Source organism: Paractinoplanes tereljensis (assembly GCF_016862435.1).
GTDB lineage: Bacteria > Actinomycetota > Actinomycetes > Mycobacteriales > Micromonosporaceae > Actinoplanes > Actinoplanes tereljensis.
On record NZ_BOMY01000047.1, the window covers coordinates 1 to 57,671 of the forward strand.

Below are 57,671 nucleotides of genomic sequence, written 5' to 3' on the forward strand. Positions count from 1 at the left end.
GGCGCGAATGCGCCGGCTCGGCCGCCATCACCAGGGCGGTGATGCCGGCCAACAGCATGGTGAGCAGGAAGATCTCGGCGGTGGGCAGGCTCCATTTCAGGACGAGTACGCCGAGCAGAGCCGTTACCCCGAGCCCGGCGGCGACACTCGCCTGCACCAGGAACAGCGGAAGGTCCCGTCGCGCGAGGAAGGCCAGGATGAACCCGAGCACCTGACACCCGATGCCGAGCAGGTACGTGCGCTGCCCGGCCAGCCGCACGAGCAGCGCCGGGTCGAAGGTGTGATGCACGGTGGTGCGCGCCGCCGCGGCGGATTGCAGCAGGTTAGCCACGCCATAGGCCAAGATCATGGCGGCGAGGAAGAACCAGCCGGAGGACACCACCTGACGCACGATAGACGAGTTCCCCACACCTCCGAGCGGCTAACCCCCAACCTGGCAAACCCTTTTGTCGGTATTTGCCCCCACCCCATGCGTCCTGCGTGATCTTCGGGGGTCAGCGTCGGGGCGAGACAAGCGCCGTAAGGATGGTTTCGTGGAGGAGACCGTTGGTGGCGATCGCCGCGGTCTTGTCACCGGGCGGCCGCCCGGTCAGCTCGGTGATGGTGCCGCCCGCCTCGGTGACGATCGGGATCAGCGCGGCCACGTCCCAGAGTGACAGCTCCGGCTCGATCATGATGTCCAGGGCGCCCTCGGCCAGCAGCATGTACCCGTAGAAGTCGCCGTAGGCCCGGCTCCGCCAGGCGTTGAGCGCGAGATCGACGACCGGCTCGAGGCGACCGGTGTCGGCCCAGCCGGTCAGGCTGGCGTAACAGAAGCTGGCGTCGGCGAGCCGGCCGACCCGGGAGACGTTGATCCGGGTGGCCGCGTGCTGGTGCTTCCCGGCGAACGCCCCGTGCCCGCGCGCCGCCCACCAGCGTCGTCCCAGCGCCGGCGCCGAGACCAGCCCGGCCACCGGGGTGTCCCCCTCGAGCAGCGCGATGAGCGTGCCCCAGATCGGCACCCCGCGCACGTAGTTCTTGGTGCCGTCGATCGGGTCGATCACCCACCGCCGGGTGCCCGGGCCGGCCGCCGCCTCGGTGCGCCCGAACTCCTCCCCGACCACGCCGTCGCGCGGCCGGGCCCGGGCGAGCGTGGCCCGGATGGCCTGCTCGACGGCCGTGTCGGCGTCGGAGACCGGGGTGAGGTCGGGCTTCGACTCCACCCGCAGGTCGAGTGCCCGGAACCGGCTCATCGAGATCGAGTCGGCGGTGTCCGCGAGCAGGTGAGCGAGCGAGAGGTCGTCGGCATATCCGGCCATGGCTGGCACGGTAGCCGGTCAGGCCGGGAGTTCCGTGTCGGGGTGGTCGCGGTGGTCCAGGTCGCCGGCTCGGGAGGCGAGCAGGCGGCGGTAGGAGGCCAGCCGCCGCGGGTCGGCCTTGCCGCCGGCCACCCAGGCGTCCAGCCGGCACTCGAGGTCGTTGCCGGTGTGACCGCAGTTGGGCTGGTCTTCCAGGGTGCCCTCGACCAGGTCGGGGAAGCCGTGCAGCAGGCTCTCGGCGCTCACGTGGGCCAGGCCGAAGCTGCGGATGCCGGGGGTGTCGATGATCCAGCCCGGATCTTTGCGGGACCGGCCCACCGGTGGCAGCCGCAGGGCCACCGCGCTGGTCGAGGTGTGCCGCCCCTTGCCGATCGCGGAGACCACGCCGACCGCGCGCAAAGCGTCCGGGACCAGGCGGTTGACCAGCGTGGACTTGCCGACCCCGGAGTGGCCGACCATCACCGAGATCTGCCCGGCCAGGCGCTGGCGCAGCTCGGCCAGGTCGCTGTCGGGCTGGATCAGCACGTGCGGCAGGTCGAGCTCGGCGTAGTAGTCGAGAACCTCGGCCGGCCCGGCCAGGTCGGCCTTGGTCAGGCACAGCAGCGGCTCGATGCCGGCGTCGTAGGCCGCCACCAGGCAGCGGTCGATGAAGCCGGTGCGCGGCGTCGGGTCGGCCAGCGCGCTGACGATCACCAGCTGGTCGGCGTTGGCCACCACCACCCGTTCCAGCCGGCCCTCGGGGGTGGTGTCGTCGTCGTCCGCGGTGCGGCGCAGCACCGACGTGCGCTCGCTGATCCGGACGATGCGGGCCAGCGCGCCGGGCGCCCCCGTCACGTCACCGACCAGCGCCACCCGGTCGCCGACCACCACCGACTTGCGGCCCAGCTCGCGGGCCCGCATCGCGGTGATGATCGGGTCGTCGAGCGAGCCGTCCTCCCGGAAGCAGCCGTATCGGCCGCGGTCGACGGTGATGACCAGCGCGTCGACCGCGTCGTCGTGCTTCGGCCGGGTGCGGGTGCGCGGGCGCGACGATCGGCCCGGCCGGATCCGGACGTCGTCCTCGTCGTACTCCCGCTTGCGTCCTGGCAGGTCTAGCTCCTCGCCACGAGTCCCGCCCAGAGTTCGGGGAACTCGGGCAACGTCTTCGACGTACACGCTACGTCGGTCAGGTTTACCCCTGGCACGGCGAGTCCGATAACCGCCGCGGCGTGCGCCATCCGGTGGTCGGCGTAGGTCTCGAAAGAGGTCGCCCGCAGCGGCTGCGGCTCGATGCGCAGGCCGTCGGGGAACTCGGTGATCCCGGCGCCGGCCTTGCTCAGTTCGGCGGCGAGCGCGGCGATGCGGTCGGTCTCGTGGCCGCGGATGTGCGCCACCCCGCGCAGCTCGCTCGGGCCCTCGGCGAGCGCGGCCAGCGCCGAGATCACCGGGGTCAGCTCGCTCACCTCGGACAGGTCGGCGGTGATGCCGCGCAGCGTGCCGGTGCCGCGCACGGTCAGGCCCTCGGGGCCCTGGGACACCTCGGCCCCCAGCGAGGTGAGCAGCTCGGCCAGCCGGCCGACCGGTTGCCAGCTCTCGGCCGGCCAGCCGGCCAGCGTCACGGCTCCGCCGGTGACCATGGCGGCCGCGAAGAAGGGCGCGGCACCGGAGAGGTCGGGCTCGATCACCCAGGTGCGCCCGGTCAGCGGACCCGGCTCGACGGTCCACACGTCGGGCACCGACTCGTCGACCGCGGCCCCGGCGGCGCGCAGCATGTGCGTGGTCATCCGCAGGTGTGGCGCGGACGGCACCGGTGGACCCTCGTGCCGCAGCACCAGGCCCTTGGTGAAGCGCGGCGCGGACAGCAGCAGCCCGGAGACGAACTGGCTGGACGCCGAGGCGTCGATCACCGCCTCGCCGCCCTCGACCAGGCCGGCGCCGTGCACGGTGAGCGGCAGGCCGCCGGTCGCGGACGCGTCGATCGACACGCCGAGCGAGCGCAGGGCCTCGATGATCGGGCGCAGCGGCCGGTTGCGGGCGTGCGGGTCGCCGTCGAACTCGACCACGCCCTCGGCCAGCGCGGCGGCCGGCGGCAGGAACCGCATGATCGTGCCGGCCAGGCCGACGTCGACCCGGGCGGGACCACGCAGCGGGCCGGGCTCGACCGGCCACCGCTCGGCGTCGGTGGTGTCGATCGCGACGCCGAGCGCGCGCAGCCCGGCCGCCATCAGCTCGGTGTCACGCGCGCGCAGCGGCCGCTCGATCACCGACGGGCCGTCGGACAGGGCGGACAGGATCAGCGCACGAGCGGTCATCGACTTGGAGCCGGGGAGCCGCACAACCGTGCTGACCGGGGCCGACGCGGTCGGGGCGAGCCAGGGGCGAGGTTCAGCAGTCACGGTGGCCATTGTGCCGTCGCGGTACGACACTTTCGCGGCGTATTCCCGCCCCCCGGGATCGTGTCGGAAGGCGTACCGTACCGACTCATGTGCGGGCGGTACGCGACGACGCGGAGCGAGGCCGACCTCAGCGACCTCTTCGACGCCGCCGACGTCACCGAGGGACTGGGGCCGAGCTGGAACGTCGCGCCCACCGATCCGGTCCCGCTGGTGCGCATCTCGGCGAGCCACGACGGCAAGCGAGTGCTCGACACCGCGCGCTGGGGTCTGCTGCCGCCGTGGGCCGCCGACCAGCGCGGTGGCGCGAAAATGATCAATGCCCGCTCCGAGACGGTGGCCACCTCCCCGGCCTTCGCACCGTCGTTCGCCCGCCGCCGGTGCCTGGTCCCGGCCGACGGGTGGTTCGAGTGGGTTCGCACCGGCAAGGAGCGCCAGGCGTTCTACATGACCCCGGCCGACGGCTCGGCGCTCGCGCTGGCCGGCATCTGGTCGCCGTGGGGCCCGGAGAAAATGCTCACCTGCAGCGTGCTGACCACCGCCGCGCGTGGCGGCCTGGCCCGGGTGCACGACCGGATGCCGCTGATCCTGCCGCCCGAGCGCTGGTCCGACTGGCTGGCCGGCGGCGGCGAGGCCGACGCGCTGCTACAGCCGATGACCGAGCGTGAACTCGCTGCGATCACGGTCCGTCCGGTGGGCCCCGCGGTCGGCAATGTGCGCAACAACGGACCCGAACTGGTGCAGCCCGTCGCGGAGGCAACGCTCTTCTGAATTCTTCATGATCAACAACGGGCTTTGTCGAGATATGTGCGCATTTTCAAAGGCGAACTTTGTTTCGAGATAGATAAGCCCCTTGTTCTGATCTTCTACCGTGCGATAGAAACCAGCGCCGGAGTGGTGCCGGTTCGCACGGTGCGGACAGGCCACCACATGCTGTACCGGTCCCACGGGGGAGGTGGGCTGATGACACGGGCTCGTATGCCGCGTCCGCACGAAGTGGCTATCGCTCGACGCGATCCACGACTGCTCGAGGCGATCGAGGAACGCCGCACCGATGAGGCTTGGCGCACTAGAGGTGCCTGCCGGAGCGTCGATCCAGAAACCTTTTTTCCGGCTCCGAACGAGCCGTCCGAGAGTGCCATATCGCTCTGCGGGACGTGCACGGTGCAGGGGCCCTGTCTGGCCTGGGCTCTACAGGTCGGCGACTGTCACGGGGTCTGGGGCGGCACCACGCCGCGCGAGCGCCGCGCGATGCTCGTCGCCTGGCGAGAACGCGTTCGTCCGGACGGCACCGCCGTCGAGGACGACGCCGATGAAGAGGATCGCCGGCTGCTCACGTTAATCCCGTTGAGTCGCTGATCCGTTGGTCGGCACTGCTGCTTTCATAGGGCGGTGACCAGCACCGAAATCGACACGCCGCGCGGGCCGGCCGGGATTCGCATCATCGAACCGGCCGGCTCGCCCGTCAGTCTGCTCTTTCTCGGCCACGGGGCCGGCGGTGGCGTCGACGCGCCCGACCTGATCGCGGTGCGCGACGTGGCCTCGGCGGCGGGCGTCCGGGTGGTGCTCGTCACCCAGCCCTATCGTGTCGCCGGTCGCCGGGCGCCCGCGCCGGCCGGGCAACTGGACGAGGCATGGACGGCGGTGATCGAGCACTACCGCGTACCCACCCTGCCGTTGATCTTTGGCGGGCGGTCCAGCGGAGCGCGAGTCGCCTGCCGCACCGCTTCCACGCTCGGCGCCGCGGGGGTTCTCGCCCTGGCGTTTCCGCTGCATCCGCCGGGTAAGCCGGACAAGAGCCGGGCCGGCGAGCTGCCCGTCGACGTGCCCACCCTGGTCCTGAACGGTGACCGCGACCCGTTCGGCGTGCCCACCCCGACCGCCTCCGTCGAGGTAGCCGTGCGCCCCGGCGCAACCCACGACCTCCGCAAGGACGTGACCGGCACCGCCACCCTCGCCCTCACTTGGCTCCGCCAACACGGCTGGGCTTCTTGAGGAATGCCGGGCCGGGACAAACGGTTGTAAGACCCGCGAGCTTGTCCGGCGAGAGGGGTTTGAGCAGGTGCGAGCCGAAGTCAGGTACAAGGACCGCGAGGTCGACCGGGTGCAGAAGCTGTTGTCCGCCCCGGAATGGCCCGCGACGGAAACCACGCCATTGGTGAGTGTCAGCACACCGGCGGTTTTCTCAGCGTCTACTGGGGCACTACCCGTATCCTCGGCACGGCAGTCGAGGGGAGAGCTGAGGGTGGCCCAGACAGAGCGTACGGAGGAGCGCCGCGCGCGCTTCGAGCGGGACGCGTTGCCTTTCGTGGACCAGCTATACGCAGCCGGCCTGCGGATGACGCGCAATCCGGCCGACGCGGAAGACCTGGTGCAGGAGACGTTCTTGAAGGCGTTCTCTGCGTTTCACCAGTTCGAGGAGGGCACCAACCTCAAGGCGTGGCTGTACCGCATCCTGACGAACACCTACATCAACTCCTACCGGCGCAAGCAGCGTCAGCCCGTCCAGGCTCCGACCGAGGAGATCACGGACTGGCAGCTGGCGTCATCGGAGTCGCACACGTCGGTGGGTCTGCGGTCGGCCGAGACCGAGGCGCTGGACCGCCTGCCGGACAGCGACATCAAGGACGCGCTCCAGCAGTTGCCGGAGGATTTCCGGCTTGCCGTCTATCTTGCCGACGTCGAGGGTTTCTCCTACAAGGAGATCGCCGACATCATGGGTACCCCGATCGGCACGGTCATGTCCCGGCTGCACCGCGGCCGTCGCAATTTGCGTAAGCTCCTCGAGCAATACGCCGCCGACCGGGGCATCACCCGGACAGCATCGGAACCGCAGGAGGCGTGAGGCGAGATGAGCGGCGTGAACGGCGAGGAACTCGAGCCTGATTGCGGCTTCGTCCTCAACGAGGTTTATCTCTACCTCGACCTGGAGTGCAGCGAGGACCGGCGAACGCTGATCCAGAAGCACCTGGACGACTGCACGCGATGCCTGCGCGAGTACGGCATCGAGCACGAGGTGAAGGCCCTGGTGGCCCGTTGCTGCGGCGACGAGACGGCTCCGCGAGAGTTGCGCGAGCGGTTGCGAATCAAGCTGGACCAGCTGGAAGTGCAGGTAGAGACCAGGGAGTACCTTCCCTGACAGACGACGAAGGCCCGGCGTGATCGCCGGGCCTTTCGTATTTGCTCAGCTGTTTGGGCGCTTGCCGTGGTTGGCGGCGCTCTTCTTGCGGGCCTTCTTCTTGCGCGACTTCTTAGCCATGGTGAACTCCTGTTCGTTGCATGTTTCCCGGCCCGATCGTAGTCGGCGTGCCGAGCCGGGCCGGACTCGGCCGGACTGAGATCCGTGATTTGATGGCCTGAACGAACGTTCGACGAGGAGGGTTCCGATGGCGGACGAGATCCGGGCCGAGATGGTGGCCAACGTGTGGAAAGTCGTGGCGTCCGCCGGGGACACCGTCGCCGAGGGCGACACCCTCGTGATTCTCGAGTCGATGAAGATGGAGATCCCGGTGCTCGCCGAGTCCGAGGGCACGGTCAACGAGCTGGCCGTGCACGAGGGCGACGTGGTGCAGGAGGGTGACCTGATCGCGGTCATCGGCTAGCGGTTTACTGCCGCCGCCAGCGCAGCAGCAGACGGTTGCGGCCGCGGCCGCGCTGCCGGGGCACCGACGCGCTCCGGATCATGCTCGCGGCCGTCGCCCGCATGGCCGGGTCGAGATCGGGTGTGGCCAGGGCCAGTTCGGCCACCGAGCGCGCCCCGGGACGGCCGGCCACCTCGGTGAGCCGGCCGGCGACGATCGCGGCCACGTCGGCGCGGGCCTCGGGGTCGATCCAGGCCGAGACGATCAGCGCGAACAGCGCGGCCTCGGTGACCCGGTCGAGCCCGCCGTCGATCAGGTCGAGCAGGATCTTGCGGCGTGCCGAGTCGAGCCAGGGATCCTCGGCGCCGTGGTGCAGCAGACCCAGGCAGGCCCAGATCTCGGCGGCGGCCACGTCGGCCGGCGGGTGCGCGAGCACGGCCAGCAGGTCGAACGGCTGGACCAGGATCAGCGGGATCGCCGCGTCGTACGCCGCCGGGGGATGGGCCCAGGACAGCGACGCGACCTGCCGCAGCCGGTGCACGGCGTCGGCGGACGGCTCCTCGGCGGCCCGGGCCAGGCCGCGGGGCAGCGGGGCGGCGGCCGGCGTGCCACTGAGCCAGGACACCTCGCGGCAGCAGTCGGCCAGATCGGTGTGCTCGTGCGACTCGTCGGGGTGGTCGCGGATGAAGTCGGCGAGCCGCACCAGGTGGGCGAGGTCGCCGTCGGCCCGGTGCCGAAGCCGGTGCGCGGTGTGCACGGCGCAGTCGTAGTCGGGATCGCGCTCGAGGGCGCGGTCGACCCAGTTGAGAGCGTCCTCGAGGCGGCCGTTGTCGGCGAGGGTGCCGGCGATGTCCGCGTACACCGAGAGGTCGTCGGGGTCGTGCGTGACGGCCCGGCGCAGCGCGGCCAGGGCCTCGGGCACCTTGCCGGCGCTGCGGTAGGCGTAACCGAGCCAGATCTCGGCGAGCTTGGAGGGCCGGGCCCGGGCGCCGCGGGCCGCCCACTCGACGGCCAGCGCGGTCTCCCCGATCCGGCGGGCCAGGGCCGACCCGGCGCCGAGCAGCATGGCGTGCTCGGGGTTGGCCCGCACGGCGTGCTTGGCGACGTCCAGGTAGGGCCGCAGCGTGGTGCGGGTGCGGGTCGGGGCGGGATCGCCCACGGCGGTGCACAGCCGCATGAGAAGTTGGACGAGCAGGCCCGGATCGATGCGCACGCCGAGCGCCGGGTCGCCGACCCAGGGCACGCCGGCCCAGTCGGAGCCGGGCGCGCGCCCGCTGGCCGCGGCGAGCAGGGGCAGGGCCTCGTCCGGGTGGCCGGCCGCGGCGAGCAGGTGCGCGCGGGCGGCGAGCCCGCCGGCCGAGACGTGCGGGGCGAGCGGAAACAGCGTGAGACCGCCGCCGGGCAGCGCGGCGAGGCGGCCGAGCAGCTCATGCGCCTCGGGGAGGGTGGGCGCGTGATTGAGCGCACCGGCCAGGTGGTCAGCGGCCTGCTGTGGCTCGTCCCGTGCCAAAGCGGATCTTGCCTGCTCAAGAGCGCGGTGTGCATCCACGAACGAGAACAGTAGGGGAAGAGGGGCCTGAATGTCAGTCCCAGTTCTTGCGCATTAGTGCTCGAAACGTTGACGATGTAAGCGACTTCTTGCAAGACTGCGCAGCAACTGCGCGGAGAAGCGCTCACCATGGGAGGAAAACGTGACGCAGCGGGGCCAGGGCATGGCAGCGGACATCGCGGAACAACCGGGCGGATTCGCGCGCCTGCTCGATGGCGAGCACGCGGCCGCGATCGCCGAAGTGGCCGCCGAGGTGGCCCGCCGAAAGCCACGGAACGTGATGTTCGTGGCCCGCGGTACCTCCGACCACGCCGCGCTCTACGGGGCGTACCTCACCGAGATCCGGCTCGGCCTGCCGGTCGCCAGCGCCTCACCGAGCGCGATCACCCTCTACGGCGCGCGGCCCGACTTCCGCGGCACCCTGGTCGTCGGGGTCAGCCAGAGCGGCGGCTCGCCCGACCTCACCGGCGTGCTGAGCGCGGCCCGGGAGAACGGCGGGCTCACCCTCGCCGTCACCAACAACCCCGAGTCGCCGCTCGCCCAGGCCGCCGAGCTCTCCATCGACGTGGCCGCCGGGCACGAACGGGCGGTCGCCGCCACCAAGACCTACACCGCCGAGCTGCTGGCGCTGCTGCTGCTCATCGAGGGCGTGCGGGCCGGCGACGGGCGACTGCCGGACGACGAGCGGGCGGCCCTGGACAAGCTGCCCCAGCTGGCCGAGGACGCGCTGGCCGACCCGGCCGCCGACGACCTGGCCCAGCGCTACCGGTTCGCCTCCCGGATGGTCACCACCGCGCGGGGTTACGCCTACCCCACCGCCCGGGAGGCCGCCCTGAAGCTGATGGAGACGTCCTACCTGCCGGCCCTCGCGTTCTCCGGGGCCGACCTGCTGCACGGCCCGCTCGCGATGACCGACCCGGACGTGCCGGTGCTGGCCGTGGTCGGCGACGGACCGGGCGGCCGGTCGATGCGGGACGTGGTCAACCGGCTCGCCGAGCGCCGCGCCGACGTGGTCACCATCGGGGCCAGCGACGTCGAGGGCGCGTCCGGCCGACTGGCCGTGCCTCCGGTCGCCGACGAGCGGTACAGCACGCTGCTCGACATCCTGCCGCTGCAGAAGCTGGCGCTGGCGCTGGCGCTGGCCCGGGGCGAGGATCCCGACGCGCCACGCGGGCTCAAGAAGGTCACCACAACCCTCTAGAAACATGACCGTGGCAGTCTTGGGGTTGTGTCCACGCTCCGTGATCTGGCCGAGGAGCACACCCGCCTCGGCCCCGCCGACATCGACCACCTGCACCGGCTCGCCGGGGACTGGCAGCTGCTGAGCGACCTGTCGTTCGCTGACCTGCTGTTGTGGGTGCCGGTCCGGAGTGATCCGGGCCGGCCGCGCGAGTTTCTCTGCGTGGCCCAGGTGCGGCCGACCACAGCCCCCACGGCATATCAGGACGACCAGGTCGGCAAGATCGTCGGCGGTCCGGAGGTGGCACACCTCGACATCGCCTTCACCCAGGAGCGCATCTGGCGGGAGGGCGACCCGGTCTGGTACGGCGATACCCCCGCCCGGCACGAGGCCATCCCGGTGCGCCTGCGGGACGAGACCGACCGCGAGGAAGGCTGGAGCGAGGTCATCGCGGTGATCGGCCGGGACACCAACCTGTCCACCGCCCGCACCCCCAGCCAGCTCGAGCTCAACTACCTGACCACCGCCGACGACCTGGCCCAGATGGTGGCCGACGGGACGTTCCCGCCGCCTCGGCACCCGGGCGAGACCACCTCGGCGCCGCGGGTCGGCGACGGGCTGATCCGGCTCGACGCGAGTGGCAAGGTCACCTACGCGAGCCCGAACGCCCAGTCCGCCTTCCGCCGCCTCGGGTTCAACGCGCACCTGGTCGGCGAGGAGCTCTCCGGCCTGACCAGCCGGCTCGCCGCCGACCCGCTGGAGGGCAACGACGCCGCCGAGCGCATCCTGGCCTCGCTGCGCGGCGAGTTCCCGCCCCGGCAGGAGGTGGAGGCGCGCGGTGCCACCGTGCTCACCCGGGCGCTGCCGCTGCTGCCGGCCGGGGTGCCGATCGGCGCGCTGGTGCTGGTCCGCGACGTCACCGAGGTGCGCCGCCGGGACCGCGCCCTGATGACCAAGGACGCCACCATCCGGGAGATCCACCACCGGGTGAAGAACAACCTGCAGACGGTGGCCGCGCTGCTGCGCCTGCAGGCCCGCCGGGTCGATTCGCCGGAGGGCAAGGTCGCGCTCCAGGAATCGGTGCGCCGGGTCGCCTCGATCGCGCTGGTCCACGAGACGCTCTCGATGTCCAGCGACGAGGCGGTCGAGTTCGACGGCATCGTCGACCGGGTGGCCACCGCCGCGACCGAGGTCGCGGCCACCGACTTCACCGTCAAGATGCGCCGCGAGGGCACCTTCGGGGTGTTGCCGGCCGAGATCGCGACCTCGCTGGTCATCGTGGTCAACGAGCTGCTGATCAACGCGGTCGAGCACGGTTTCCCGGCGTCGGAGCACGATGTGCCGCTGGACGCCGAGCGGGTCGAGGTCGGCGAGGTGGTCGTCTCGGCGCACCGGTTCCGTAAGCAGCTGCACGTGACGGTGGCCGACAATGGTCAGGGCCTGCCGGAGGGCTTCCGGGCCGAGTCGAGCGGCAACCTGGGCCTGCAGATCGTCCGCGCCCTGGCCACCGGTGAGCTGCGCGGCAGCATCGAGTTGCGCAACCGGGCCGGCGGTGGCACCGAGGCCGTTCTGGTGGTCCCGCTCGGAAAGAGATGAAAGTCTAAGTAGATGTTCTTAACTATTGACTAAGGTCTACTTAAAGCTCTAACTTCGTGGCTCACGCTTGCCGATACGGGGCCGGTTGGGCGTCGATGCCTTGCGCTCGAAATCCCTAGCTGGACCCTGTCGCGGTCATGGTCCACGGGGGAGCAGTAAGTGTCGATGACGCATGTCCGGATTGCGATGGGATCCGCGTTAGCGGTCCTCGCAACATCTATAACGGCGGTAGGATTTAGCACCGCCGCCCAGGCCGCTTGTACGGCCGAGGCCGAGCCCGCACGCGAGACCGAGGCCCTGGCGCAGCGGCTCGCGGAGCTCTGCGGCAAGCCGGTCGAGGTGCTCTCCGAGGCCGACGAGACCACCAAGGTGCTCGCGCTGCCGAACGGCAACTTCTCGCTCGAGTCCTATGTCGAGCCGCAGCGGGTCGAGCGCGACTCGCGCTGGGTCCCGCTCGATCTCAACCTGCAGGCCGGCTCCGACGGGCGGCTGCGGCCCCGGGTCGCGGCCGACGTCTCGTTCTCGGCCGGCGGTTCCGGCCCCCTCGCCGTCTATCGCGAGGGCGGCGCCGACTTCTCGCTGACCTGGCCCGACGCTCTGCCGGCCGGGGTGGTCGACGGCGACGCGGTCACCTACCCCGAGGTCTACCCGGGCGCCGACCTGGTGGTGCGCGCGGTCGCCGGTGGCTTCTCGCACGTACTTGTGGTGAAGACCCCGGAAGCGGCCGAGAACCCGAAGGTGCGCGCCACGGCGTACGGCATCGGTGGTTCCGCCACGGTGACCGAGACCAACGGTGAGGTTGTCCTCAAGGGCCCGCGCGGCGTTATCGCCGGCGCGCCCCGCGCCGCGGCCTGGGACTCCACCCGCACCAAGCCCGACCCGGCCGGCACGCTGCGCAAGCTTGCCTCCGAGACGGCGGTGGCCGACCCCTCCACCGTCGAGGCCCCGGGCGGGCTCGCCCGGCAGGCCGAGGTCGACGTCGAGGTGACCGGCAAGCGGCTGACCGTGCGACCGGACGCCGCCCTGCTGGACGGCGCGGCGCGGTTCCCGGTCTACATCGACCCGACGTACTCGAAGTACTACCAGAAGTGGATCCCGGTCAACGACTCCCGCCCGGACACCAGGTGGACCTCCGGGAACGCCTGGCCGCGCGAGGTCATCCGGATCGGGTCGAACTTCGACAACTACGGCGACATCTGGCGCGCGCACACGCAGTTCGACGTCACCTCGCTCCGCGGCAAGCGGATCATCAAGACGCCGAGCGTCGAGGTCTACCTGACCCACACCGCATGGTGCGCGGGTGAGTCGCTGCAGCTGTGGCAGACCAACGCGATCGACGGCAACACGCCCACCTGGACCGGGATGAAGGGCAAGTGGCTGCACGGCGCCGCGCTGCAGACCAAGACGGTCAAGGCGAACAGCGGGTGCAGCGGGCAGAAGCCGTCCTGGGCCAAGTTCAACGCGGCCGCGGTGAAGACCCGGGTGCAGGTGGCCGCGGACGGGAACGCCAGCACGATCACCTTCGGCCTGAAGATGAAGACCGAGAGCGGTGGCCACTGGGCCAAGGCCGAGCGCGGCAAGGTCAAGCTGGCCGTGGAGTACCAGTCGAAGCCGACCTCACCGGTGGCGGTCCGTTCGTCGCCCGGCGGCAACTGCAACAAGACGTCGCCCGGCCCGTGGATCAACGACAGCACCCCGGCGCTGTACGGCAAGGCCGCCGACGCCGACAACTCCGTGAAGATCGTCTTCGACGTGAACGGCCCGACCACCCCGGCCGACCACACCTCGGGCGCGGTCGGCTCCAACGCCGAGGCCGGCTGGACTACCGGTGCGCTGGCCGACGGCGCCTACAACTGGAAGGTCTACGGCACCGACGGGACCGACAAGACCGGGTGGAGTGCCACCTGCTACTTCCGGCAGGACCACACCCCGCCTTCCGCACCGGTGATCACCCGGACCTCGGGCACTCCGGTGCTCGGGCAGCCGGTGACGCTGAGCTTCGCCTCCACCGACGCCGGTTCGGGCGTGCTGCGCTTCGAGTACGGCATCGGCGTGGACGCGAAGCAGACGCTGCTCACCGCCGCGTCCGGGAAGGCGAGTCTGACCTTCACCCCGGACACCGGGCGCACCCAGGTCTACGTGTGGGCCCGGGACAACGCGGCCAACTACTCGGCCCGCGCGATCTACAACGTCTTCACCGGGCGGGTCACGCCGGTGGTGCCGATGGGCGTCTACCGGATGACGTACGACCTGCGGGACGACTCCGGCACGAGTGACTCCGACGGCAACGAGGACCCGTTCGCCAACGAGAAGGACCTCACGCTGGCCGGTTCCGGTACGACGTACGGCACCGACCGGCTCGGTAAGGGTGGCGCGGCGCTCTACCTCAACGGCAGCGGCTGCGCCGGGACCCCGTCGGTGCTGCGCAGCGATGCCCCGTACACCGTCTCGGCCTGGGTGAAGCTGACCGACAAGGCCGCCGACCGCGGGGTGGTGACCCTGACCGGCACCAACATGCAGGCGCTGGCCCTGTACTACGAGAAGGCCAAGGACCGCTGGAACCTCGGCATCTCCTCGGCCGACGTCGCCGCCCCGACCTGGAACTCGGTGCTCAGCCCGGCGGCCCCGGCGGTGAACACCTGGGAGCACCTGGCAGTCACCGTCGACCCGGTCGGCAAGCTGCTGCGGCTCTACGTCAACGGCAAGATGGTCGCCGAGACCGCGATCACCGTGACCACCTGGCACGCCGGCTACAAGACGCTGATCGGCTGCAGCGGAACGTCCACGGTGGCCAATGCCAAGCCGATGATCGGCGCGATCGACCAGGTCGGCCTCTGGAGCGGCCTGCTCAGCGAGGCGCAGATCCAGGCGGCCGCCAATGAGCTGCCGGCCGGCATCGCCGGTGCCTGGGCACTGCGCGGCACCGGCGCCGACCGGGCCGAGCACGGCTACGAACTGACCGTCCCGGAGCCGGTGGTCCCGACCACCCCGCCGACGCCCGAGCCCACCGAGGAGCCGGAGGAGCCGGAGCCGACGGACGAACCGACGGACGAGCCCACGCCGGACCCGACCGACACCGGTAACCCGGAGGAGCCGGAGCCGACCGGCACGCCCGAGGTGCCGGACGAGTCCGAGGAGCCGACCGAGGACCCCACCGAGGAGCCGACCCCGGAGCCCACCACCCCGCCGGCACCGCCGATGGAGTGGACCGCCGACCAGTACGCCCGGCCCGACTCGGCCTGGTACGTCAGCGGTGACCGCTGCGCGACCAGCCCGCGTTCGGTGGTCCGCAGCGACGAGTCGTTCTCGGTCTCGGCCTGGGCCCGGCTCGACGACGCCAGCGCGTTGAACCAGACCATCGTGGCCACCGACGCCACCCGGATCAGCGGCTTCTACCTGCAGGCCCGGGCCAACGGCCAGGGCGTGCCGTTCTGGTCGCTGACGATGAAGGCGTCCGACATCGAGACGTCGACGTCCGAGTGGGCGGGCGGCACGACCGACGCGTTCGCCGCCACCGTCGGCAAGTGGACCCACCTGGTCGGCGTCTACAACGCCACGGCCAAGTCGATGACCCTGTACGTGAACGGCGCGAAGATCACCACGGTGACCCGGGCCGCCGCTCCCTGGAACGCGTCCGGCCTGCTCACCATCGGCTGCGCCAAGTACGCCGGGGTCACCCAGGACTACTTCCGCGGCGCGATCTCCGACGTGAAGGTGTGGCGCGGCGCGCTCTCCGAGGCCGAGGCGACCGCCGTCAAGCAGGCCAACAACCCGGTCAAGCTGGAGGGCCAGTGGCCGCTGGAGGGTCCGCGCTCGGACTCGCCGACCAACCTGAACGACACCTCCGGTAACGCCCGGGACCTCACGGTGGCCGGCGCCTACACCTGGGAGCAGGACCGGGCCGCCAGCCGTAACGGCGCTCTGGGCCTGGCCCTGGCGGTGGGTTCGTGCGCCGAGACGAGCAGTGCGGCGGTTCGCACCGACGGCTCGTTCTCGGTGGCGGCCTGGGTCGCGGTCGACGAGCTGACCGGCACCCGGACCGTGGTGTCCCAGTCCGGCGGGGTCCGGCAGGGCTTCCGGATGGAGTACTTCGCCGACGCCGGCCGCTGGCGGGTCGTCATGCCGAGTGCGGACACCGCTGCGGCGTCGCTGGTCGAGGTGCGGTCGCAGGCCGCACCGGTGGCCGGCACCTGGACCCACCTGGCGGCCGTCTTCGATCTGCCGGCCAAGAAGCTGCGCTTCTACGTGGACGGCGATCTGCAGGGTGAGGTCTCGGTGAGCACCGCGCCGTGGCACGCCGCGGGTCCCCTCACGGTCGGCTGCACCGGCACGACCGCGGGCGCCCGATCCAACTACCTCGGCGGCGTCGTCGACGACGTCCGGGTGTGGACCTCCACGGTCGACGCCGACCTCTTCGGCACCTTCGCGCACGCCTGATCCGGGAGAACTCGATGAAACGCAAGGGCTTTGCCCTGGGTGCGGCGGCGCTGATGCTGACGTCGTTCCTGACCTATCACTGGGTGGCCGAGGAGTTGAACGGCGAACGGGACTCGCAGTCCGTCGCCGCCAAGGACTTCGGCACCGTCAAGATCGTTGATGCGCCGCTGCCTGCGGACGGCGGCGCCTGGAAAGGATCGGCCAAGGGCCGCTGGCCCTCGGCCGGCTCCGCCGAGATCACCCTGACCGGCGGGGCCGTCTCGGCCCGCGCCGGGTCGATCCCGGTCACGGTCCGACCGATCAAAAGCAAAAAGGCACCGTCCCGGGTACGGGTATCGACGCTGCCCGAGGAGCAGTCCACCAAGCTCGGCCTCAGCGGCCCGGTCCTCGCCGTCGAGGCGGACAGCGCCGGTGACGTCGAGGCCACCGTCGACTTCGACACCTTCACCGGCCTGTACGGCGGTAACTGGGCGAGCCGGCTGAACCTGGCCCAGCTGCCGGCCTGCGCGGCGACCACACCGGACAAGCCGGAGTGCCAGGACCTGACCCCGATCGAGACCGGGCGGAACGGCAACACCCTGTCCACCGCCCTGTCCCTGTCCGCCTCGGCGACGACGATGGTCGCGCTGGCCGCGGACACCGAGTCGGGCGAGGGCGACTACAAGGCCAGTGACCTGCAGGCGTCCGGTTCCTGGACGGTCGGCGACAGTTCCGGCGGCTTCACCTACACCAACGACATCGCGCTGCCGCCCGCACCGGGACCGACACCGCAGATCAGCCTGGGCTACTCGTCGCAGATGGTCGACGGCCGCACCGCCGGCCGCAACAACCAGGCGTCCTGGGCCGGCGACGGCTGGGACTACTCGCCGGGCCTGATCGAGCGTTCCTACGTCGCGTGTGTCGACGACCGGGACAAGGCCGACGACAAGGACCCGAACAACAAGGACAAGAAGACCGCTCCCGACCAGTGCTGGAAGGAGAAGTCGCCGAACATCACCGTCTCGCTCGGCGGCACCAGCACCACCCTGGTCAAGGACGACGACACCGGCGCCTGGCGGCCGGCTCAGGACGCCAACTGGAAGGTCGAGTACAAGGGCTCGGTCGCGACCAAGAGCGACGCCACCTCCGAGTACTGGATCATCACGACGCCGGACGGCACCCGGCACTGGTTCGCCGGTGAGGTCGGCACCTCCAGCTCGCGGTTGACCGTGCCGGTGTTCGGCAACCACGAGGGCGAGACCTGTCACGCCGACGCGTACAAGGACTCCTCCTGCAACCAGGCCTGGCGTTGGTTGCTGGACAAGGAAGTCGACGTCCACGGCAACATGACCCGGTACTACTACAAGAAGGAGACCGGGCACTACGGCGCGGCCGGCGACAAGGCCAACCGGGTCTCGTTCGACCGGGGCGGCAACCTCGAGCGGATCGACTACGGCCTCAACACCGCGTTCCCGGACGTCGCGGCCACCGCCCGGGTGGTCTTCAGCACCGCCGACCGGTGCACCACCGAGTGCTACAAGGACGACAAGCCGGTCAAGGCGAACTGGCCGGACGCGCCGTGGGACAAGGAGTGCCTGGCCGAGCCGTGTACCGACAAGCTCGCTCCGGTCTTCTTCTCGATCAAGCGGCTCACCAAGATCACCACGCAGGTCCGCAGCGGCAGCACCTTCAACCCGGTCGAGTCGTGGACCCTGGACCAGGAGTTCAAGGAGCCGAAGTCGGCCACCTCGGCCTCGCTCTGGCTCAAGTCGATCACCCACGCCGGCCACGTCGGCGGCACGGTCACCGATCCGCCGGTGGTCTTCACCGGTATCGAGATGACCAACCAGGTGAACGCGATCGCCGGTGCCCAGCTGTACTCCCGCTGGCGGATCGACAACATCCGCACCGAGTCGGGCGCCGACATCCACGTCACGTACTCCGACCCGGACTGCGACGCCGGTGACCTGCCGGCGGTGGAGAGCAACACGCGGCTCTGCTACCCGGTCTACTGGACGCCGGACGGTTACTTCGACCCGACTCGGGACTGGTTCCGCAAGTACGTCGTCCGGGAGGTCACCCAGAGCGACCGCACCGCCGACCAGCCGCCGATCCTCACCCGCTACGCGTACTCCAACGAGGGCAGCAACGGCAACGTGCTGTGGGGCTGGGACGACAGCGAGTTCACCAAGAAGAAGCACCGCACGTACGGCCAGTGGCGGGGCTACTCCCAGGTCATCACCCGGGTCGGGCAGACCGACACCGGCAAGGTGCTGACCACTCGCAAGCGCTTCTACCGGGGTCTCGACGACCAGCCGCTGCCGGACGACAAGACCCGCAGCGTGCAGGTCACCGACGCGGCCGGAAACAGCTACAACGACCATCCGGCGCTGGCCGGCTCCCCGTTCGAGGAGGCGCACCTCGACGGCAGCACCGTCGTCGACGCGCAGGCCACGGCGTACTGGGTCAAGCAGACCGCGACCCGCAGCCGCACCGGCGGCAGCGACAAGGCGTACCGGGTCGCGCCGTCTGTGCAGAAGAGCCGCAAGCTGCTCGCGGCGGGCGTCTGGCAGCAGACCGAGACGCGTTCGGAGTACGACGGTGAAGGCAACGTCACCGAGATCTCCGAGCGCGGCGCGGACGAATCCTGCACCCGGTTCAGCTACGTGGCCAACGACGACCCCTGGCTGCGCGGCCTGGTGTCCCGCGAGGAGAAGGTCGCCAAGGCCTGCTCCGAGTCGGTCTCCCGGCCGGCCGACGTCATCTCCGACACCAAGACCTTCTACGACAAGTCGGAGACGTTCGGCACCGCGCCCGCCAAGGGCCTGACCACCCGGGTCGACACGCTCAACGCCTGGACCGGCGGGGCGGCCGCGTACACCACCACCGGCCGGACCGGGTTCGACGCGCTCGGCCGCAAGACCAGCGAGACCGACGAACTGGGCAAGGTGACCACCACCGCCTACACCCCGGCCGGTCCCGGGCCGGTGACCCAGACGACGACGGTCAACCCGCTCGGCCACAAGGTGATCACCGATCAGGACCCGGCCTGGGCCGAGCCCACGTCCATCCTGGACGCCAACAGCAAGCGCACCGACCTGGAGCGGGACGGCCTCGGCCGGCTCACCAAGGTGTGGCTGCCGGGCCGGGCCAAGGCCAGCGCCACCCCGAACATGGAGTTCGGGTACCTGATTCGCAACAACGGCCCGCTCGCGGTCACCACCAAGCGCCTCGGGCCGAACGGGAACTACGTCACCGAGATCGGTCTGTTCGACTCGCTGTACCGGACGGTGCAGACGCAGGAGGACGCGCAGAAGACCACCGACGGCAAGGACGCCCGGATCATCACCGGCACCGGGTACAACGACCGGGGCCAGGTCGAGGTCGAGTCGGGTGACGTCTACGCGTTCGGCAAGCCGGCCACCAACCGGGTGGAGGTCACGCCGGGCGAGGACCGCAACCGGACCGTCAACTCCTACGACAGCCTGGGGCAGGTCACCGAGAAGGCGCTCTGGTCGTACAACGTCCGCAAGTGGGCGACCACCACGGCGTACGGCGGCAGCTCGGCCGGGTGGCAGACCGCGGTGACCCCGCCGGCCGGGGGCACCCCGACCGTCGAGATCGAGAACGCCGACGGCGACGTCATCGAGAAGCGCGAGTTCCAGGGCATCGTCCCGGCCGGCGACTTCGACGCGACCAAGTACACCTACACCCCGCGCGGTGACCTGGCCACGGTCAACAAGGACGGGTTCACCTGGAAGTACGAGTACGACCTGCGTGGCCGTGAGGTCAAGACGACCGACCCGGACAAGGGCGCCACGACGGTCGAGTACAACAACGCCGACGACGTGGTGAAGTCGACCGACGCCAAGGGCGACATCGTCGCCACCACCTACGACGACCTGGGCCGGCAGAAGGAACGCTTCTTCAACGGCACCAAGTCGGCCACCTGGACGTACGACACCGTGGCCAAGGGTCACCCGACCAAGTCGACGTCGATCGTCAACGGCTACTCCTTCAGCCGCGAGGTCTACGAGTACAACGACTCGTACCAGGTCGTCGACGAGGAGTCGGTCATCCCGTCGATGCCCGGGCTGACCGCCCTGGCCGGCACCTACGTCACCACGCACACCTACACGGTGAACGGCCTGCAGTGGCGCAGCAGCCTGCCGAAGGTCGGCCCGATGGAGCGGGAGATCCTCACCCGCACCTACGACGACCTGGGCAACGTGGTCAAGCTGGCGGGGACCTCGTCGCCGTCCGGCGCGGTCCGCACCTACGTCGACCGGAGCACCTACTCGCCGTACGGCGAGGTGCTGAACCGCTGGCTCGGCACGCCGGTCGGGGACAAGCCGCAGGCCTACCAGAACTACGTCTACGACGACGCCACCCGGCGTCTGCAGGAGTTCTACTTCGACCGGGACGGCACCGTCCCGAACGTCGCGGCCCTGAAGTACACGTACGACGCCGCCGGCAACGTGCTCTCGATGGCGAACCGGCCGATCGACGAGGACAACAACGCCCGGGCCGGCGAGGAGGACGTGCAGTGCTTCTCCTACGACTACCTTCGCCGGTTGACGCAGGCCTGGTCGCAGGTGAACACCGCGTGCGGGACCCCGGCGGCGAGCGGTAAGGCGCCGTACTGGAAGTCCTGGACCTTCGACAAGCAGGGCTCGCGGACCTCGGCGACCGACCGGGTCACCGGCAAGACCTCCAACTACACCTACGACGGCTCCTCGCACGAGCTGAAGAACGTCACCACCGACGGGCAGGTCGACACCTACGGCTACAACGTCCGGGGCGACCTGGAAACTCGCACGATCGGCAACCGGACCGAGACGTACACCTGGAGTGCCCACGACAAGCTGACCAAGATCAGCGGGCCGGACGGCGACACCACCATGGTGTACGACGTCGACGGCAACCGGATCGCCCGGATCGACCCGGGCAGCGCGGCCAGCATCTTCATCTACGGCCACGAGTACACGACCACGCCGACCGCGGGCACCACCGCGACCCGCTACTACGAGCACGGCGGCGACACGGTCGCCTCCCGCACCGACAGCACCAGCAAAAAGGGCGACATCATCTGGCTGGGGGCGGACCAGCAGGATTCGGCCGCCTGGGCGATCAACTCGGTCACCCGAGTGTCCACGGTCAAGTACAACGACCCGTACGGCAACTCGCGCGGCACCACCGAGCAGTGGCCGTCCGGGCAGCGTGACTTCGTCGGCGGGGTCAAGGATCCGACCGGGCTGATCCTGCTCGGCGCGCGGTTCTACGACCCGAGGACGGGTGCGTTCATCTCGGTCGACCCCGAGGTGGACGAGTACGACCCGCAACGCCTGCATCCGTACGCCTACGCCAACAACAACCCGGCCACCTTCTCCGACCCGGACGGGCTGTTCTGGGGTGCGCTCAAGAACGGCATCCAGAAGGCGGCCAGCTCGGTCGCCAGTGCGGCGGTCAGTGCGACCAAGGCCGTGGTCAACAACGCCGGCACGATCGCCAACGTCGCGGGCACCATCGCCACGGTCGCGGCCTTCCTGCCACCACCGGCCCAGATCGTCGCGGCGGCGGCGGGCGCGGTAGCCGCGGTCGCCGGGGCCATCGACACCATCAAGGGCTGCGTGGGCGGCGACAACCTCGGTTGCGCGGTCGGCGTGGCCGGGATGATCCCCGGTGTCCGGCAGGCGAAGAACGCGGTCCGCGGCATCAGCGCGGCCAAGGGCGCGATCAAGGGCGGCCTGAAGAAGGGTGCGGACTTCTTCAAACGGAAGAGCCGCGCCGAGATGGAAGCCGCCGCCGAGAAGACCCGGGACGACTACATCGAGGGCAAGGGCCAGAACTGGGCGAGCACCTACACCGGTGCCTACAACCCGAAGACCGGGGAGACCGCGGCCGGGCACTCCGGCCGGGGCACCGGCGGCTGTGCCGAGCAGTGCGCCCAGAACAAGCTCGGGCTGAAGGACAAGCAGGTCCGCTTCACCCGGGCGAAGGGTTGGTTCGGGCGGGGCAAGGACAAGGTGATGAAGGAGCGCGGCATCTGCACCAGTTGCCAGAAGCGCTATTCACCTCGCCAGTTCCCGCGCGGCGTCGACTACTACCCGGGCGGCCGCTGGAGCACCAACCCGTGGTATCGCTTCATGTACCTGTTCCGTAAGTACATGTTCTAGAGACCGGCGTGGCCGGATCGGACAACTGACCAGGAGGTAGTCAAGTGCTGGGAAAGTGGCGGCGGAACAAGGCGGCCGAGTCCGATCCGGCTTCTCTGGAAGCGGTGCTGCCCGGGGTGGGCGCGGTTCCATGGGCGCAGTTGCGCAGCGGGTTGCGCAAGCCGGCACCCGACCTGCCGGGCCTGCTGGCCACGCTCGCCTCGGCCCCGGACGGCAGTGATCTCACCGTCGTCGAAGCCGACCTGGTCGAACGGCTCATCCCGGATGGCCTGTTGTTCCAGGTAACGCCGTTCACGATCCCATTCCTGGCGCGCATCGCGCAGGACTCGGAACATCGGGAGGCGTCGCTTGTCGCTCAGACGCTCCTGGAACGCATCGCGTACGGCGATCCGGAGGCGGACGAACTGGCCGCCGGCCACGACGACCTGCATCGGGACGTCGGTAGAGGGCTCACCGAGCTGGTCGAGTTCCTCTACCGGCTGGCCGCCTCGCCGGAGCCGGACGACCGGGCCGAGGCAGTGACCATTCTGGCCCCGGTGGACGGCCGGTCGGAGCGCTTCCGGCGGCTGCTCGCCGAGGCCGGTGGTCCTGGCGAGGACGAGGTGGTGACCGCGGCGGTCCGGGACGCCCAGGAATACCTGGCCGACGTCGCTAGCGGCGACCGGCCCGGACTGCCGGTCGACTAGGCAAGCTCTCCCGGACGAACAGGGTGATGGTGAAGCCACTCACCCGCCAGAAGACGAGTTGGTCGTACTCCTTGAGTACGGCCTTCTCGCCGTAGGTGAGCTGGTTGGTGGCGGTCGCCCGGTAGACCGGGTCGAGGTTGTCGGCCGCCATCACCCAGATCCGCTTGGTGTCGCCGAGGCACTTCACCGCGTCTTTGCACTCGGTGGCCCACAGCGACGCGTTCGAGACCTCGGAGGAGGTCAGCATCAGGTCGCGCGGCGCCCGGTCCCGTAGGTAATAGGCCAACCCGAGGTCGGTGGCCTGCCAGCCGTCGCGCGGCGCGTAGATGATGCCGTCGCCCGGCGCCTGGTTCTCCAGGATCACCTCGGCGGCCGACTCGAAGTCGAACGACGAATGGGCCCGGCGCATCGCCTGCTGGGCGGGCAGGCCGATGGCGCCGAGCGCCAAAACCGCTACCAGGGCCACCGGCAGGCGGAGAAGGCTCAGCCCGGCGCCGGCCAGGGCACACAGCAGGGGTACGGCGAACATCAGATAGCGGGACACGAAGATCGGCGCGACCAGTTGGTCGTACGCGTAAAGCAGGCCGACCGGCAGCAACGCCGCCGCCCAGAGCACCGCGGCCGGGGTTGCCTTTCCGCGTTTGAGCGCGAGAATCGCCAGCCCGGGCACCGCCCCGCCGAGGATCGGCGCCACGAACAGCGACCCGGCCACGTCCGCCAGGGCCCTCGGCATCGCCTTGTCCAGCCAGTTCAGCTGGCTGGACTGCTGGCCCAGCCCGTTGCGGGTCAGCGGCAGCATCGCGCCCACCCCGGCAGCGACCGCGAGCACCCACCACAGCGCCCGCCACCGCCCGCTCCGCCACACCGCGACCAGCACCATCACCAGATGTCCGGCCAGCACCATCAGGCTGAGCAGGTGGGACAGGCCGGCCAGGGCCACGCACAGGGCGTACCCGGTCCAGGTCCACCAGCGCGACCGGTCGAGTGCGATCGCCAGCAGCAGGGTGGCCAGCGCCACGAAGAGGGTGGCGAACGCGTACCCGCGAATCTCCTGGCCATAGCGCGACACCGCCGGCATGACCGCGAAGAGCAGGCCACCGAGCAGCCCGGCCGCGTTGCCCCACCAGCGCCGGGCGAGCAGCGCCACCACGGCCGCGGTCGCCGTCATCGCGATGATCGACGGCACCCGCATGGCGACCGCCGAGTCCCCGTACCAGCCGATCCAGTAGTGCAGGAACAGGTAGTACGGCACCAGGACGCCATCGATGTGCCGGCCGGTCGCGATGATCTGGTCGACGTTGCGGCTGGCGATGCTCCAGCTGGCGATCTCGTCCCGCCACGGGCCCGGCCGGGCGGCCTGGTAGCTCACCGCGAAACCGGCCGCGACGGCGGGCAGCACCCAGCACAACTGGGTGCGCAACCAAGCCGGAAGGAATCTCACGAGGGGACAGGGTTCCAGGTGTGATCGACGAGGGGTAATCCAGGTGTGCTGGTAGGCACACTCCCGGAATCTGGACCGTACTGGCCCAGAATGCCTCCGTGTGTAAGGCTTACCCCCATGACCGCTGCTGTTGACCGCCGCTTCGTGGCTCGCCGCCACGTTGATTACGGCCGCGTCCGCAGCGCGATGTGTCCGGCTTACTGACGCCGCCCGATTTGAGTCCGGGCGTGCGAGACGCGCCGGCACTCTCCTGACACAGACGTCACGAGTCCTCCAAATGCCGAACGTGTCGACGTGCGCCCACCGACACCCGGAGGACCGCCGACATGGCGCCCAGCAGCACCCCAGCTACGCCGACCGCCCGCCCCCGTAAGGCGCGCGGCGAAGGCCAGTGGGCGCTCGGACACCGCGAGCCGCTCAACCCCAACGAGCGCAGCAAGAAAGACGACAACCCCCTCAACGTCCGGGCGCGGATCGAGAACATCTACGCGCACGGCGGCTTCGCCTCGATCGACCCGGCCGACCTGCGGGGCCGGTTCCGCTGGTGGGGGCTCTACACCCAGCGCAAGGCCGGGATCGACGGCGGTCGCACCGCGATCCTCGAGCCGGAAGAGCTGGAAGACGAATACTTCATGCTCCGGGTCCGGGTCGACGGCGGCGCGCTCAACCTGGCCCAGCTGCGGGCCATCGCCGGCATCTCCACCGAGTTCGCCCGGGACAGCGCCGACATCACCGACCGGCAGAACATCCAGATGCACTGGATCCGGGTCGAGGACATGCCGGAGATCTGGCGCCGGCTGGAAGCGGTCGGCCTGCAGACCACCGAGGCGTGCGGCGACTGCCCGCGGGTCGTGCTGGGCAGCCCGGTCGCCGGGGTCTCGGCCGACGAGGTGCTCGACGCGACGCCGGCGATCGACGAGATCGTCAAGCGGTACGTCGGTGACCCGGCCTACTCCAACCTGCCGCGCAAGTTCAAGTCGGTCATCTCCTGGCTGCCCGACGGGCCCTACCAGGCGAACGACATCTCGCTGGTCGGCGTGGTGCACCCCGAGCACGGCCCGGGCTTCGACCTGTGGGTCGGCGGCGGCCTGTCCACCAACCCGCGGCTGGCCGAGCGCCTCGGCGTCTGGGTGCCGCTGGCCGAGATCCCGGACGTCTGGGAAGGCGTGATCGGGATCTTCCGCGACTACGGCTACCGCCGGCTGCGGCACCGCGCCCGCCTGAAGTTCCTGCTCGCCGACTGGGGCGTGGAGAAGTTCCGGGAGATCCTGGAGAAGGAATACCTGGGCCGCACCCTTCTCGACGGGCCGTCGCCGGAGCTGCCGGAGCGGCCGATCGACCACATCGGCGTGCACAAGCAGCGCGACGGGAAGAACTACATCGGCGCCGCTCCCGTGGTCGGCCGTTCGTCCGGCACCCAGCTGACGAAGTTGGCCGACCTCACCGAGGCCGCCGGTTCCGGCCGGGTGCGGCTCACGCCGTACCAAAAGCTCCTGGTCCTTGATGTTGTCGACGAGAACGTCGAAGGCTTGATCCGCGGGCTGCGCGAGATCGGCCTGGAGGCGCGGCCGTCCGCCTGGCGGCGCGGCACGATGGCCTGCACCGGGCTGGAATATTGCAAGCTCGCCATCGTCGAGACCAAGGCGCTCGGCGAAGATTTGGTCGCCCGGCTCGAGGAGCGGCTCAAGGACTTCGACGCGGACATCTCGGTGCACATCAACGGCTGCCCGAACGCCTGTGCCCGCACCCAGGTCGCCGACATCGGCCTCAAGGGCCAGCTGGTCATGAACGCGCAGGGCGAGCAGGTCGAAGGCTTCCAGATCCACCTCGGCGGCGCCCTCGGCATGGCCAAGGGCGAGACCGCCGGCTTCGGCCGCAAGCTGCGCGGCCTCAAGGCCACCGCCGAAGAGCTCCCGGAGTACGTCGAGCGCGTCGCCCGCAACTACCTGGACGGCCGCTCCGACGGGGAGACGTTCGCCGTCTGGGTGATGCGGGCCGAGGAGGCGCTTCTCAAATGAGCGACGCCCGATCCGCCCCGCTCTACTGCCCCTATTGCGGGGAAGAGGACATCCGTCCCAACGAGGCTTCGCACGGTGCCTGGGAGTGCCACTCCTGCGCCCGAGTTTTCACGGTCAAGTTCAACGGGTTGCTGTCCAAGGGAGTAAACCGATGACAGTCATGGCCACCTCACTCAACCTCATCGGTCTCGGTCCTTCAGTGGTTGCCGGACGCCGCACTCCCGAGGAGCTCAAGGCACTCGCGCTCGACGCCGCCGTCGCGCTCGAGGGTGCCCCGGCCGAGCAGATCGCCAAGTGGGCGACCGACACGTTCGGCGCGCGCTTCTGCGTGACCAGCTCGATGGCCGACGCCGTCGTCGCCCACCTCTTCTCCCGGGTCGCCCCCGGCGTCGACGTGGTCTTCCTCGACACCGGCCTGCACTTCCCGGAGACGCTCAAGGTGCGCGACATCGTCGCCGCGACGATGAACGTCAACGTGCGCTCGATCCGCCCGCAGCAGACCGTCGGCCAGCAGGACGGCGAGTTCGGCCCCCGGCTGTTCGCCCGCAGCCCCGACGAGTGCTGCTTCATGCGCAAGGTCGAGCCGCTCGAGCGCGCCCTCGCCGAGTACGACTCGTGGGCCACCGGCCTGCGCCGCGACGAGTCGCCGACCCGGGCCAACACACCGGTCGTGACGTTCGACGCCAAGAAGGGCAAGGTCAAGGTCAACCCGATCGCGGCCTGGACCCAGACCGACGTCGACCGCTACATCAGCCGCTGGAACGTCCCGGTCAACGAGCTGTTCAAGAAGGGCTACGGGTCGATCGGCTGCTGGCCGTGCACCCGGCGCACCAAGGCGGGCGAGGACCCGCGGGCCGGCCGCTGGGCCATGTTCGAGAAGACCGAATGCGGCCTGCACGTCTGACCCCGTCCCGGGACCGGCCGGCCGTGGTCCTGGTGGCCCACGGCAGCCGCGATCCCCGGGCCGCCGCGGCCACCGAGGCCCTGGCCCGTGCGGTGCGCCGCGCCCACCCGTCGTGGGACGTGCACGCCGCCTACCTCGACCACGCCGGCCCGCGCCCGCTGGACGTCCTCGCGTCCCTGGCGCCGGGCCGCCGGGCGGTCCTGGTCCCGCTGCTGCTGACCAAGGCCTACCACGGCCGGGTGGACATCCCCGCGGTCCTGGCTGCCGCCGAAGATCTACCCGTTTCGGTGACCCTGGCCGAGGTACTCGGCCCGCAGCCCGGCCCGCTCGCGGCCGCCGTGCCGGTCCCGTCGCTTCTGGTGGACGGCTTGGCGCGGCGCCTGCCCGCGGCGGGTCTCGACGCGGTCGTGCTGGCCGCGGCTGGTACCCGCAACGCGGCCGCGCGCGCAACGGTCGAATGGGCGGCAAACGCCCTGAGCGCCCGCCTGAGCCTCCCGTGCGCCGTGGCCTATGCCTCGGCCGCCCCGCCGCTCCCGGGCGCGGCTGTCGATGCCCTGCGGGCGTCCGGCGCCCGTCGCATCGGCATGGCGGCCTACTTCCTGGCCCCGGGTCATCTCTACGACCTGGCGGCCGACTCGGCCCGCACCGCCGGCGCGGTGACGATCGCCACCCCGCTGACCGACGCCCCGGAACTTGTCCGATTGGTGGCGGCTCGGGTGGGTGCGGTGGCTTCGCCGGCTTCCGCCGCCGCCTGATCTGTTGCGGAGAGTAACTGGATCATGTGGCCCTGTGGAGGGTCGTCAGGTTCCACAGCGGAGGGTGAGGATCTTTGTGCGCCGCGCAATTTCGAGATCATTTCGCGAATCTCGATGGAACGCACGGTGATCCAATTTGCGCTCTCCGGAACGGCTCTCATAAAGCTCTCAGGAAATATGAGCCCCGTGTAATCGAGTCAGAACAGCAAGACGCCCCGGTGCCGATCGGCCCGGGGCGCAAATGCTGTGAGTGGTTCTTTGGGGGATTGGTTCAGGCGGTAGGAGCGCCGACCCGGAGGCCGCCACGACGCTTGACTGCGCGCCGCTCATCTTCGCTCATCCCGCCCCAGACGCCGGCGTCCTGACCGGACTCGAGTGCCCACGAGAGGCATTCCTCGGTCACGGGGCACCGCCGGCACACGGCCTTGGCCTGCTCGACCTGCAGGAGCGCGGGGCCGGACGTCCCGATCGGGAAGAACAGCTCCGGGTCCTCGTCGCGGCAGATCGCATCGTGACGCCAGTCCATGGCGGCAACACTCCTTGTTTCGGATGGGGTTAATGAATGAACTACTGGTATTACCTATGCGTGCGCGGTGGCGACCTTCGGGCGGGGGCCCGTCTGATCGTCGGTGCGTCAGCAAGCTTTTGGTCTTACTCCGTGCCGTTCAGCGCTTCTGGATTAGGAACGCGCGCAAGCAGCAACGGGTTACTTCTTATCGCTTGTGAATGCTTTCACGAACTCCTGCGATGTCAAGGGTAGCGGCGGAAATTTCTCCCCGCGGGTGAGCTGGCTCACGACCCCTTTGTCCGGTTCTGAGGCGACTTTCAGTACCGGATGACGAACGCTCCCATCAATGTAGTACGGTCTCGGCCGCCTTGCCGCTCTTTTGCCCGTCTTTCTGTAACGGATCGTGAGCGTGGTACCCGGCGGTCAGCAGATCACACGCAAAGCTTCCGGGACGGACACGAAGTGCACCTTCTGGCGCTCCCCTAAGTAGTCGCCGTCCAGCTGGAAAGCCTGCGGCCGATTCGCCACCACGGTGAATTCGGCCTGGTCATGCAGCTGCAGCACCTGCTTGCCGTGTGGATTGCCCTTGCGGGTGGCCAGTTGAGCCAGGGTTCGTGTGGTGCTCGTCACCGCGAGCCGCCGCAGCGCGAGCACATCGAGCCCGCGATCGAACGAGGCGGCCGGGTTCGGGTTGATCGGGCGATCGCCCAAATAGGTCCACGGGGCGGTGTTCTGCACGATCACCGTGCCGAGGTCCATCTCGGCCGGTTCGCCGGGCCGCTCGATGGAGATCGGTGGGATCTTGCGGTCGTCGCCGACCACGAACTGGCCGACGATCGAGCGGAAGTAGAGAGACGGTGTGGACTTACGGCCGCGCAACCGGGCCTGTTCGACCCGGCGCACCACGGCGGCGTCCAGGCCCACCCCGGCGGCGAAGGTGAAGTAGCGGTCGTCGGCGCGGCCCAGCCCGATCACCCGGTGCCGGCCGTCGCGCAACGCATCGAGGATCATGCTGGTGCCGTCGACCCAGTCCCGCGGCAGTCCGAGCGCGCGGGCGAAGACATTCGTGGAACCGCCCGGCACGACGGCGAGGGCCGGCAACGCCTGGGCCCGGGGACCGGCGATGCCGTCCAGGGCGGAGCGCGCGGTCATCAATCCGTTGACCGCCTCGTTGACCGTGCCGTCGCCGCCGAGGGTGACCACGACATCGACGCCGCTCTCCGCCGCGGCACGGGCCAGCGACGCCGCGTGCCCGCGCCGGGTGGTGTATTCGACGGTCAGACTGACCGCGCTGCGCAGGGCCCGGACCAGTACGTCTCGGCTGCGCTCGCTGGTAGTGGTGGCTTTCGGGTTAACCACCAGTAACGCCCGCATGGGCGGCACTGTACCCGTCGAGCGCGTTCTGAGCTGTCGGTATGGTGCACAAGTGGCCGGTGAGAATGCAGTCGTTGACAACCCCCGGACCTTGGTATCGGCCGTGTGGCTGCTCTACCTGGAGTGTGCCGGGCTGGCCGGCCTGACCGCGTACCTGGTCTATCGGGACGTGACCGCGGAGAAGCTCGAGGTCGGCGTGGCCGTCTCGCTGACCGTGATGACGGCGCTGGCCGCCGTCGTGATCTTCTTCCTCGGCCGCTCGCTGGCCCGCCGGCAGCGCGGCGCGCGCGGCCCGTCGATCGTCGTGCAGCTGTTCGTGATCGCGGCCGGCGGCTTCCTGGTGCAGGTCGGCCCGGTCTGGGTCGGAATAATTCTGATGATTACAGGTGCCCTGACCGGGGTACTCACCGTTGTTCCGCCAAGTACCAGAGCGCTCGGCGTCGATTAATCACCCTCGAACCGTTGGTCAGGGCCTACCCTGTGTAGGTGACCGGATCTACGGTGCGACCTCCCGCCTATCAACTGCTGGCGGATGAGTTACGGGCGGACATCACCTCGGGACGGCTGCAGCCGGGCGAGCGGCTGCCACCGGAGCCCGAATTGTGCGTAAAGACGGGGGTTAGCCGGAGCACCGTCCGGGAGGCGTTACGCCTGCTGGCGAGTCAGCACCTGATCGTCACCACCCGCGGCGTGACCGGCGGCAGCTTCGTCTCGCACCCCGACGCGGAACAGCTGGCCGACGGCCTCGCCACCGGCTTCACCCTGCTCACCAACTCGGACGGGGTGGGCCTGGCCGATCTGCTCGAGCTGCGCCGCGCCCTCGAGGTGCCGGCCGCCGGGCTGGCCGCGCTGCGCCGGGAAGACGATCACCTGCTGGAGATTCGCAGCGCGCTCTTCGACCCGGCTCTGGACGACCTCGAAACCATGCTGGCCGCGCACGCCGCGTTCCACATGGCGGTCGCCAAGGCGACCGGCAACCCGCTGTTCGAGCTGGTGGTGCGCCCGCTCTACCACGCGACGTACGGCGAGGAGGTCACCAGCAACCTGCCGGAGGGTTACTGGGTGCAGATCGACGTCGATCACCGGCAGATGCTCGACTGCCTGGTCAACCGGGATGCCGAGGCGGCCAGCCGGGCCGCGGCCGCACACCTCGATTACGTGGTGCGGTCGACCCAGACGCTGGACGTCACCCCTCGGTACGCCGGGTGAGCAGGCGAATCGTCGCGTGCTGACCGTTCGCCTCGGCCGACGCCGAGGTGGTCAGCGCGGTGAGCACCTTCCAGGCGAAGGACGACTCGGCCGGTAGCCGGGCGCCACGCACGGTGGTCACGCTCACCTCGACGGTCAGCGCGTCGTCGGTCACCGCGAAGCGGCACTCCAGCTCGGCGCCCCGGGTCGCGATCGCCAGCAGCATCGCGCACGCCTCGTCGACGGCGATGCGCAGGTCTTCGATCTCGTCCAGCGCGAAGTGCAGCCGGGCTGCGAGGCCGGCGGTGGCTGTCCGGAGCACGCCCAGGTAACCGCCGTCGGCGGGCACCGTGAGCAGAACGACGTCGTCGCCGAGCGCCGGATCCGGGTGCGTGAAAGTCACGAATGTGAGCCTATCTGCTTACCGGGGCCGGCGGGGAGGCGCGTTCGGCGAGCCGGTGCAGGGCGTCGCCCGACAACCGGTACGGCACCCAGTCGGCGGTGACCTCGGCGCCGATCGCGGCGTAGAACTCGGCGGCCGGATTCCAGTCGAGCATCACCCACTCCAGGCGGTGATAGCCACGCTGCACACAGATCTCGGCGAGGGCGGCGAGCAGTGCGCCACCGGCGCCGGCGCCACGCGATTCCGGCCGGACGTAGACGTCTTCCAGGTGGATGGCGCTCGTTCCGGTCCAGGTGGAGAACTTGAGGAACCAGAGTGCGAACCCGATCGGGCGGTCCGCCGGGTCGACCGCGACGTGCCCGAAGACCGTGGGCTCGGCGAACAGGACGCCCTCGAGCTGCTCGGTGGTGAGGTGGCACTGGTCGGCCGCGCGTTCAAAATCGGCCAGCTCGTGCACCATCGCGACAACGGCCGGCACGTCCTGCGGACGTACCGGCCGAACCGTTGCGGTGAAGCTCACGCCTGCTTGGTCTCCCAGAAGATCTTGGAGATCTCCTCGATCTTGCCCAGGAGCTGCTCGGCCACAGCGGGGTCGACCGAGCCCTTGGCACCCGAGGCACCGGCAAGCTTGGTGGCCTCGTTGAACAGCTGGTGCAGGTTGGGGTACTTCTCGAAGTGCGGGGCCTTGAAGTAGTCCGTCCACAGCACCCACAGGTGGTGCTTGACGAGCTCGGCCCGCTGCTCCTTGATCAGGATGGCGCGAGTGCGGAACTCGGGGTCGGTGTTCGCCTGGTACTTCTCGGCGATCGCCTTGACCGACTCCGCCTCGATCCGGGCCTGCGCCGGGTCGTACACACCGCAGGGCAGGTCACAGTGTGCGCTGACCACGGTCCGCGGTGTGAAGAAACGCGGAAGTCGCATGAGGACTCCTCCATACGGGTTTGCGATGATCCGCAGTTGACACTACCCCTTACATCCCGCCACTAACGCAACGGAGGACTGATGCCTTGAGATGGCAATTACCACTGTTCGCAGTCTTGGTGAACGGACCGTCGATGGTGCCCGCCCTACGCTCCGGTGACGCGTTGCTGGTGCGGCGCGGGGGACGGGTGCGCCCCGGGGACGTCGTGGTCGCGCGTTTCCGCACCCGTCCTGACCTGCTGGTGGTCAAGCGGGTTATACGCGAGCAGGACGGCGGCTGGTGGATTCAGGGCGACAACCAGCTCATCGAGGACGACTCCCGTAAGTACGGGGTGGCGGATGTCATCGGCCGAGTCTTAATTCGCTACTACCCGCGCGTAGGTCGGCTAGGTTAGTGTCCGTGTACCGCAGCGCACACCCGCGCAGCGGTTGCTACCCCGGGTGATCCCCGCATCGCACCGCCGCTCGGCGCCCATTCGCGACCGAGGACCGAGCCGGTGCACCGTGTCAACGCCGATGCCGTGTGGAGTCACCATGTCTTTCTTCAGTTTCGAACTCGATCCCTCTCTTGCCGCCGATCCGGTCTTTGACCTGCATAAACACGGCAAGATGTCGATCAGCCCGACCGTCTCGCTGGCCAGCCGCGACGACCTCTCCCTCGCCTACACCCCCGGCGTCGCCCGGGTCTGCGAGGCCATCGCCGAGGATCCCGCGCTCTACCCCGACTACACCTGGACGGCCAACACGGTCGCCGTCATCACCGACGGCTCCGCGGTGCTCGGCCTCGGCAACATCGGCCCCAAGGCCGCGATGCCGGTCATGGAGGGCAAAGCGATCCTGTTCAAGCAGTTCGGCGGGGTCGACTCGATCCCGATCTGCCTGGACACCCAGGACGTCGAGGGCATCATCGCCGTGGTCAAGGCGCTGGCGCCGTCGTTCGGCGGGATCAACCTCGAGGACATCAGCGCCCCGCGCTGCTTCGAGATCGAGCAGCGCCTCGACGCCGAGCTCGACATTCCGGTCTTCCACGACGACCAGCACGGCACCGCGGTGGTCACGCTGGCCGCCCTGCGCAACGCCGCCAAGCTGCTCGGCCGCCAGTTCGCCGACCTGCGCATCGTGATCAGCGGCGCCGGCGCGGCCGGGGTCGCGATCACCCAGACCCTGATCGCGGCGGGCGTCCAGGGCGCCAACGTGATCGTCTGCGACTCGCGCGGCATCATCCACGCCGACCGTGAGGGCCTGAGCGGCAAGAAGGCCGAGCTGGCGGCGACCACCAACATCTCCGGCCGCACCGGCGGCATCGCCGAGGCGCTGATCGGCGCCGACGTCCTGATCGGCGTCTCCGGCGGCGCGATCGAGGAGAGCGCGCTGGCCGGCATGGCCCCCGGCGGCATCATCTTCGCCCTGGCCAACCCCACGCCGGAGGTCCACCCGACGATCGCCCACAAGTACGCCGCGATCGTCGCCACCGGCCGCAGCGACTTCCCCAACCAGATCAACAATGTCCTGGCGTTCCCCGGCATCTTCCGCGGCGCCCTCGACTCCCGCTCCACCACGATCACCGACGCGATGAAGGTGGCCGCGGCCGACGCCATCGCCGAAATCGTCGCGGACGACCTCCGCGCCGAGGCGATCGTCCCCTCACCGCTGGACCCGCGGGTCGCTCCGGCGGTCGCCGCGGCCGTCGCCGCCGCCGCGATGAAGGACGGCGTGGCCCGCCGCGAGGTCCCGTCGGCCCCCACGGCCCCTGCGGCCGCAACCCAGGCCGCATCCGCGCCAACCCACTGAGCTTGTCGGACAAGGGCCCGGCGGTTTTCCGCCGGGCCTTTTCCATGCCCTTATAGGTACGCCCAACACCGTCCCGCCCAACCCTGACCGCCCCGCCGAGCAGCGCGACCACCTGCAACAACAGGCCGCACCGCGCCTCTCGCGCAAGATCGCCCCCAGACCCGCGCCGGGCGATCAATTTCGGTCCGGGCGCCGACCGGTCGGTCCGCCCGGAGGCGGACCGGGGAGGGTGGGTGGCTACGGCCTGGCCTGCGCGGCGGGGGCGGGGTGTTGCGGTTGGGGACGGCGTCGGGCGTACTCATGAATTTCGGTTTGGCTTATAAGGTCGATGGATGCGTGCCGCCAGTGCTATCGCCGCCTCGCCCGACAAGCCGTTGAGTGTGCTCACCGTGGGTGAGGTCGCGGAGCCGGAGTTGCCGGAGGGGTGGGTCGCCGTTGAGGTGCGCGCGGCCTCGCTCAACCACCATGACCTGTGGTCTTTGCGTGGGGTCGGGCTGCCGGGTGATCGGCTGCCGATGATTCTCGGGTGTGACGCCGCCGGGGTAACTCCGGAGGGTGACGAGGTGGTGATCTATCCGGTCGTCGCCGACTCGGGGGATCCGCGCGGGATGTCGCTGTTGTCGGAGCGGTTTCCGGGGACGCTCGCCGAGCGGGTCGCGGTGCCGCGGGACAACCTGATTCCCAAGCCGGCCGGGCTGTCCTTCCTGGATGCGGCGTGCCTGCCGACGGCCTGGCTGACCGCCTACAACATGCTCGTCACCCGTGGGCGGGTCGATCTGGCCTCGTCGGTGCTGGTGCAGGGGGCCGGCGGTGGGGTGGCGACGGCGGCCGTGGTGCTCGCCCTGGCGATGGGCAAGACGGTCTATGCGACAAGCCGCGACCCCGGCAAGCGGGCGAAGATCGCGGCGCTCGGCGCGGTGGCGGTCGAGCCCGGCGCGCGGCTGCCGGAACGGGTCGACGTGGTGATCGAGTCGGTGGGGCAGCCGACCTTCGACCACTCGATGAAGTGCGCGGCGCCGGGCGCGCGGATCGTCGTGTGCGGGGCTACCGGCGGGCATCTGGCCACGGTTGACCTGCGGCGGCTGTTCGCGATGCGGCTCGAACTGCTGGGCAGCGTGATGGGGACGCTTCCCGAACTGGAGGCGCTGATGGACCTGCTGGTCGAGAAGGACATCCGGCCGGTGATCGACTCGATCTACGGCTTCAGCGCGGTGGCGGACGCGTTCGCCCACCTGGAGTCCGGTGATGTGTTCGGCAAGGTGGCGCTGGACTTCCTGCACTGAGCTTTTTTAGAGGCGGTTGGTGAAGGTTGCCAGGTTGTCCTCGGCGGCGTCCTTGGTGAGGCGCGACTTCGCGGAGCGGTCGCCGTAGAGGCTCCAGCGCCAGAAGTCCCGGCTTGTCGCGGAGATGACGTCGAGTGAGCGGCCGCTGGCCACGTGACCACCGCGGGGGAACGTCAGGAACGCCTTCGGCCACTTCAGGGCGTCGAACACGGACCGGCCGTCGGCGTAGGCGATGGTGTTGTCGAGCTTGCCGTGCACGAACAGCAACGGCGTCGCGGCGCCGGTCAGCGGCGTCGCGATGATCTGCCGTCCGGCCAGCACCAGGCCGGCCCGCAGTCGAGCGTCCCGGTCGCCGCTGAACATGCCCAGCGTGGTAATCCCACCCGCCGAATGCCCGGCCGCCGCGATCCGCTCGGCGTCGACCGTGTCGCCGAGCCGCTTCACCACCTGCGTGATCACGTAGCTGGCGTCGGCCGGCTGGTTGACCACGTCGAGCGGGTTGAACTCGCTGACCCCGCCGGCGGTGAACGGATAGGCCGGCGCGGCGACCACAAAACCGGCCTTCGCCCAGGTGGTGATCATCGCGGCGTAGTCGCGCGGGCGTGCGGTCAGCCCGTGACTGAACAGGATCAGCGGGAAGGGCCCGTCGCCGGTCGGCCGCCAGATCGTCGTCGGCAGCGGCCGGTCGCCGCGGGCGAACGCGACCTGACTGGTCTTGAGCGCGAAGGTCCTGCTGGGAGCCGTAGCGGCCGCGCTGGGCGTCGCGGTGGTGGGCGTCGTGGCACTGGGTTTGGCGGCGCTGGTTGTCGGGCTGCCGGTCGTCGGGGTGCTGGCCGGCTGCGCCGAACAAGCGCTCGCCGACGCCGCCGCGCCGGCCGCGACAAGGGTCTTGATCAAGGTACGGCGATGCACCCGGCCCATTGTGCCGCCGTTACCTGTGGAGCCTCGGCGGCTGCTATCGCCGGCCGGGGTAGACCATGCGCGGCACTCGGCGACCGGCGGCCTCGTCGCCGTTCAGGGTCCAGCGCAGGAAGTCGATCACGGTGGACTTCATGGTCGGATAGCCGAGTTCGCCCGGCTGCAGGTAGGTGGAGTGCGAGTTACGGCGCAACAGCAGGTAGGCCTTGGGCCAGGGCACCAGCTTCCAGGCCGCCCGGCTCACCGCCATCGGCACCACCGGATCGGCGGTGCCCTGCAGGAACAGCATGCTGGCCGGCGCCCCGGCGAACGCACCCGGAGCCGCCCACCCCGCCATGATCACCCCGGCCCGCAGCCGCGGATCGTGCCCCGCCGTGAACAGCCCGCTGGTCGTGTACCCGCCGGCCGAGTGCCCGACCGCCGCGATGTGCTCGGCGTCGATCCGATGCCAGAGCGGATCCCCGGGCGTGTAGTTGAGCCGCAGCACTCGAGACAGCACATACCGGGCGTCAGCCGGCTGCCGCACGATGTCAGCCCGCCGAAACCGCAAAGCGAACTCACTGGTGTACGGGTAGGTAGGCGCAACAACCACGAACCCAGCCGCGGCAAACTGGGCCAGCACCGGCGCATAGCGTTCCGGCGACCCGGACAGCCCATGACTGAACAGAACCACCGGAAAGCGCCCGGTAGCAGGCGCAAGCCCGGCCCGCGCGGAAGCCGCCACCCGAGCCACAAGCTCAGCCGGCACCGGCCGACTGACCCGCTCCGCCCGGTCGGCCCGCTCTGCCTGGCTGGCCCGCTCTGCCTGGCTGGTCCGGGCGGCGCGGTTGGTCCGGGCGGTGTGGCCAGCTCGCGCTGCGTGCTTGTCCCGGGCGGTGGGGCCCGCGGGAGCGGTGCGCTTGGCCTCGGTCGTTGCCTCGGAGGAGGCTGCCGGTTTGGGGCGTGCGGCGCCTTGTGACGCGGTGGCGCGGTCGCGGTGGCTTGCTGGGGCGAACAGGCCGTCCGTCGGCTGGGGGAGGCGGCGGCGATTGGTCAGTTCGGCCTGGTCGGGGTCGGCGGCGGGATAGAAGACCAGCGTGGGGAGCGGGCGGTCGAGGCCGCGTCGCAGGTCCAGGGTGCGGACGCCGACCGGCCAGGTGGGCTCGTCGGCCGCGGCCGGGAGCGCGATCAGGGGCGCCGGCTCGGGCCGGGAAATCGGCGCCGGCCGGGTCGGTTCGCTGAAGCATCCGCCGGCCGCCAGGGCGAGAATCAGGGCCACCGCCGTGCCCGCCAGCCGCCGCGTTCCCATGATCCGACGTTACGGCGCAACACTCCCACGAAGGAGTGAAATCGCCGGACCGGGTGAATAGGCACTGGTAGGCGACATGGTCGGCAGGGTGGGGTGGTCGGCGGGCGGGCTTCTTTTCGCTATGGTCTTGGCCATGTCTGACAACAGCGTCGATCCGAGCGGCAACACCGAGGCGTTCCGGGCCTTTACTCAGGACACCCCGCAGGAGCCCGCCGCAGCAGCCTCCAAGACCCCGCTGATCGTCACCGGCGTGGTCGTCGCCGTCGTACTCATCGCCCTGATCGCCTGGCTGGCCAGCTGATCAGTCGGCCAACCCGAGAGCGGCGCGGGACTGGTTGGCAATCTCCAGTTCCTCGTCCGTCGGGACCACACACACCGCAGTGCGCGAGCCGTCCGGGGAGATGATCTCCTCGGCGGCTTCGTTGCGTGTGGGGTCAACGGCGATGCCCAGCGGTTCCAGACCGGCCAGCGCCGCCGCCCGCACCTCGGGGGAGTGCTCGCCGACCCCGGCCGTGAACGTGATCGCGTCAACCCGGCCGAGCACCACCAGGTAGGACCCGATGAACTCGCGCAGCCGCCGGATGTAGACGTCGAAGGCCAGGACGGCAGCCGGGTCACCGGCTTCGCGGCGCTGCTCGACGGTGCGCATGTCGTTGTCGCCGCACAGGCCGAGCATGCCGCCGTGCCGCGTCAGCGAACTCTCGATCTCGTCGATCGGCAGGCCGGCCACCCGATGCAGATGGAAGATCACGGTCGGGTCGATCGAGCCGCTGCGGGTGCCCATCACCAGGCCGTCCAGCGGCGACAGGCCCATCGACGTGGCCACGCTGCGGCCACCTCGCACGGCGGTGGCGCTCGCGCCGTTGCCCAGATGCAGGGTGATCACGTTGGTGTCCTCGACCGGCCGGCCGAGGATCGCGGCGGTGCGGCGAGCGACGTATCCGTGCGAGGTGCCGTGGAATCCGTAGCGCCGGATCTGCCACTTGGCGGCCAGCTCGGCGTCGATCGCCCAGGTCACGCCCTCGGGCGGGATGGTCGCGTGGAACGCGGTGTCGAAGATCGCCACCTGCGGCACGTCGGGCAGCAGCTTGCGGGCCACCTCGAGGCCGGTGACCGCGGCCGGGTTGTGCAGCGGCGCCAGCGGGATCAGCGACTCGATGCGGGCCACGACGTCGTCGTCGACCACGGTCGGCTCGGTGAAGTCGGAACCGCCGTGCACCACCCGGTGGCCGACCGCGGCCAGCCCTTCCAGGTCGGTCTCCGACATGATCCGCTGTAACGCCTCGCGGTGGTCGGCCGTGTTGCCGCCCGGCTCGCCGATCTTCTCGACCAGCCCCTTCGACACCGTTTCGGTTCCGTCGAAGAGCCGGTATTTCACCGACGAGGAACCGCTGTTGAGCACCAAAACCCTGGTCATCGCGCTGCCGCCTGAATCGCTGTGATCGCCACCGTGTTGACGATGTCCTTGACCGTCGCACCGCGGGACAGGTCGTTGACCGGCCGCCGCAGCCCCTGCATGACCGGCCCGACGGCGACCGCATGGGCCGACCGCTGAACCGCCTTGTACGTATTGTTCCCGGTATTTAGATCGGGGAACACGAAGACCGTGGCCTTGCCGGCCACCGTGCTGTCCGGCAGCTTGGTGGCCGCGACCGCGGGGTCGATGGCCGCGTCGTACTGAATCGGGCCCTCGACCGGCAGGTCGGGCCGGCGCTCCCGGACCAGCGCGGTGGCCGCCGCGACCTTTTCCACGTCGGCGCCCGCGCCGGAGCTGCCGGTCGAATAGGACAGCATCGCCACCCGCGGCTCGATGCCGAACGCGGCGGCCGTGTCGGCCGAGGAGAGCGCGATGTCGGCGAGCTGGGCGGCGTCGGGGTCGGGGTTGACCGCGCAGTCGCCGTAGACCAGCACCCGGTCGGCCAGCAGCATGAAGAACACACTGGAGGCGACGGTCAGCCCCGGAACCGTCCGGATGATCTCGAAGGCCGGGCGGATGGTGGCGGCCGTGGTGTGGTTGGCGCCGGAGACCATGCCGTCGGCATAACCCTCCTCGACCATCAGGGTGCCGAAGTAGTTGACGTCCCGGACCACGTCGTACGCCAAGTCCAGCGTTACGCCCTTCTTCTTGCGCAGCTCGGCGTAGCGCGACGCGAAGCGGTCGCGCCACTCGCTGCTCTCCGGGTCGACCAGGTTGGCCCCGCCGATCGAGACGCCGAGCTCGCGGGCCCGGCGGGTGATCTCGGCCCGGTCGCCGAGCAGGGTGAGCTCGGCGACGCCGCGGCGCAGCAGGGTCTCGGTGGCCCGCAGGATGCGCTCGTCGGTGCCCTCGGGCAGCACCAGGTGGCGTCGCTCGGCGCGGGCCTTGTCGATCAGATCGTTTTCGAACATGAGCGGGGTGACCCGGGCGGAGCGGGCCACGTCGAGGATGCGGGCCAGCTCGGCGGTATCGACATTCTCCTCGAACGCACCGAGCGCGGCCTCGACCTTGCGCGGGGTGCCGGTGCTCAGCCGGGCCTCGATGCGCGAGGCCGAGGCGATCGTGTGATAGCTGTCGGAGTCGACCACAAGCATCGCGAGCCCGGTGTTGAGTTTCTCGATCACCGCGACCGCGCGCGGGTCGGGTGCCTCGCCGAGAGTCAGCACCAGGCCGGACAGCGTCACGTTGCCGGCCGCGTGCGCGGCGCTCGCGGCCACCAGCAGGTCGGCCCGGTCGCCCGGGGTGATCAGCAGCGCGCCGTCGGTCAGGTGCTCCAGCAGGGCCGGCACGTGCGCGGCCCCGACCACGTAGTCGAGCACGTCGCGGTCCAGAGCGTTCGTCGAGCCGCTGACCACGGTGGCGTCGAGCGCGGCGGCCACCTCGGCGACGGTCGGCGCGGCCACCGCGGCGACCTCGGGGATCGACCACATCGGCACCGGCAGCCCGGCGGCCGGCTTGAGCGGCACGCCCGGCGGCACCCGGTTGGCGATCACGGCCAGCACGGTGGCGTCGAGGTCGACGAGCGAATGGTAGGCACTGCGGGCGGCCGCGCCGATCGACTCCTCGCTGCGCCCCTCGCCGCTGATCACCGGGATCACCACGCTGCCGAACTCGGTCGCCAGTCGGGCGTTGAAGCCCAGCTCGCGGGGCATCTCATCACCGCCGCTGGCCGGGCTGCCGGTGAAGTCACTGCCGATCACCACGACCGAGGCGCTCTTGCGCTCGACCTCGCGGTAACGCTCGACGATGCGGGCGATCAGCTCCTCCCACTTGCCGTCGGCCACCAGCTGGCCGGCCTCGGCCGCGGTGACGCCGAACGAGTCGGCGTAGGGGGCGACCACCGGGTAGCGCTCGGTGAGCAGGGTCAGCAGGGGATCAGTGCCGGGCCCGGGGAGCAGCGGGCGGAACACTCCGATGCGGGCCACCTGGCGGGAGAGCAACTCGGCCAGGCCGAGTGCAACGGTGCTCTTACCGACACCAGGCCCAAGCCCGGCCACATAAACGCTTCGTGCCACGCCTTCAACCTACCGGCGGACCGGCAAACACCGCCGGGCCAAAAGTCCTCTTGTGGATGAAGACTTGCTTAGTGCACACTAGGCGCCCGTCACCCCTTATCCACAGGTCCCAGCTTGGCACTTGTGGCGGCGACCGGCTTCGGTACGGTCGATCCGAACCAAACGTGGAGGTCCCCGATGAACGACCAATACAAGGCGCGGCTGTCGGCCGTTGAGCAGCGCGTGGAGTTCGAAGCAGGACTACGCGCCAAGGTCGACCGAGATCTCGCTGACCTGCAGAGCGGTCAGCAAGGCATGCTCAAGGTGGTTAACGCACTGCGCGAAACGCAGGTGGAGCAGGGTCAGGCCATCGGGCGGATCGAGAGCCGGATGGACAAGTTCGAGGCCACGCAGAACCTGCACACAGCCGCTCTGAACCACCACAGCGCCATCCTCACCGAGATGGTCCAGCTGGCCGTCGAGCAAAAGCGGCGGACAGATCAGCTGGACGCAAAGGTGGGCCAGCTCAGCACGCAGATGGTTCGGGTGCTCGAGCTGCTCGAGCCGCCGCACGCGCCGCGGATTGCAGCGGCCTGCTGATCAGAGGAGCCGCCGCAGATATGCCTCCGGGTCGGCCAGGAACAGGCGCCAGCGGTTGGTCAGCTCCAGGTCGGCCCAGGTGGTGCGGCGGATGCCGTGCTCGCCCAGTTCGAGGATGGTGGCGCCGGGCAGGGCGGTCAGCAGCGGGGAGTGGGTGGCCACGATCACCTGCGCGCCGGCCAGGCGCAGGGTGTCCAGGTGGGCGGTCAGGCGCAGGGTCGAGGTGAACGAGAGCGGGGCCTCCGGCTCGTCCATCAGGTAGAAGCCGAAACCGCGGAACTTGCGCTCCAGCAGCGTCAGGAAGCCCTCGCCGTGGCTGCGCTCGTGCAGGTCATGGTCCGGCGAGTCGGGGAGGTCCTCGAGGTACGTGTAGAGGCCGTGCATGGTCTCGGCCCGCAGGAAGTACGAGTTGACCCGCTTGCCCGGCGTCCGGACCACCCGCAGGATGTCGGCCAGCGGCGACTCGGTGACCCGGGTGGAGTGCATCGCCCCGCGCGAGCCGCCCTCGGGGTTCAGGCCGTGCACGCCGGCCAGCGCCTCGATCAGCGTCGACTTGCCCGAACCGTTCTCGCCCACCAGGAAGGTCACTCCGGCGGGCAGGTTGAGGCCGTGCTCGAGGACCGCCGCCACCGCCGGGATCTTCGCCCACCAGGCGTTCCGGTCCAGCGAAGCGCCCGGGGCGAGCTCGATCCGGCGGATCGGGGGCGGCGTTTTACTCGTCGTCATCCTCGTCGGCCCGGGCCAGCCAGGTAGCGAAGCGCTCGATCGGGGTCTCGAACTCGGGGTTGATGTCGACGAAGGTGCTCAGTTGGGCGCCGAGCCACTCCAGCGTGACGGTTTCCTCGCCGCGCCGTTCGACCAGTTCCTCGATGCCCCGATCGGTGAAGTACATGACCGGATAGTAAAAGGGGGCGCTCCGCCGAAGCGGAGCGCCCCCATCAAATCAGCGTTACGGCCGCGGAAGAGCGGCCTCGATCAGCGCCGACTGCTCGGCGTCGTGCATCTTGGCCGAGCCGACCGCCGGAGCGGCCGCGGCCGGGCGGGAGATCCGGCGCAGCCGGACGCCCTCCAGGTGCTCGAGCAGGTTGAGCGCCACGAACGTCCAGGCACCCTGGTTCGCCGGCTCCTCCTGCACCCAGGCGAAGTCTTCCGCGTTCGGGAACTGGGCCAGGATCGCCTTGAGCTCGGCCACCGGCAGCGGGTAGATCTGCTCCATCCGGATGATCGCCGTGTCGGTGATGCCGCGCTCGGCCCGGGCCTGGAACAGGTCGTAGTAGACCTTGCCCGAGCAGAGCAGGACCCGCTTCACCGAGCCGGCGTCCAGCGGTGCGCCGTTGACCCCGGCGTCGCCGAGCACCGGCTGGAACGTGCCGGTGGTGAAGTCGGCGACCGACGACACCGCCAGCTTGTGCCGCAGCAGCGACTTCGGCGAGAACACCACGAGCGGCTTGCGCTTGCTGGACAGGGCCTGGCGGCGCAGCAGGTGGAAGTAGTTGCCGGGGGTGGTCACGTTGGCCACCCGCATGTTGTCCTGCGCGCAGAGCTGCAGGAACCGCTCGGGCCGGCCGGACGAGTGGTCGGGACCCTGGCCCTCCTGGCCGTGCGGGAGCAGCAGCACCAGCGACGACTGCTGGCCCCACTTCACCTCGCCGGAGGAGATGAACTCGTCGACGACCGTCTGGGCGCCGTTGGCGAAGTCGCCGAACTGGGCCTCCCAGAGGACCAGCGCGTCGGGGTTCTCCACCGAGTAGCCGTACTCGAAGCCCATTGCCGCGTATTCGGAGAGCAGCGAGTCGTGCACGAAGAACCGGGAGTTGCCGGTGGCCAGCGTCGACAGCGGCAGGAAGTCCTTGCCGGTCTTCGAGTCGACGATCGACGCGTGCCGGGAGACGAACGTGCCACGGCGGGAGTCCTGGCCGGCGAGCCGGACCGTGACGCCCTCGTGCAGCAGCGAGCCGAAGGCGATCAGCTCACCGAACGCCCAGTCGATGCCACCCTCGTTCGACATCTTGGCGCGCCGCTCGAGCAACTGCTGCACCCGCTTGTGCGGGGTGAAGCCCTCGGGCAGCTCGAGGTGGGCCTGACCGACCGAGCCGACCGTGGCGGCGTCCACCGCGGTGTCGACCTGCGGTTCCGGCTCCTCGGAGATGACCCGCGGCCGCGGCGGCGTGCCGGCCGCGTCCCGGGTGGCCTTGAAGACCTGCTCCAGCTGCGACTGGTAGTCGCGCAGCTGTTCCTGGGCGTCGTCGACGGTGATGTCGCCGCGGCCGATCAGCTCCTCGGTGTAGAGCTTCCGCACCGAGCGCTTGGTGTCGATGATCTGGTACATCCGCGGGTTGGTCATCGACGGGTCGTCGCCCTCGTTGTGACCACGGCGGCGGTAGCAGACCATGTCGATGACGACGTCCTTGTTGAACGCCTGGCGGTACTCGAAGGCGAGCTTGGCGACCCGCACCACGGCCTCGGGGTCGTCCCCGTTCACGTGGAAGATCGGCGCCTGGATCATCCGGGCCACGTCGGTCGAATACATCGAGCTGCGGCTGTACTCCGGGGCGGTGGTGAAGCCGACCTGGTTGTTGACGATCACGTGGACCGTGCCGCCGGTGCGGTAACCGCGCAGCTGGGACAGGTTGAGCGTCTCGGCGACCACGCCCTGCCCGGCGAACGCGGCGTCGCCGTGCACCAGCAGCGGGAGCACCGTGTAGCCGTGCAGGCCCAGGTCGAGGCGGTCCTGCTTGGCGCGGACGATGCCTTCCAGGACCGGGTCGACGGCTTCCAGGTGGGACGGGTTGGCCACCACGCTGACGGTCGTCGAGTGCTCGCCGTCCGGCGTGGTGTATTTCCCGGTCTGACCCAGGTGGTATTTCACGTCGCCGGAGCCGTGCGAGGACTTCGGGTCCATCTGGCCCTCGAACTCGCTGAAGATCTTCTCGTACGGCTTGGCGACGATGTTGGCGAGCACGTTGAGCCGGCCGCGGTGCGCCATGCCGATGACCATCTCGTCGAGGCCGGCCTCGGCCGACGACTCGAGGACGGCGTCGAGCAGCGGGATCAGCGACTCGCCGCCCTCCAGCGAGAACCGCTTCTGCCCGACGAACTTGGTCTGCAGGAAGGTCTCGAAGGCCTCGGCGGCGTTCAGCCGGTTCAGGATGTGCTTCTGCTCGTCCTGGTCGGGCTTGGTGTACTTGATCTCGATGCGGTCCTGGATCCAGCGCCGCTCCTCGGGACCCTGGATGTGCATGTACTCGATGCCGACCCGGCGGCAGTAGGTGTCCCGCAGGACGCCGAGCACGTCGCGCAGCTTCATCCGCTGCTTGCCGGCGAAGCCGCCGACCGGGAAGGTGCGGTCGAGGTCCCACAACGTCAGGCCGTGCTGGAGCACGTCGAGGTCGGGGTGCCGGCGGATCTCGAACTCGAGCGGGTCGGTGTCGGCCATCAGGTGACCGCGCACCCGGTACGCGTGGATCAGCTCGACGACCCGGGCGGCCTTGTCGATCTGCCCCTCGGACGTGCGGGCCACGTCGCGCACCCAGCGGACCGGTTCATAAGGAATGCGCAGCGACGTGAAGATCTCGTCGTAGAACCCGTGGTCGCCCAGCAGGTATTCGTGCATCGCCTTGAGGAACTCGCCGGACTGCGCGCCCTGGATGACCCGGTGGTCGTAGGTGCTGGTCAGCGTGGTGGTCTTGCTGACCCCGTGGTCGGTAAGCGTCTCGTCGCTCATGCCCGCATAAGGCGCGGGGTATTCCATCGCGCCCACGCCGACGATCGCGGACTGGCCCTGCAGCAGGCGCGGGATCGAGTGGACCGTCCCGATGCCGCCCGGGTTGGTCAGCGAGATCGTGGTGCCGGAGTAGTCGTCCATGGTGAGCTCGTTGCGCCGAGCCCGCCGCACCACGTCCTCGTACGCCTGCCAGAACTTGCGGAAGTCCATCTGCTCGCAGTTCTTGATCGACGGCACGACCAGGGTGCGGGTGCCGTCCTTCTTGGCGAGGTCGATGGCGATACCGAGGTTGATGTGCTCGGGCTGCACCAGCGCGGGCTTGCCGTCGATCTGGGCGAACGAGTTGTTCATCTCGGGGTGCTTGATGACCGCGCGAACCAGCGCCCACCCGATCAGGTGGGTGAAGCTGACCTTGCCGCCGCGCCCACGGGCGAGGTGGTTGTTGATCACGATGCGGTTGTCGACCATGAGCTTGGCCGGGACGGTCCGCACCGAGGTGGCGGTGGGCACCTCGAGCGACGCGTCCATGTTCTGCACGATCTTGGCGGCCACGCCGCGCAGGGTCGTGACCTTGGCACCCGCGGGCGCCTTGCCGTTCGAAGCGGCGGCGGCCGGAGCCGGCTTGGCGGCCGGCGCGGGCTTCGGTGCAGGCTTCGCAGCGTCGGGAACGGTGGGCTTCACCGGCGCCACGGTCGCGGCCGCGGGGGCGTCCGTGCCGGCTTTGGCCGCCGTGGCGGTCGCATTGGCCGCCTTAGCCTCGTCGGGGGTGACGATCGAACCCGTTGCCATCGCCGGCTTGTAGTCGGCGAAGAAATCGTGCCAGGCGGGGTCAACACTGGTCGGGTCGGCCAGGTAGCGCTGGTACATCTCATCGACGATCCACTCGTTGGGGCCGAAGTCCGCGAGCGGGTTGTCATGCGAAGTCTGCTGGGTCGACACTTTCGTGTTCGCCTCTTTCACCATGTTGTCAGCACGCGACCGGGTCGTCACATGGGACGGGAAGAAATTCGGTGTCAAGGCTACGCCGTGCGGGGGCAAGATCCGCCCCCGCGTCGGCTCTACGAAGTCTAGAAGGTTATGTTGCGTCAGGAGATGTCGCGGCGTTTGGTGAGCCACGTGCCGAAGAAGCCGGCGACCACCGCGTAACCGATCAGCACGACGGCACCGACCCAGCGCGGAGGGTTACCGGGCAGTTCGGTGCCCGAGATCATCAGCTGGGACGCGGTCGTCGGGATCAGCACCTGAAGGTTCTCGAACCACTGCGCCACGTACTGGGTGAGCAGGAAGAAGATCAGGCCGATGGCGGACGTGCCGACCACGTAGACGATGCCCAGGATGAGCGTCGCCGCGAGCTGGTTCTTGATCAGCACGCCCAGGCCGACGCCGAGCACCGCCCACAGCACGAAGGCCAGCAGATTGAGCCCGATCGCTCGCCACACCGCGCCCTCGCCGAGCTGGCTGCTCAGGTCGAGGTTGTTCATGATCAGCGGGACCACGATCAGGTTGAGCAGCGTGGTGAGCAGCCAGACCAGCACGCCGACGATGACCGCGGCGCCGAACTTGGCCAGGATGACAGATTCCCGCTTAGGGGTGACCAGGAACGTGGCGGTCGCGGTGAGGTGGAAGAACTCACTGGTCACGATGATCGCCGACAGCAACAGCACGATCAGGATGCCGAAGTACTGACCGCTCGTGTAGAGCGTGGTGGCCACGTTGATCGGCTCGAGCGCGGCCCGCACCTGCTCGGCCTGGTCGGGGTCGCTGACCTGGTCGGGGGAGGTCGAGGCGAACTGGGCCCAGTTGGCCAGCACGCTCGCCGCGTACAGCGGGAGCAGGACGATGCCCATGATCCACCAGATCGCGGTGGTGCGGAGCTTGAAGAGCTCGGCGTTGATCAGGTTCATCGAATGCCCGCCATTCCGGCCGTCAGTTGCAGGAAGACCTGTTCCAGGTCGCCGCGCTCGGCGACCAGTTCGTGCAGCTCGACCGAGGCGGTGAAGGCGGCGTGCCCGATGGCGGCCGCCTCCGCGCCGCCGACCAGCAGCGACCCGTCGGCCTGCGGCGCCACGGTGGCCCCCAGAGCGGACAGGGCGGTGGTCAGCTCGGCCGCCTGCGGGGTGCGCACCCGCACCTGGGTGGTGCCCATCGAGCCGAGCACCTCGTCGACCGGACCCTGCCGGACCAGCTTGCCGGCCGCGACGATCACCACGTCGTCGGCCAGCACCTGCATCTCGCCGAGCAGGTGGCTGGAGACCAGCACGGTGCGGCCCTCGGCGGCCAGCGCCTTGAGCAGGTCGCGCATCCAGCGGATGCCCTCGGGGTCGAGGCCGTTGGCCGGCTCGTCGAGGATCAGCACCTGCGGGTTGCCGAGCATCGCCGCGGCGATGCCGAGCCGCTGCTTCATGCCGAGCGAGTAACCCTTGAACTTGCGCTTGCCGGCCGGGGTGAGCCCGACCAGTTCGAGCGTCTCGTCGGCCCGCGAGTCGGGCAGCCCGGCGGCCCGGCAGATCATCCGCAGGTGGTTGCGGCCGCTGCGGCCGCGGTGCGCGCTGGACGCCTCGAGGACCGCGCCGACGTGCCGGATCGGGTCGTGCAGCTCGGTGTAACGCTCGCCGCCGATGGTGGCGTTGCCCGAGGTCGGCGTGACCAACCCGAGCAGCATGCGCAGGGTGGTGGTCTTGCCGGCACCGTTCGGGCCGAGGAAGCCGGTCACCCGCCCGGACCGCACGGTGAAGCTCAGGTCGTCGACGGCTCGAAGCTTCTTGTACTGCTTGCTCAGGTGATCGACGACTATCGCGTCGCTCGCTGGCCCGGTCATCGAGCAGCCCCCTTCTGGAAAGGGATCAACGTACTAGTTATGTGCCAGCTGTGTGGGCCCGTGGCCGAAAGCACAAGGCGTTCATGTTTCGGCCATTCATCCCTACCAAGGCCGACATTCCATCGGCAGTTGTCGCCCTTACACAGGTCACATGGCAGTTCTTCTGACCGCCCCCGCATCTACCGGGACCAGCGGCTACACCCTGCTCATCGCCGACGACCCCAGCCAGGTCGCCGCCGCGCAGCGGCTGCGCCACGACGTTTTCGCCGGCGAACTCGGCGCCAATCTCACCGGCGCCGTGGACGGGCGGGACGTCGACGAGTTCGACGAGCACTGCGACCACCTGATCGTGCGCGACGACGCGACCGGCGAGGTGGTCGGAACCTATCGGATGCTTCCCCCCAAGGCAGCCGAGCAGGCGGGCCGTCGGTACGGCGACGGCGAGTTCGACCTGAGCGCTCTGCGCCCGCTGCGCGACCAACTCGTCGAGACCGGGCGCTCCTGCGTCCACCCGGACCACCGCACCGGCGCCGTGGTCAACCTGATGTGGGCCGGCATCGCCCGCTACATGCACCTGAAGAACCTGCGCTGGCTCGGCGGGTGTGCCTCGGTGCCGCTGGACGACGGCGGCGTGACCGCGGCCGGCGTCTGGGCCCGGGTGCAGTCGAAGCACCTCGCACCGCCGGCGCTGCGGGTCACCCCGCGGCAGAGCTGGCTGGACCGCACCGAACTGGTCGGCGACCCCAAGACGCAGCCGCCCGCGCTGCTCAAGGGCTACCTGCGGCTGGGCAGCTGGATCTGCGGCGAGCCGGCCTACGACCCGGACTTCGAGTGCGCCGACTTCTACGTGCTGTTCTCGATGGACCGGCTGGACCCGCGGTACCGCCGGCACTTCCTGGGAGCGGCCCGATGATGTGGCAGCCGGTCTCCGGGTGCGGAGACGAATGCCGGGACGGCGCCGACGTGCGCGCGCTCCCCGGCCTCGCGACCCTGCGGGTGGTGACTCTGGCCGCCGTACTCGCCGGGGGCTTTGTGATGGTGCCGCTGCTGCGCGGCACCGCGCTGCGGACCCTGGCCCGCACCATGCTCGCGGTCCTGGGAATCAGGCTGGTCCGGCGCGGCCCGGCGCTGCGCCCGGGCAGCCTGCTGGCCGCCAACCACGTCTCCTGGCTGGACATTCTGGTGCTGCTCGCGGTGGCGCCGGTCCGGCTGGTGGCGAAGGGCGAGGTGGGTGCGTGGCCGGGCATCGGGGTGATGGCCGGCCTCTCCGGGGCGATCTTCATCGATCGCTCGCGCCCGAAGGCGCTGCCGCAGACGGTGGCCGAGGTGGCGGCCGCGCTGAAAGCTGGGCGGTCGGTCGCGGCCTTCCCGGAGGGTACGACGTTCTGCGGTGCCAAATCCGGGCTTTTCCGTCCCGCCCTGTTCCAGGCCGCGATCGATGCGAACGCGCCGGTGGTGCCCGCCTCGATCCGGTACGACACCACCGCGGCGGCGTTCATCGGGGATGACACGCTGTGGGCTTCGATTCGCCGGGTGGCCGCGCTACGTTCTCTGACGGTGACCCTGGTGACCGCTCCGGCCTTGCGCCCGACGGTCGAGGCCGACCGCCGCACCCTGGCTCGGGCAGTCCAATCCTCCCTGGGACCTTCCAGCTACAGGTTGGCAGCTTGAGTTCTTTCCCAGACAACTTTCAGCCAGTGTGCAGCGAAGCTGCAGCGTACTGATAAACAATGGCCGTCATGGCCATCCAGACTCAGCCCAAGCAGAGCGAGGCAAAGCTCCTCGTCGTCGAGGACGACGCGAACATTCTCGAGCTGCTCTCCGCCAGCCTCCGCTTCGCCGGGTTCGACGTCAGCACCGCGACGAGTGGCAGTGCCGCCGTGAGCGCGGCCAAGAACGCGACACCCGACCTGGTCGTTCTCGACGTCATGCTGCCCGACCTCGACGGTTTCGAGGTCATCCGGCTCATGCGCGAGGGCGGCCAGCGCACGCCGGTGGTCTTCCTGACCGCCCGGGACGGCACCGACGACAAGATCCGCGGCCTGACCCTCGGCGGCGACGACTACGTCACCAAGCCGTTCAGCCTCGAGGAGCTCACCGCCCGCATCCGGGCCGTGCTGCGCCGCACCACCCAGGGCGAGGAAGAGCCGTCCCGCCTGGTCTTCGCCGACCTCGAGCTCGACGAGGAGACGCACGAGGTCTACCGGGCCGGCAACCGGGTGCAGCTCTCGCCGACCGAGTTCAAGCTGCTGCGTTACCTGATGCTCAACGCCAACCGGGTGCTCTCCAAGGCACAGATACTCGATCACGTGTGGAAGTACGACTTCCGCGGCGACGACAACATCGTCGAGTCGTATATCTCCTACCTTCGGCGCAAGGTCGACAACGTCCAGCCGCGGCTGATCCACACGCTGCGCGGCGTCGGGTACGTTCTTCGCAAACCAGCCGTCTAGGCCCGCTGTGACGCTCACCGAGCGGGTTCGCACCGCGATCCCGCCGCAGCCCAGCCTGCGCCGGATCTCGCTGCGCACCAAGCTCGTGGCGTCCGTACTCGTACTGGTCTTCGCGGCTCTCACCCTGATCAGCCTGGCCAGCACGTACGCGTTGCACAGCTACCTGATCTCGCGGATGGACGATCAGCTCCGCTCGTTCGCGGACACCTCGGTCGCGACCGCAGCCAACAACAACCGGGCGCTGACCCACTCCTGGGTGGTCGTGCCGCCGGACTACATCGCCGCGGCGACCTCGGTGACCGGGGTCGGCGAGGTGTACGCCGGTGGCGGGCTGACCGCCGCCGACGTACCGAAGCTCCTGACCGGCCTGGACGAGATCAACGCGCACGCCAGTGCGCCGTACACAGTGCGTTCGACAAACGGCAAGTACATGTGGCGGATGCTGGTGATCCGCCTGAACAACGACTCGGTGCTGCACGTCGGGCAGCGGATGACCGGCATCGACGACGCCATCGCCCGGCTGGTCCGGGCCGACGTGCTGGTCGGCGTGGGCGTACTGATCGCGTTGGCCGCGGTCGGGGCCGCGCTGGTCCGGCAGAGCCTGATCCCACTGCTGCAGATCGAGCGCACGGCCGCCGCGATCGGCGCCGGCGATCTCTCCCAGCGGGTGCCCGATCCGGAGGAACACGGCGGTGAGGCGACCACCGAGCTGGGCCGGTTGTCCCGGGCGTTGAACGCGATGCTCGCCCAGATCGAGGCGGCCTTCATCGCCCGCGCGCAGTCCGAGATGGCAGCCCGCGAGGCGGCCGAGGCCGCCCTCGGCTCCGAGGCCCGGGCGCTGGCCTCCGAGGCCAAGATGCGGCAGTTCGTCGCGGACGCTTCGCACGAGCTGCGTACGCCGTTGACCACCATCCGCGGCTTCGCCGAGCTGTACCGCCAGGGTGCGGTCGCCGACCCGGCCGATGTGGCCCGCCTGGTGCGCCGGATCGAGGACGAGGCGGCCCGGATGGGGCTGCTCGTCGAGGACCTCCTGCTGCTGGCCCGGCTGGACCGGGAACGCCCGCTCACGCTGGCCCCGGTCGAGTTGCCGGTGCTCGCCCTCGACGCGGTGCAGGCGGCCGAGGCGATCGCGCCGGAACGCCGGATCGAGCTCGAGGTGCGCGGCGACTCGGAGAAGCTGGTGGCGTACGGCGACGACGCCCGGCTGCGCCAGGTCGTCGGCAACCTGATGACCAACGCGCTGGTGCACACGCCGCCGGACGCATCGATCACCCTGCGCACCTACGCCGAGCCCGGCGACCGGGCCGTGGTGGAGATCTCGGACACCGGTCCGGGCCTGAGCGAGGAACAGAAGGCGCACGTCTTCGAGCGGTTCTACCGGGCCGACGAGGCGCGCACCCGGCACACCGAGCGCGAAGCGACCGGCACCGGGCTCGGGCTGGCCATTGTGGCGGCCATCGTGCGGGCGCACCAAGGAAGCGTCGAGGTGATCAGTGAAGGGGGGCGTGGAGCGACCTTCAAGGTCACTTTGCCCACCCTAAATCCCGACAAAAGCTTCACAGAAAACATCCAGCCGTAACACAGTCTGATTCGAGCACAGCGGGGCAAAGTGAGTGCCATGAACGAGAACGAGACCGAACCGCGGACCGCGGACGCCGCTTCCGAGAGCAGCAGCGCGGAGCGGGGACAGTCTGAGCAGCCGGCCACCGCCGCGCAGCCTGCCGCCACTCCGGCGCCCGCCGCCCCGCAGTGGAGCGCCCCCACGCCGGCCACCCCGGCGTCGGTGGCTCCGGCGTCGGCGTCCCCGGCGTCGGCGGCCCCGCAATCCGGCACACCCTGGCAGCAGCAGTCGCCGTGGCAGCAGCCCGCCGGCTACCCACAGCACCCGGGTTACCCGCAGCAGCAGGGCTACCAGCACCCGGGCTATCAGCAGCCCGCCGGCTACGGCCAGCAGCACCCCTACCAGCAATACGCGCAGCAGTCGGCCTACGCCAACGGCTGGTCGGCCGCCACCCAGACCACCGCGCAGCCGGCCGTCGAGGGGCAGCCCGACTGGCAGTCCACCGACCAGGCCGGTGCGCAGACCTGGCAGCCCGCCGACCAGACCGGGCAGCCGGCCTGGGCCGTGCCGGTCGGCACCGAGCAGCGCCCACCGTCCTCCGGCCGGGGACGCAAGATCTTCGTGGCCGGCGCCGCCGCCGTGCTGATCGCGCTCGGCGCGGGCGGGGTCGGCGCCGCGACGGCACTGGCCTTCAGCGACGACAGCAACAGCCCGACCGTGCAGACCGGTAACTCGTCGACGACCCGGGTGGTCGACCGCTCCTCACTGGCCCAGATCGCCTCGGCCGTGCAGGACAGCGTCGTCTCGATCACCACCCAGTCCGGCGAGGGCTCGGGCGTGGTGCTCACCGCCGACGGCTACATCGTGACCAACAACCACGTGGTCGCCACGGCGACGGGTTCGACCGTCACGGTCATCTTCGCCGACGGCAAGAAGGCGTCGGCCACCATCGTCGGCACCGACGCGCGCACCGACCTGGCCGTGGTCAAGGCCACCGGCGTGTCCGGCCTCAAGGCCGCCAAGTTCGGCAAGAGCTCCGACATGCAGGTGGGCGACACCGTGCTGGCCATCGGCAGCCCGCTCGGCCTGGAGGGCTCGGTGACGGCCGGCATCATCAGCGCCAAGGACCGCACCATCCAGTCCAGCAGCGAGGACAGCCAGCAGGAGAGCCCGTTCGGCGGCGGCACCCAGCAGCAGCAGTCCGCCTCGACCACGATGTCCGGCCTGCTCCAGACCGACGCGCCGATCAACCCGGGTAACTCCGGTGGCGCTCTGGTCAACACCAACGGCGAGGTCATCGGCATCAACTCGGCGATCGCCACCCAGGGCTCGAGCTCCGGCAACATCGGCCTCGGCTTCGCGATCCCGAGCGACAAGGCCAGCCAGGTCGCCAACGACCTGATGGCCGGCAAGAAGGTCAGCCACCCGGCGCTCGGCGTCAGCGTGGCCGACGCGGAGAACGGCGGTGCCCTGGTGAGCACCGTGACGGCCAACAGCGCCGCCGCCAAGGCCGGCATCCAGCAGGGCGACGTCATCACCTCGGTGGACGGCAAGAACATCGATGACTCCGACGACCTGGTCGCGGCCGTCCAGGGCGGCACGGTCGGGCAGAAGATGACCATCGAGTACACCCGGGACGGCGCCAAGAAGTCGGCCACCGTCACGCTGGCCGAGGCCGAGTAACACCAAGGACCGGATTTCCCTCCCCGCTGCGGCGGGTGGTGTGACAAGGGGGTTGTCACACCACCCGCCGCACGTTCGTTTAGGTATGCCGTTATTCCGGGAACTTTTCGGACAACCTCGCCCGAATGCCCGCCTAGGACTCGCGCTGGTAACGGAGTTCCGCCTAATCTCCAATCCGCTAACGGCTGCGCCCCCCGCCGCCGAGCTGGAGAGGCCGCTCAGGTGACCTACGTCGATACCCGGATGAACGTCTGGGAAGCCCTGGCCGGGCGGGCTCCGGGAGAGCCCGGCGGCCCCGCCGACCCCGGCCTGTGGGGAGCCGTCGTCGATCGGCTCAATCCGGTGCGGGCCCGGCCCGTGCTGCGAGCCGGCATCGAGGCTGTTCAGTTGAGTTCGGCGCGCGGCGAGGCGTACATCATGCTGCGCTCGCCGGACGGCGGCACCCGGGCCGGCTACCTGCGGCTGACTCCCGAGGAGTGGCAGCTCGCCCTGCTGATGGACGGGGAGAACACGGTGGCCCGCCTGGTCGCCGAGTTCGCCCGGATCGCCGGCCGGCTCGCCCCCGACCAGGTCCGCCGGGTGGTGGCCGACCTGGCCGGCAACCGGATGCTCGACGAACTGCCGATGGACGCGTTCCGCCCGGTCGAGGAATCCCGGCGCAAGGCGCTCCCGGAGCGGGTCGGCAACTCGATGCTGGCCGCCGCGCGCGGCCGCCGGATGCTTGTCTTCGACGTCGACGGCCTGGTCACCGCGCTCTACCGGGCCGGCGGCAAGCTCTTCTTCGGCACCGGGGCCTTCGTCGGCACCGGCGTGCTGGCCGTGCTCGGCCTGGCCCTGTTCGTGACGACCTGGTCGCGCGGCAGCCGGTCGCTGTTCCTGACCAGTGACTCCTACCTGGCCGGTGCGGTCGTGCTGGTGGTGCTGAACGGCATCGTGCTGTTCACCCACGAGCTGGCCCGGGCGCTGGCCGCCAAGGCCGCGGGCCGCGAGGTGCCCGCCGCCGGTCTGCTTGTCTACTTCGGCATCCCGTCCTTCTTCGTGGACACCACCGACGTGTGGATGGCCGGTCGCCGGGCCCGCATGCTGGTGGCCGCAGCCGGTCCGGGCAGCGCGCTGCTGCTGGCCGGCCTGGTCCAGCTCGGCGGGCTGGCCGTCCCGGCCCTCGGCGGCCTGGCCTTCAAGCTCGCCTTTTTGTGGTACCTGAACGCTTTCTTCCAGCTCAGCCCGTTCCTGCCGCTCGACGGTCAATACCTGCTGATGGACTGGCTGGAGATTCCGCAGCTGCGCGCCCGCGGCCTGGCCTGGATCGGCGCCCGGCTGCGCGGCCGCCCGCCGCGCTGGTCGGTGCTCGACCGCGAGGGCCGGCTCGTCGCGCTCTACGGCGTCCTCTCCGTCGCCTGGCTCGCCCTCGCCGCGGTGCTGACCCTGCGGGTGTGGGAGGACCGGGTCTCCGGCCTGGCCACCGGCCTGTGGCAGACCGGGCTGCTCGGCGGCCTGCTGCTCCTGCTGGTCGTCCTCGGTCTCGGCGCGCCCGCCGTCTTCTTCCTGCTGGGCCGGCTCACCCGCCGGTGGCGCCGGTCCCGGCAACGCAGCGCCGAGAACGACCGGGAGGCGGACAGCCCGCGCCGGGTCGCCGCGCTGCGCGCCTCCGAACTGGGCGGACTGCCCGAGCCGGCGCTGCAGGGCCTGGCCGCCCGGGCCCGCTGGGAGCACCCGTCCACCGGCCGCCCGCTGATCCTGGCCGGCGGCTCGCAGTCAGCCGTCTACGTGGTGGTCGAGGGCACGCTGACCGCGCGCAAGCCCGGCGACCCGCCCGGCACGGTCCGCCACCACGTCGGGCCCGGCGGGGTCGTCGGCCTGGTCAACGCGCTCACCGGCCGGTCCACCCAGCTCGACTGGTACACGTCCGGCACCACCCTGCTCTACATCCCGGCCGCCACGGTCGCCACCGTGGTCGGCCCGCTGCCCGGCCCGCCGCCGCAGGACCGGGCCGAGGCCGAGGCGCTGTTCGCCGACACCCCGGCGCTCTCCGGCCTCGCCGTCGACCAGCGGCTCGCGCTGATCGCCTCGGCGCATCCGGTCGACCTCGAGCCGGGCGCGCCGGTGATCCTGCCCGGCCCGACCCACGCGGTCGTCGTCGAGTCCGGCGTGATCGCCATCCCGGACGGCATCGAGCTGCGCCGCGGCACCCTGGTGGGCCCGGTCGGCGACGGCAGCCCCGGCATGGTGGCGCAGACTCTGACCCCCGTACGCCTCTGGGTCCTGCCTGATGCTTCTGACCTTCCTCCGCTGGTCGGGGCCACCCACCGGCCCGGCTCGCCGATGCCGGTGGTCGCGGTCAACGGCGGTCCGCGGCCGGGCGCGCCCGCGCCCGACGCCTACCCGCCGCTCGCGGTGCCGCCCGGCCCGCCGGAAGGGCCCGACGACCAGTCGGTCGACCGCCGGTTCGAGGGCCGGCTCTGGTGGTTCACCGTGATATTGCTGGTGCTCGCCCTGGTGTTCACCGTGCTCAGCTTCCGGCCCGGGCCGGCCTGGGCCGAGATGGCCCGCGACCGGGTGCTGATCACCGTCGACCACGGCCGGGCCACCAGCGAGGCCGAGAGCGAGCTGGCCACGATCGAGGCGGGCGACGAGCGGTACGTCGGTGCGGGCACCGAGGTCGACGTGCCGACCGGGGCCACGGCCCGGCTCACCTTCCCGGGCGGCGGCGTCACCGTGCTCTGTGCCGGCTCCCGGGTGATGGTCGGCGACCTGTCGGTCGGTAGCGGGCGGCACCAGAGCCCACGCGGCGCGATCAGCCTGCAGGCCGGCCGGGTGCTGGCCGACACCACCGGCACGAGCGGCGCGTTCAACCCGCTCGCCCTGACCGTGACCCGTCCCGACGGCAAGATCACCAATTCCGGTGCGGCCTGGTACTCGGTCGACCCGGCCGCGGTGACCGTCTCGACCGGCACGGTGTCGGTGGCCGGTCAGGCCACCGCGGGCACCGGCGCGAAGCTGAGCTGCGGCGACGGCGTCGAGGTCACCCAGCCGTCGGAGGAGCAGAGCACCGAGCCGAGCGAGGAGCCGCTGCCGTCCGAGTCGATCGCGCCGGCCGAGTCGGCCAGCGCCGTGCCGTCGGTGAGTGCCAGCCCGACGGCGACCGAGGATTCGACCGAGGAAACGACGCAGCCGACCGAGGCCGCCACCACCCAGGCCCCGACGACGCGCCCCACCACGATCCGGCCGCCGACCACCACCACGCCGACCACCAGGCCGACGACGGCGGCGACGACACCTCCGACCACCACTGCGGCGCCGCCCGAACCAACGCCGACAACCACCGAGCCGACAACAACGCCGCCCACATCGGAGGTACAGCAGACCCCCTCCTCCTAGGTAATGTCAGAGGCATCGAAAGGGGATCGATGCTCTGCTGGTTCTGTGCCGAGGCCGCTCGCGCGAGTTGCCGCTTCTGCGGGCGTGCCGTCTGTCCCGACCACGCCCGCTTCGGGCCCTACCTGCTCCAGGTGAACCGTTCCGAGACCCGGCAGCGGGTCGAGGCGCTCGTGGTGGAGGACGCCGTGCAGTGCGGCACCTGCCGGCCAAGACCACACCCAGTGGCGATGCCCGAACTGGACTGAACGCCGTACCGTCGAGGAATGAAGCAGAAGGACGGCGAGCCCAGCGACCTCGACATGTGGTCGGAGTTCGGCACCGCGGCCGGGATGGCGGC

General features: G+C 70.2%; 48 protein-coding genes and 1 pseudogene (1 of these 49 running past the window's edge). 28 read left to right on the forward strand and 21 right to left on the reverse strand.

Going from position 1 to position 57,671, the window contains the following annotated elements; all coding sequences use genetic code 11:
- The 4 genes and pseudogenes from Ate02nite_RS36690 to aroA form a co-directional block, all read right to left on the reverse strand.
- Positions 1-349: pseudogene (locus Ate02nite_RS36690) on the reverse strand (hypothetical protein); the annotation flags it as partial.
- A 145-nt stretch (positions 350-494) separates the two neighbouring features.
- Positions 495-1,298: a histidinol-phosphatase gene (gene hisN / locus Ate02nite_RS36695; RefSeq protein WP_203812512.1), complete on the reverse strand. Its 804-nt coding sequence runs from the start codon at positions 1,296-1,298 to the stop codon at positions 495-497.
- A gap of 18 nt (positions 1,299-1,316) precedes the next feature.
- Positions 1,317-2,387 carry a ribosome small subunit-dependent GTPase A gene (gene rsgA, locus Ate02nite_RS36700; RefSeq protein WP_203812605.1) on the reverse strand — a complete coding sequence of 357 codons (1,071 nt, stop codon included), beginning with the start codon at positions 2,385-2,387 and terminating at the stop codon, positions 1,317-1,319.
- Between the two features lie 2 nt (positions 2,388-2,389).
- Positions 2,390-3,682, reverse strand: a complete 1,293-nt coding sequence (aroA, locus tag Ate02nite_RS36705) for a 3-phosphoshikimate 1-carboxyvinyltransferase (protein WP_203812513.1) — start codon at positions 3,680-3,682, stop codon at positions 2,390-2,392.
- A gap of 78 nt (positions 3,683-3,760) precedes the next feature.
- Here aroA and Ate02nite_RS36710 point away from each other — a divergent pair, with 78 nt between their 5' ends.
- From Ate02nite_RS36710 to rsrA, 5 genes are all read left to right on the forward strand, one after another.
- Positions 3,761-4,441, forward strand: a complete 681-nt coding sequence (locus tag Ate02nite_RS36710; RefSeq protein ID WP_203812514.1) for an SOS response-associated peptidase — start codon at positions 3,761-3,763, stop codon at positions 4,439-4,441.
- A 192-nt stretch (positions 4,442-4,633) separates the two neighbouring features.
- Positions 4,634-5,029: a WhiB family transcriptional regulator gene (locus tag Ate02nite_RS36715; protein WP_203812515.1), complete on the forward strand. Its 396-nt coding sequence runs from the start codon at positions 4,634-4,636 to the stop codon at positions 5,027-5,029.
- A gap of 33 nt (positions 5,030-5,062) precedes the next feature.
- A complete protein-coding gene (locus Ate02nite_RS36720; RefSeq protein WP_203812516.1) occupies positions 5,063-5,665 on the forward strand; it encodes an alpha/beta hydrolase family protein in 603 nt (200 codons plus the stop codon).
- Positions 5,666-5,732: 67 nt separating this feature from the next.
- Complete coding sequence (locus Ate02nite_RS36725; RefSeq protein WP_203812517.1) at positions 5,733-6,515, forward strand: sigma-70 family RNA polymerase sigma factor; 783 nt, start codon at positions 5,733-5,735, stop codon at positions 6,513-6,515.
- A 6-nt stretch (positions 6,516-6,521) separates the two neighbouring features.
- Complete coding sequence (rsrA, locus tag Ate02nite_RS36730) at positions 6,522-6,809, forward strand: mycothiol system anti-sigma-R factor (RefSeq protein ID WP_203812518.1); 288 nt, start codon at positions 6,522-6,524, stop codon at positions 6,807-6,809.
- A gap of 45 nt (positions 6,810-6,854) precedes the next feature.
- Here rsrA and Ate02nite_RS50060 read toward each other — a convergent pair whose 3' ends face one another.
- Positions 6,855-6,929: a 50S ribosomal protein bL37 gene (locus Ate02nite_RS50060; RefSeq protein ID WP_369814844.1), complete on the reverse strand. Its 75-nt coding sequence runs from the start codon at positions 6,927-6,929 to the stop codon at positions 6,855-6,857.
- Between the two features lie 127 nt (positions 6,930-7,056).
- On the opposite strand from Ate02nite_RS50060, the gene Ate02nite_RS36735 reads away from it, so the two are divergent.
- Positions 7,057-7,272, forward strand: a complete 216-nt coding sequence (locus tag Ate02nite_RS36735) for a biotin/lipoyl-binding carrier protein (RefSeq protein WP_203812519.1) — start codon at positions 7,057-7,059, stop codon at positions 7,270-7,272.
- 4 nt (positions 7,273-7,276) lie between these two features.
- Here the strand turns inward: Ate02nite_RS36735 and Ate02nite_RS36740 are convergent, their stop codons facing one another.
- The gene (locus tag Ate02nite_RS36740) at positions 7,277-8,800 is read right to left on the reverse strand and encodes a tetratricopeptide repeat protein (protein ID WP_438871302.1); all 1,524 of its coding nucleotides are present in this window, start codon (positions 8,798-8,800) and stop codon (positions 7,277-7,279) included.
- A 163-nt stretch (positions 8,801-8,963) separates the two neighbouring features.
- Between Ate02nite_RS36740 and Ate02nite_RS36745 the strand changes: the two genes are divergently transcribed.
- The 5 genes from Ate02nite_RS36745 (at position 8,964) to Ate02nite_RS36765 (ending at position 22,854) form a co-directional block, all read left to right on the forward strand.
- Entirely contained in the window at positions 8,964-10,001 is a 1,038-nt protein-coding gene (locus Ate02nite_RS36745) for an SIS domain-containing protein (RefSeq protein WP_203812606.1), read from the forward strand.
- A gap of 27 nt (positions 10,002-10,028) precedes the next feature.
- Positions 10,029-11,576 carry a PAS domain-containing sensor histidine kinase gene (locus Ate02nite_RS36750; protein ID WP_203812521.1) on the forward strand — a complete coding sequence of 516 codons (1,548 nt, stop codon included), beginning with the start codon at positions 10,029-10,031 and terminating at the stop codon, positions 11,574-11,576.
- A 165-nt stretch (positions 11,577-11,741) separates the two neighbouring features.
- A complete protein-coding gene (locus tag Ate02nite_RS36755; RefSeq protein ID WP_239147983.1) occupies positions 11,742-16,013 on the forward strand; it encodes a LamG domain-containing protein in 4,272 nt (1,423 codons plus the stop codon).
- Positions 16,014-16,027: 14 nt separating this feature from the next.
- Positions 16,028-22,168, forward strand: a complete 6,141-nt coding sequence (locus tag Ate02nite_RS36760; RefSeq protein ID WP_203812523.1) for an RHS repeat-associated core domain-containing protein — start codon at positions 16,028-16,030, stop codon at positions 22,166-22,168.
- Positions 22,169-22,212: 44 nt separating this feature from the next.
- The gene (locus Ate02nite_RS36765) at positions 22,213-22,854 is read left to right on the forward strand and encodes a hypothetical protein (protein WP_203812524.1); all 642 of its coding nucleotides are present in this window, start codon (positions 22,213-22,215) and stop codon (positions 22,852-22,854) included.
- Here Ate02nite_RS36765 and Ate02nite_RS36770 read toward each other — a convergent pair.
- Positions 22,820-24,295, reverse strand: coding sequence for a glycosyltransferase family 39 protein (locus tag Ate02nite_RS36770; protein ID WP_239147972.1), 1,476 nt, complete (start codon positions 24,293-24,295; stop codon positions 22,820-22,822). The two genes, Ate02nite_RS36765 and Ate02nite_RS36770, sit on opposite strands and share 35 nt — an antisense overlap.
- A gap of 326 nt (positions 24,296-24,621) precedes the next feature.
- Between Ate02nite_RS36770 and Ate02nite_RS36775 the strand changes: the two genes are divergently transcribed.
- The 3 genes from Ate02nite_RS36775 (at position 24,622) to Ate02nite_RS36790 (ending at position 27,972) form a co-directional block, all read left to right on the forward strand.
- On the forward strand, positions 24,622-26,313 hold the full coding sequence (locus Ate02nite_RS36775) for a nitrite/sulfite reductase (RefSeq protein WP_203812525.1): 1,692 nt from the start codon (positions 24,622-24,624) through the stop codon (positions 26,311-26,313).
- Positions 26,314-26,464: 151 nt separating this feature from the next.
- On the forward strand, positions 26,465-27,217 hold the full coding sequence (locus tag Ate02nite_RS36785; protein WP_203812527.1) for a phosphoadenylyl-sulfate reductase: 753 nt from the start codon (positions 26,465-26,467) through the stop codon (positions 27,215-27,217).
- Positions 27,199-27,972, forward strand: coding sequence for a sirohydrochlorin chelatase (locus Ate02nite_RS36790; RefSeq protein WP_203812528.1), 774 nt, complete (start codon positions 27,199-27,201; stop codon positions 27,970-27,972). The genes Ate02nite_RS36785 and Ate02nite_RS36790 overlap by 19 nt, the downstream gene beginning before the upstream one ends.
- A gap of 271 nt (positions 27,973-28,243) precedes the next feature.
- Here the strand turns inward: Ate02nite_RS36790 and Ate02nite_RS36795 are convergent, their stop codons facing one another.
- On the reverse strand, positions 28,244-28,498 hold the full coding sequence (locus tag Ate02nite_RS36795; protein ID WP_093619131.1) for a WhiB family transcriptional regulator: 255 nt from the start codon (positions 28,496-28,498) through the stop codon (positions 28,244-28,246).
- Between the two features lie 405 nt (positions 28,499-28,903).
- A complete protein-coding gene (locus Ate02nite_RS36800) occupies positions 28,904-29,854 on the reverse strand; it encodes a diacylglycerol/lipid kinase family protein (RefSeq protein ID WP_203812529.1) in 951 nt (316 codons plus the stop codon).
- Between the two features lie 52 nt (positions 29,855-29,906).
- Here Ate02nite_RS36800 and Ate02nite_RS36805 point away from each other — a divergent pair, with 52 nt between their 5' ends.
- Both Ate02nite_RS36805 and Ate02nite_RS36810 read left to right on the forward strand, forming a co-directional pair.
- Positions 29,907-30,302 (forward strand): hypothetical protein, encoded by a 396-nt coding sequence (locus Ate02nite_RS36805; RefSeq protein WP_239147973.1) that lies wholly within the window; start codon positions 29,907-29,909, stop codon positions 30,300-30,302.
- A gap of 38 nt (positions 30,303-30,340) precedes the next feature.
- Entirely contained in the window at positions 30,341-31,063 is a 723-nt protein-coding gene (locus Ate02nite_RS36810; protein WP_203812530.1) for a FadR/GntR family transcriptional regulator, read from the forward strand.
- On the opposite strand, the gene Ate02nite_RS36815 is transcribed toward Ate02nite_RS36810, so the two are convergent.
- The 3 genes from Ate02nite_RS36815 to sodN are packed head-to-tail and all read right to left on the reverse strand — an operon-like array spanning position 31,041 to position 32,366.
- Positions 31,041-31,445 carry an ATP-binding protein gene (locus tag Ate02nite_RS36815; RefSeq protein WP_203812531.1) on the reverse strand — a complete coding sequence of 135 codons (405 nt, stop codon included), beginning with the start codon at positions 31,443-31,445 and terminating at the stop codon, positions 31,041-31,043. The two genes, Ate02nite_RS36810 and Ate02nite_RS36815, sit on opposite strands and share 23 nt — an antisense overlap.
- A 10-nt stretch (positions 31,446-31,455) precedes the next feature.
- Positions 31,456-31,965: a GNAT family N-acetyltransferase gene (locus tag Ate02nite_RS36820; RefSeq protein ID WP_239147974.1), complete on the reverse strand. Its 510-nt coding sequence runs from the start codon at positions 31,963-31,965 to the stop codon at positions 31,456-31,458.
- Positions 31,962-32,366: a superoxide dismutase, Ni gene (gene sodN / locus Ate02nite_RS36825; RefSeq protein ID WP_203812532.1), complete on the reverse strand. Its 405-nt coding sequence runs from the start codon at positions 32,364-32,366 to the stop codon at positions 31,962-31,964. The genes Ate02nite_RS36820 and sodN overlap by 4 nt, the downstream gene beginning before the upstream one ends.
- A gap of 86 nt (positions 32,367-32,452) precedes the next feature.
- On the opposite strand from sodN, the gene Ate02nite_RS36830 reads away from it, so the two are divergent.
- The 3 genes from Ate02nite_RS36830 (at position 32,453) to Ate02nite_RS36840 (ending at position 35,440) form a co-directional block, all read left to right on the forward strand.
- Positions 32,453-32,761, forward strand: coding sequence for a S26 family signal peptidase (locus Ate02nite_RS36830; protein ID WP_275422984.1), 309 nt, complete (start codon positions 32,453-32,455; stop codon positions 32,759-32,761).
- Positions 32,762-32,900: 139 nt separating this feature from the next.
- Positions 32,901-34,157 (forward strand): NAD(P)-dependent malic enzyme, encoded by a 1,257-nt coding sequence (locus tag Ate02nite_RS36835; protein ID WP_203812534.1) that lies wholly within the window; start codon positions 32,901-32,903, stop codon positions 34,155-34,157.
- 332 nt (positions 34,158-34,489) lie between these two features.
- On the forward strand, positions 34,490-35,440 hold the full coding sequence (locus Ate02nite_RS36840; RefSeq protein ID WP_203812535.1) for a zinc-binding dehydrogenase: 951 nt from the start codon (positions 34,490-34,492) through the stop codon (positions 35,438-35,440).
- A gap of 6 nt (positions 35,441-35,446) precedes the next feature.
- Here Ate02nite_RS36840 and Ate02nite_RS36845 read toward each other — a convergent pair whose 3' ends face one another.
- Together Ate02nite_RS36845 and Ate02nite_RS36850 are read right to left on the reverse strand one after the other, a co-directional pair.
- Positions 35,447-36,352 (reverse strand): alpha/beta hydrolase family protein, encoded by a 906-nt coding sequence (locus Ate02nite_RS36845; protein ID WP_239147975.1) that lies wholly within the window; start codon positions 36,350-36,352, stop codon positions 35,447-35,449.
- 43 nt (positions 36,353-36,395) lie between these two features.
- Positions 36,396-37,646, reverse strand: a complete 1,251-nt coding sequence (locus Ate02nite_RS36850) for an alpha/beta hydrolase family protein (RefSeq protein WP_203812537.1) — start codon at positions 37,644-37,646, stop codon at positions 36,396-36,398.
- A 133-nt stretch (positions 37,647-37,779) separates the two neighbouring features.
- On the opposite strand from Ate02nite_RS36850, the gene Ate02nite_RS36855 reads away from it, so the two are divergent.
- On the forward strand, positions 37,780-37,947 hold the full coding sequence (locus tag Ate02nite_RS36855; protein WP_203812538.1) for a hypothetical protein: 168 nt from the start codon (positions 37,780-37,782) through the stop codon (positions 37,945-37,947).
- On the opposite strand, the gene Ate02nite_RS36860 is transcribed toward Ate02nite_RS36855, so the two are convergent.
- Entirely contained in the window at positions 37,948-39,063 is a 1,116-nt protein-coding gene (locus tag Ate02nite_RS36860) for an acetate/propionate family kinase (protein WP_203812539.1), read from the reverse strand.
- Complete coding sequence (gene pta / locus Ate02nite_RS36865; RefSeq protein WP_203812540.1) at positions 39,060-41,138, reverse strand: phosphate acetyltransferase; 2,079 nt, start codon at positions 41,136-41,138, stop codon at positions 39,060-39,062. Before pta ends, Ate02nite_RS36860 begins: the two co-directional genes overlap by 4 nt.
- A gap of 177 nt (positions 41,139-41,315) precedes the next feature.
- On the opposite strand from pta, the gene Ate02nite_RS36870 reads away from it, so the two are divergent.
- Entirely contained in the window at positions 41,316-41,717 is a 402-nt protein-coding gene (locus Ate02nite_RS36870; protein ID WP_203812541.1) for a hypothetical protein, read from the forward strand.
- Here the strand turns inward: Ate02nite_RS36870 and Ate02nite_RS36875 are convergent, their stop codons facing one another.
- From Ate02nite_RS36875 to Ate02nite_RS36895, 5 genes are all read right to left on the reverse strand, one after another.
- Entirely contained in the window at positions 41,718-42,443 is a 726-nt protein-coding gene (locus Ate02nite_RS36875; protein WP_203812542.1) for an AAA family ATPase, read from the reverse strand.
- Complete coding sequence (locus Ate02nite_RS36880) at positions 42,430-42,609, reverse strand: DUF6104 family protein (RefSeq protein ID WP_203812543.1); 180 nt, start codon at positions 42,607-42,609, stop codon at positions 42,430-42,432. The genes Ate02nite_RS36875 and Ate02nite_RS36880 overlap by 14 nt, the downstream gene beginning before the upstream one ends.
- A 57-nt stretch (positions 42,610-42,666) precedes the next feature.
- On the reverse strand, positions 42,667-46,404 hold the full coding sequence (locus Ate02nite_RS36885) for a multifunctional oxoglutarate decarboxylase/oxoglutarate dehydrogenase thiamine pyrophosphate-binding subunit/dihydrolipoyllysine-residue succinyltransferase subunit (protein WP_438871304.1): 3,738 nt from the start codon (positions 46,402-46,404) through the stop codon (positions 42,667-42,669).
- Between the two features lie 122 nt (positions 46,405-46,526).
- The gene (locus tag Ate02nite_RS36890; RefSeq protein ID WP_203812544.1) at positions 46,527-47,345 is read right to left on the reverse strand and encodes an ABC transporter permease; all 819 of its coding nucleotides are present in this window, start codon (positions 47,343-47,345) and stop codon (positions 46,527-46,529) included.
- Positions 47,342-48,259: an ABC transporter ATP-binding protein gene (locus Ate02nite_RS36895; protein ID WP_203812545.1), complete on the reverse strand. Its 918-nt coding sequence runs from the start codon at positions 48,257-48,259 to the stop codon at positions 47,342-47,344. Before Ate02nite_RS36895 ends, Ate02nite_RS36890 begins: the two co-directional genes overlap by 4 nt.
- A 151-nt stretch (positions 48,260-48,410) precedes the next feature.
- On the opposite strand from Ate02nite_RS36895, the gene Ate02nite_RS36900 reads away from it, so the two are divergent.
- From Ate02nite_RS36900 to Ate02nite_RS36935, 7 genes are all read left to right on the forward strand, one after another.
- The gene (locus Ate02nite_RS36900; RefSeq protein ID WP_203812546.1) at positions 48,411-49,172 is read left to right on the forward strand and encodes a GNAT family N-acetyltransferase; all 762 of its coding nucleotides are present in this window, start codon (positions 48,411-48,413) and stop codon (positions 49,170-49,172) included.
- Positions 49,169-49,930, forward strand: coding sequence for a lysophospholipid acyltransferase family protein (locus tag Ate02nite_RS36905; protein WP_203812547.1), 762 nt, complete (start codon positions 49,169-49,171; stop codon positions 49,928-49,930). Before Ate02nite_RS36900 ends, Ate02nite_RS36905 begins: the two co-directional genes overlap by 4 nt.
- Before the next feature lie 68 nt (positions 49,931-49,998).
- A complete protein-coding gene (locus tag Ate02nite_RS36910) occupies positions 49,999-50,712 on the forward strand; it encodes a response regulator transcription factor (protein WP_203812548.1) in 714 nt (237 codons plus the stop codon).
- 7 nt (positions 50,713-50,719) lie between these two features.
- Entirely contained in the window at positions 50,720-52,291 is a 1,572-nt protein-coding gene (locus Ate02nite_RS36915; RefSeq protein ID WP_203812549.1) for a sensor histidine kinase, read from the forward strand.
- Between the two features lie 39 nt (positions 52,292-52,330).
- Complete coding sequence (locus Ate02nite_RS36920) at positions 52,331-53,956, forward strand: trypsin-like peptidase domain-containing protein (RefSeq protein WP_203812550.1); 1,626 nt, start codon at positions 52,331-52,333, stop codon at positions 53,954-53,956.
- 222 nt (positions 53,957-54,178) lie between these two features.
- Positions 54,179-57,334, forward strand: a complete 3,156-nt coding sequence (locus tag Ate02nite_RS36925; RefSeq protein ID WP_203812551.1) for a cyclic nucleotide-binding protein — start codon at positions 54,179-54,181, stop codon at positions 57,332-57,334.
- Between the two features lie 263 nt (positions 57,335-57,597).
- Positions 57,598-57,671: the 5' end (the start) of a hypothetical protein gene (locus tag Ate02nite_RS36935; RefSeq protein WP_203812553.1), read on the forward strand. Its footprint extends 421 nt past the window's final position; the window shows 74 of its 495 coding nt (coding positions 1-74); its start codon is at positions 57,598-57,600; its stop codon lies beyond the right edge, outside the window.

What these genes read in the sequence shown, in the direction of transcription:
- Ate02nite_RS36890 (WP_203812544.1), bottom strand. Translation starts at nt 47,345, where the DNA reads ATGAACCTGATCAACGCCGAGCTCTTCAAGCTCCGCACCACCGCGATC.
- Ate02nite_RS36900 (WP_203812546.1), top strand. Translation starts at nt 48,411, where the DNA reads ATGGCAGTTCTTCTGACCGCCCCCGCATCTACCGGGACCAGCGGCTAC.
- Ate02nite_RS36850 (WP_203812537.1), bottom strand. Translation starts at nt 37,646, where the DNA reads ATGGGAACGCGGCGGCTGGCGGGCACGGCGGTGGCCCTGATTCTCGCC.
- Ate02nite_RS36895 (WP_203812545.1), bottom strand. Translation starts at nt 48,259, where the DNA reads ATGACCGGGCCAGCGAGCGACGCGATAGTCGTCGATCACCTGAGCAAG.
- Ate02nite_RS36710 (WP_203812514.1), top strand. Translation starts at nt 3,761, where the DNA reads ATGTGCGGGCGGTACGCGACGACGCGGAGCGAGGCCGACCTCAGCGAC.
- rsrA (WP_203812518.1), top strand. Translation starts at nt 6,522, where the DNA reads ATGAGCGGCGTGAACGGCGAGGAACTCGAGCCTGATTGCGGCTTCGTC.
- Ate02nite_RS36785 (WP_203812527.1), top strand. Translation starts at nt 26,465, where the DNA reads ATGACAGTCATGGCCACCTCACTCAACCTCATCGGTCTCGGTCCTTCA.
- Ate02nite_RS36795 (WP_093619131.1), bottom strand. Translation starts at nt 28,498, where the DNA reads ATGGACTGGCGTCACGATGCGATCTGCCGCGACGAGGACCCGGAGCTG.
- Ate02nite_RS36910 (WP_203812548.1), top strand. Translation starts at nt 49,999, where the DNA reads ATGGCCATCCAGACTCAGCCCAAGCAGAGCGAGGCAAAGCTCCTCGTC.
- Ate02nite_RS36745 (WP_203812606.1), top strand. Translation starts at nt 8,964, where the DNA reads ATGGCAGCGGACATCGCGGAACAACCGGGCGGATTCGCGCGCCTGCTC.
- sodN (WP_203812532.1), bottom strand. Translation starts at nt 32,366, where the DNA reads ATGCGACTTCCGCGTTTCTTCACACCGCGGACCGTGGTCAGCGCACAC.
- Ate02nite_RS36920 (WP_203812550.1), top strand. Translation starts at nt 52,331, where the DNA reads ATGAACGAGAACGAGACCGAACCGCGGACCGCGGACGCCGCTTCCGAG.
- Ate02nite_RS36775 (WP_203812525.1), top strand. Translation starts at nt 24,622, where the DNA reads ATGGCGCCCAGCAGCACCCCAGCTACGCCGACCGCCCGCCCCCGTAAG.
- Ate02nite_RS36880 (WP_203812543.1), bottom strand. Translation starts at nt 42,609, where the DNA reads ATGTACTTCACCGATCGGGGCATCGAGGAACTGGTCGAACGGCGCGGC.
- Ate02nite_RS36840 (WP_203812535.1), top strand. Translation starts at nt 34,490, where the DNA reads ATGCGTGCCGCCAGTGCTATCGCCGCCTCGCCCGACAAGCCGTTGAGT.
- Ate02nite_RS36735 (WP_203812519.1), top strand. Translation starts at nt 7,057, where the DNA reads ATGGCGGACGAGATCCGGGCCGAGATGGTGGCCAACGTGTGGAAAGTC.
- Ate02nite_RS36905 (WP_203812547.1), top strand. Translation starts at nt 49,169, where the DNA reads ATGATGTGGCAGCCGGTCTCCGGGTGCGGAGACGAATGCCGGGACGGC.
- Ate02nite_RS36855 (WP_203812538.1), top strand. Translation starts at nt 37,780, where the DNA reads ATGTCTGACAACAGCGTCGATCCGAGCGGCAACACCGAGGCGTTCCGG.
- Ate02nite_RS36860 (WP_203812539.1), bottom strand. Translation starts at nt 39,063, where the DNA reads ATGACCAGGGTTTTGGTGCTCAACAGCGGTTCCTCGTCGGTGAAATAC.
- Ate02nite_RS36885 (WP_438871304.1), bottom strand. Translation starts at nt 46,404, where the DNA reads ATGGTGAAAGAGGCGAACACGAAAGTGTCGACCCAGCAGACTTCGCAT.
- hisN (WP_203812512.1), bottom strand. Translation starts at nt 1,298, where the DNA reads ATGGCCGGATATGCCGACGACCTCTCGCTCGCTCACCTGCTCGCGGAC.
- aroA (WP_203812513.1), bottom strand. Translation starts at nt 3,682, where the DNA reads ATGGCCACCGTGACTGCTGAACCTCGCCCCTGGCTCGCCCCGACCGCG.
- Ate02nite_RS36755 (WP_239147983.1), top strand. Translation starts at nt 11,742, where the DNA reads ATGACGCATGTCCGGATTGCGATGGGATCCGCGTTAGCGGTCCTCGCA.
- Ate02nite_RS36835 (WP_203812534.1), top strand. Translation starts at nt 32,901, where the DNA reads ATGTCTTTCTTCAGTTTCGAACTCGATCCCTCTCTTGCCGCCGATCCG.
- Ate02nite_RS36790 (WP_203812528.1), top strand. Translation starts at nt 27,199, where the DNA reads ATGCGGCCTGCACGTCTGACCCCGTCCCGGGACCGGCCGGCCGTGGTC.
- Ate02nite_RS36875 (WP_203812542.1), bottom strand. Translation starts at nt 42,443, where the DNA reads ATGACGACGAGTAAAACGCCGCCCCCGATCCGCCGGATCGAGCTCGCC.
- Ate02nite_RS36870 (WP_203812541.1), top strand. Translation starts at nt 41,316, where the DNA reads ATGAACGACCAATACAAGGCGCGGCTGTCGGCCGTTGAGCAGCGCGTG.
- Ate02nite_RS36715 (WP_203812515.1), top strand. Translation starts at nt 4,634, where the DNA reads ATGACACGGGCTCGTATGCCGCGTCCGCACGAAGTGGCTATCGCTCGA.
- Ate02nite_RS36800 (WP_203812529.1), bottom strand. Translation starts at nt 29,854, where the DNA reads ATGCGGGCGTTACTGGTGGTTAACCCGAAAGCCACCACTACCAGCGAG.
- Ate02nite_RS36760 (WP_203812523.1), top strand. Translation starts at nt 16,028, where the DNA reads ATGAAACGCAAGGGCTTTGCCCTGGGTGCGGCGGCGCTGATGCTGACG.